Source organism: Kitasatospora xanthocidica (genome assembly GCF_014656195.1).
Taxonomy (GTDB): domain Bacteria; phylum Actinomycetota; class Actinomycetes; order Streptomycetales; family Streptomycetaceae; genus Kitasatospora; species Kitasatospora xanthocidica.
The window spans coordinates 112,238-169,252 of record NZ_BNBY01000010.1; the positions used below are offsets into that span (position 1 = coordinate 112,238).

The 57,015-nt window shown below is 72.7% G+C and carries 47 protein-coding genes and 1 tRNA gene (2 of these 48 only partly in view); 27 read left to right on the plus strand and 21 right to left on the minus strand.

Features of this window, described 5'->3' with window-relative positions:
• From IE332_RS19865 to IE332_RS19895, 7 genes are all read right to left on the minus strand, one after another.
• Positions 1–1,574, minus strand: partial view of a Dyp-type peroxidase gene (locus IE332_RS19865; protein WP_229928732.1) — the 5' portion only. The gene continues 802 nt to the left of window position 1, outside the view; the window shows 1,574 of its 2,376 coding nt (coding positions 1–1,574); it begins with the start codon at positions 1,572–1,574; the stop codon falls past the left edge of the window.
• Between the two features lie 28 nt (positions 1,575–1,602).
• Entirely contained in the window at positions 1,603–3,528 is a 1,926-nt protein-coding gene (locus IE332_RS19870) for a galactose oxidase early set domain-containing protein (protein ID WP_189918155.1), read from the minus strand.
• Between the two features lie 176 nt (positions 3,529–3,704).
• Positions 3,705–4,952 (minus strand): acyltransferase family protein, encoded by a 1,248-nt coding sequence (locus IE332_RS19875; RefSeq protein ID WP_189918157.1) that lies wholly within the window; start codon positions 4,950–4,952, stop codon positions 3,705–3,707.
• Between the two features lie 66 nt (positions 4,953–5,018).
• A complete protein-coding gene (locus IE332_RS19880; protein ID WP_189918159.1) occupies positions 5,019–6,143 on the minus strand; it encodes an alpha/beta hydrolase in 1,125 nt (374 codons plus the stop codon).
• 161 nt (positions 6,144–6,304) lie between these two features.
• Positions 6,305–6,979 (minus strand): response regulator, encoded by a 675-nt coding sequence (locus IE332_RS19885; protein WP_189918163.1) that lies wholly within the window; start codon positions 6,977–6,979, stop codon positions 6,305–6,307.
• Positions 6,976–8,322: a sensor histidine kinase gene (locus tag IE332_RS19890; protein WP_189918164.1), complete on the minus strand. Its 1,347-nt coding sequence runs from the start codon at positions 8,320–8,322 to the stop codon at positions 6,976–6,978. The genes IE332_RS19885 and IE332_RS19890 overlap by 4 nt, the downstream gene beginning before the upstream one ends.
• Before the next feature lie 88 nt (positions 8,323–8,410).
• Positions 8,411–9,091: a TetR/AcrR family transcriptional regulator gene (locus tag IE332_RS19895; protein ID WP_189918166.1), complete on the minus strand. Its 681-nt coding sequence runs from the start codon at positions 9,089–9,091 to the stop codon at positions 8,411–8,413.
• 335 nt (positions 9,092–9,426) lie between these two features.
• On the opposite strand from IE332_RS19895, the gene IE332_RS19900 reads away from it, so the two are divergent.
• Complete coding sequence (locus tag IE332_RS19900) at positions 9,427–10,911, plus strand: MFS transporter (protein ID WP_373313775.1); 1,485 nt, start codon at positions 9,427–9,429, stop codon at positions 10,909–10,911.
• Positions 10,912–10,998: 87 nt separating this feature from the next.
• On the opposite strand, the gene IE332_RS19905 is transcribed toward IE332_RS19900, so the two are convergent.
• Together IE332_RS19905 and aceE are read right to left on the minus strand one after the other, a co-directional pair.
• A complete protein-coding gene (locus IE332_RS19905) occupies positions 10,999–11,448 on the minus strand; it encodes a nitroreductase/quinone reductase family protein (RefSeq protein WP_189918175.1) in 450 nt (149 codons plus the stop codon).
• A 104-nt stretch (positions 11,449–11,552) separates the two neighbouring features.
• Positions 11,553–14,303 carry a pyruvate dehydrogenase (acetyl-transferring), homodimeric type gene (aceE, locus tag IE332_RS19910; RefSeq protein WP_189918177.1) on the minus strand — a complete coding sequence of 917 codons (2,751 nt, stop codon included), beginning with the start codon at positions 14,301–14,303 and terminating at the stop codon, positions 11,553–11,555.
• A gap of 518 nt (positions 14,304–14,821) precedes the next feature.
• On the opposite strand from aceE, the gene IE332_RS19915 reads away from it, so the two are divergent.
• The 5 genes from IE332_RS19915 (at position 14,822) to IE332_RS19935 (ending at position 19,070) form a co-directional block, all read left to right on the plus strand.
• Positions 14,822–15,262, plus strand: a complete 441-nt coding sequence (locus IE332_RS19915; protein WP_189918179.1) for a DUF3052 domain-containing protein — start codon at positions 14,822–14,824, stop codon at positions 15,260–15,262.
• A gap of 330 nt (positions 15,263–15,592) precedes the next feature.
• On the plus strand, positions 15,593–16,051 hold the full coding sequence (locus IE332_RS19920; RefSeq protein WP_189918181.1) for a peroxiredoxin: 459 nt from the start codon (positions 15,593–15,595) through the stop codon (positions 16,049–16,051).
• A 319-nt stretch (positions 16,052–16,370) separates the two neighbouring features.
• A complete protein-coding gene (locus tag IE332_RS19925; protein ID WP_189918183.1) occupies positions 16,371–16,946 on the plus strand; it encodes a TerD family protein in 576 nt (191 codons plus the stop codon).
• A 304-nt stretch (positions 16,947–17,250) separates the two neighbouring features.
• On the plus strand, positions 17,251–17,829 hold the full coding sequence (locus IE332_RS19930; protein WP_189918186.1) for a TerD family protein: 579 nt from the start codon (positions 17,251–17,253) through the stop codon (positions 17,827–17,829).
• A 146-nt stretch (positions 17,830–17,975) separates the two neighbouring features.
• The gene (locus tag IE332_RS19935; protein WP_189918188.1) at positions 17,976–19,070 is read left to right on the plus strand and encodes a DUF475 domain-containing protein; all 1,095 of its coding nucleotides are present in this window, start codon (positions 17,976–17,978) and stop codon (positions 19,068–19,070) included.
• A gap of 93 nt (positions 19,071–19,163) precedes the next feature.
• On the opposite strand, the gene IE332_RS19940 is transcribed toward IE332_RS19935, so the two are convergent.
• Positions 19,164–20,378, minus strand: coding sequence for a DUF2637 domain-containing protein (locus IE332_RS19940; protein ID WP_189918190.1), 1,215 nt, complete (start codon positions 20,376–20,378; stop codon positions 19,164–19,166).
• Positions 20,379–20,897: 519 nt separating this feature from the next.
• Between IE332_RS19940 and IE332_RS19945 the strand changes: the two genes are divergently transcribed.
• Entirely contained in the window at positions 20,898–21,644 is a 747-nt protein-coding gene (locus IE332_RS19945; protein ID WP_189918193.1) for a Tellurium resistance, read from the plus strand.
• Positions 21,645–21,760: 116 nt separating this feature from the next.
• Here IE332_RS19945 and IE332_RS19950 read toward each other — a convergent pair whose 3' ends face one another.
• Positions 21,761–22,951 carry a TerD family protein gene (locus IE332_RS19950; protein ID WP_189918194.1) on the minus strand — a complete coding sequence of 397 codons (1,191 nt, stop codon included), beginning with the start codon at positions 22,949–22,951 and terminating at the stop codon, positions 21,761–21,763.
• Between the two features lie 375 nt (positions 22,952–23,326).
• On the opposite strand from IE332_RS19950, the gene IE332_RS19955 reads away from it, so the two are divergent.
• The 3 genes from IE332_RS19955 to IE332_RS19965 all read left to right on the plus strand — a co-directional run bounded on the left by IE332_RS19955 (position 23,327) and on the right by IE332_RS19965 (position 28,153).
• The gene (locus IE332_RS19955; protein WP_189918196.1) at positions 23,327–24,535 is read left to right on the plus strand and encodes an HpcH/HpaI aldolase/citrate lyase family protein; all 1,209 of its coding nucleotides are present in this window, start codon (positions 23,327–23,329) and stop codon (positions 24,533–24,535) included.
• A gap of 130 nt (positions 24,536–24,665) precedes the next feature.
• Entirely contained in the window at positions 24,666–27,311 is a 2,646-nt protein-coding gene (locus tag IE332_RS19960; protein ID WP_189918198.1) for a phosphoribosyltransferase, read from the plus strand.
• Positions 27,311–28,153, plus strand: coding sequence for an HAD family hydrolase (locus IE332_RS19965; RefSeq protein ID WP_189918200.1), 843 nt, complete (start codon positions 27,311–27,313; stop codon positions 28,151–28,153). The genes IE332_RS19960 and IE332_RS19965 overlap by 1 nt, the downstream gene beginning before the upstream one ends.
• Here the strand turns inward: IE332_RS19965 and IE332_RS19970 are convergent.
• On the minus strand, positions 28,150–28,368 hold the full coding sequence (locus IE332_RS19970; protein WP_189918202.1) for an FmdB family zinc ribbon protein: 219 nt from the start codon (positions 28,366–28,368) through the stop codon (positions 28,150–28,152). The two genes, IE332_RS19965 and IE332_RS19970, sit on opposite strands and share 4 nt — an antisense overlap.
• A gap of 106 nt (positions 28,369–28,474) precedes the next feature.
• Positions 28,475–29,884 (minus strand): coiled-coil domain-containing protein, encoded by a 1,410-nt coding sequence (locus IE332_RS19975; RefSeq protein ID WP_373313769.1) that lies wholly within the window; start codon positions 29,882–29,884, stop codon positions 28,475–28,477.
• 154 nt (positions 29,885–30,038) lie between these two features.
• On the opposite strand from IE332_RS19975, the gene IE332_RS19980 reads away from it, so the two are divergent.
• From IE332_RS19980 to IE332_RS19990, 3 genes are all read left to right on the plus strand, one after another.
• Positions 30,039–30,113, plus strand: a tRNA-Val gene (locus tag IE332_RS19980).
• A 215-nt stretch (positions 30,114–30,328) separates the two neighbouring features.
• On the plus strand, positions 30,329–31,087 hold the full coding sequence (locus tag IE332_RS19985) for a serine/threonine-protein kinase (protein WP_189918206.1): 759 nt from the start codon (positions 30,329–30,331) through the stop codon (positions 31,085–31,087).
• A gap of 17 nt (positions 31,088–31,104) precedes the next feature.
• Positions 31,105–32,841, plus strand: coding sequence for a GmrSD restriction endonuclease domain-containing protein (locus tag IE332_RS19990; protein WP_189918208.1), 1,737 nt, complete (start codon positions 31,105–31,107; stop codon positions 32,839–32,841).
• A gap of 121 nt (positions 32,842–32,962) precedes the next feature.
• Here IE332_RS19990 and IE332_RS19995 read toward each other — a convergent pair whose 3' ends face one another.
• On the minus strand, positions 32,963–34,651 hold the full coding sequence (locus IE332_RS19995) for an HNH endonuclease signature motif containing protein (RefSeq protein ID WP_189918210.1): 1,689 nt from the start codon (positions 34,649–34,651) through the stop codon (positions 32,963–32,965).
• Between the two features lie 275 nt (positions 34,652–34,926).
• On the opposite strand from IE332_RS19995, the gene IE332_RS20000 reads away from it, so the two are divergent.
• The 6 genes from IE332_RS20000 (at position 34,927) to IE332_RS20025 (ending at position 43,450) form a co-directional block, all read left to right on the plus strand.
• On the plus strand, positions 34,927–37,458 hold the full coding sequence (locus tag IE332_RS20000) for an ATP-dependent Clp protease ATP-binding subunit (RefSeq protein ID WP_373313776.1): 2,532 nt from the start codon (positions 34,927–34,929) through the stop codon (positions 37,456–37,458).
• A gap of 149 nt (positions 37,459–37,607) precedes the next feature.
• The gene (locus IE332_RS20005; RefSeq protein ID WP_189918215.1) at positions 37,608–38,885 is read left to right on the plus strand and encodes a sensor histidine kinase; all 1,278 of its coding nucleotides are present in this window, start codon (positions 37,608–37,610) and stop codon (positions 38,883–38,885) included.
• Positions 38,882–39,559, plus strand: a complete 678-nt coding sequence (locus IE332_RS20010) for a response regulator (RefSeq protein WP_189918217.1) — start codon at positions 38,882–38,884, stop codon at positions 39,557–39,559. The genes IE332_RS20005 and IE332_RS20010 overlap by 4 nt, the downstream gene beginning before the upstream one ends.
• Before the next feature lie 263 nt (positions 39,560–39,822).
• Positions 39,823–40,128 (plus strand): SHOCT domain-containing protein, encoded by a 306-nt coding sequence (locus tag IE332_RS20015; protein ID WP_189918219.1) that lies wholly within the window; start codon positions 39,823–39,825, stop codon positions 40,126–40,128.
• A complete protein-coding gene (locus IE332_RS20020; protein WP_189918222.1) occupies positions 40,125–40,880 on the plus strand; it encodes an ABC transporter ATP-binding protein in 756 nt (251 codons plus the stop codon). Before IE332_RS20015 ends, IE332_RS20020 begins: the two co-directional genes overlap by 4 nt.
• The gene (locus IE332_RS20025; RefSeq protein ID WP_189918224.1) at positions 40,877–43,450 is read left to right on the plus strand and encodes an FtsX-like permease family protein; all 2,574 of its coding nucleotides are present in this window, start codon (positions 40,877–40,879) and stop codon (positions 43,448–43,450) included. Before IE332_RS20020 ends, IE332_RS20025 begins: the two co-directional genes overlap by 4 nt.
• Before the next feature lie 107 nt (positions 43,451–43,557).
• Here the strand turns inward: IE332_RS20025 and IE332_RS20030 are convergent, their stop codons facing one another.
• The 3 genes from IE332_RS20030 to IE332_RS20040 all read right to left on the minus strand — a co-directional run bounded on the left by IE332_RS20030 (position 43,558) and on the right by IE332_RS20040 (position 45,238).
• Positions 43,558–44,442, minus strand: a complete 885-nt coding sequence (locus tag IE332_RS20030; RefSeq protein ID WP_229928733.1) for a metallophosphoesterase family protein — start codon at positions 44,440–44,442, stop codon at positions 43,558–43,560.
• Between the two features lie 216 nt (positions 44,443–44,658).
• Entirely contained in the window at positions 44,659–45,012 is a 354-nt protein-coding gene (locus IE332_RS20035; protein WP_229928734.1) for a DUF4190 domain-containing protein, read from the minus strand.
• A gap of 70 nt (positions 45,013–45,082) precedes the next feature.
• A complete protein-coding gene (locus tag IE332_RS20040) occupies positions 45,083–45,238 on the minus strand; it encodes a hypothetical protein (protein ID WP_189918519.1) in 156 nt (51 codons plus the stop codon).
• A 122-nt stretch (positions 45,239–45,360) separates the two neighbouring features.
• Between IE332_RS20040 and IE332_RS20045 the strand changes: the two genes are divergently transcribed.
• The 6 genes from IE332_RS20045 (at position 45,361) to IE332_RS20070 (ending at position 52,187) form a co-directional block, all read left to right on the plus strand.
• Entirely contained in the window at positions 45,361–45,990 is a 630-nt protein-coding gene (locus tag IE332_RS20045) for a TetR family transcriptional regulator (protein WP_189918228.1), read from the plus strand.
• Positions 45,991–46,163: 173 nt separating this feature from the next.
• Positions 46,164–46,991 (plus strand): S1 family peptidase, encoded by an 828-nt coding sequence (locus tag IE332_RS20050; protein WP_189918230.1) that lies wholly within the window; start codon positions 46,164–46,166, stop codon positions 46,989–46,991.
• Positions 46,992–47,243: 252 nt separating this feature from the next.
• Positions 47,244–48,737, plus strand: a complete 1,494-nt coding sequence (locus tag IE332_RS20055; protein ID WP_189918232.1) for a S28 family serine protease — start codon at positions 47,244–47,246, stop codon at positions 48,735–48,737.
• A gap of 228 nt (positions 48,738–48,965) precedes the next feature.
• Positions 48,966–49,697: a TetR/AcrR family transcriptional regulator gene (locus IE332_RS20060; RefSeq protein ID WP_189918234.1), complete on the plus strand. Its 732-nt coding sequence runs from the start codon at positions 48,966–48,968 to the stop codon at positions 49,695–49,697.
• Positions 49,681–51,315: an acyl-CoA dehydrogenase family protein gene (locus IE332_RS20065; RefSeq protein ID WP_189918236.1), complete on the plus strand. Its 1,635-nt coding sequence runs from the start codon at positions 49,681–49,683 to the stop codon at positions 51,313–51,315. Before IE332_RS20060 ends, IE332_RS20065 begins: the two co-directional genes overlap by 17 nt.
• Positions 51,312–52,187, plus strand: a complete 876-nt coding sequence (locus IE332_RS20070; protein WP_189918238.1) for an amidohydrolase family protein — start codon at positions 51,312–51,314, stop codon at positions 52,185–52,187. The genes IE332_RS20065 and IE332_RS20070 overlap by 4 nt, the downstream gene beginning before the upstream one ends.
• Before the next feature lie 71 nt (positions 52,188–52,258).
• On the opposite strand, the gene IE332_RS20075 is transcribed toward IE332_RS20070, so the two are convergent.
• Positions 52,259–53,161, minus strand: a complete 903-nt coding sequence (locus tag IE332_RS20075) for an inositol monophosphatase family protein (protein ID WP_189918240.1) — start codon at positions 53,159–53,161, stop codon at positions 52,259–52,261.
• Between the two features lie 116 nt (positions 53,162–53,277).
• Here IE332_RS20075 and IE332_RS20080 point away from each other — a divergent pair, with 116 nt between their 5' ends.
• Together IE332_RS20080 and IE332_RS20085 are read left to right on the plus strand one after the other, a co-directional pair.
• Entirely contained in the window at positions 53,278–54,270 is a 993-nt protein-coding gene (locus IE332_RS20080) for an Lrp/AsnC family transcriptional regulator (RefSeq protein WP_189918242.1), read from the plus strand.
• A gap of 193 nt (positions 54,271–54,463) precedes the next feature.
• Positions 54,464–54,958 (plus strand): hypothetical protein, encoded by a 495-nt coding sequence (locus tag IE332_RS20085; protein WP_229928735.1) that lies wholly within the window; start codon positions 54,464–54,466, stop codon positions 54,956–54,958.
• On the opposite strand, the gene IE332_RS20090 is transcribed toward IE332_RS20085, so the two are convergent.
• From IE332_RS20090 to IE332_RS20100, 3 genes are all read right to left on the minus strand, one after another.
• Positions 54,949–55,779: a helix-turn-helix domain-containing protein gene (locus tag IE332_RS20090; RefSeq protein WP_189918244.1), complete on the minus strand. Its 831-nt coding sequence runs from the start codon at positions 55,777–55,779 to the stop codon at positions 54,949–54,951. The genes IE332_RS20085 and IE332_RS20090 overlap by 10 nt on opposite strands.
• A 127-nt stretch (positions 55,780–55,906) precedes the next feature.
• Positions 55,907–56,389, minus strand: a complete 483-nt coding sequence (locus IE332_RS20095) for a hypothetical protein (protein ID WP_189918246.1) — start codon at positions 56,387–56,389, stop codon at positions 55,907–55,909.
• Between the two features lie 187 nt (positions 56,390–56,576).
• Positions 56,577–57,015 carry the 3' portion of a 4'-phosphopantetheinyl transferase family protein gene (locus IE332_RS20100; protein ID WP_189918248.1) on the minus strand. The gene runs 269 nt beyond the window's last position, so the window shows 439 of its 708 coding nt (coding positions 270–708); the start codon falls outside the window, past its right edge — the gene reads right to left on this strand; it ends in the stop codon at positions 56,577–56,579.

Here is a 57,015-nt window from a genome sequence, read left to right on the forward strand (position 1 = left end):
CCGCCGCTCTGTCCGTTGGTGCCTTGCCCGCCGACCGGGGAGAGCCGCCCCTCGCAGAGCCCGCGCAGGATGCTCAGGGAGGGCATGAAGGCGTACACCGAGCCGGTGGTCTGGACGAACTGCTGGAAGCTCAGCGGGGTGTGGTTGATCAGCCCGTCCGGCCCCCGGTGCTCCCAGTCGACGTCCGGGGCCTCCTGGGTGACCGGGTCCTTTCCGGGCAGCGGCCTGGGGCCGGCGTGCCCGGGCGGGGTGGCCCCCTGCGAGTCGCGGTTGGGCGGGAAGTTCGGCTGGTCCATCCAGTCGGCCTGGATGAACTCGAACTGCCGCTGGATGTCGGCCTGGTAGCAGATGAACAGCAGACCGCGCGGGTCGTCGGGGCCGCCCGGGCCCTCGGAGGCGGGGTCGAAGGGGGCGCCGTACGGGGTGCCGCGGCGGATGATCCGCCGGCCGTCCAGGACGCCCGCGTCCAGCGCGGGCTTGTCCGGGGCCTCCTGCAGGCCGGCCCGCGGGCTGGTCTTGCGCAGGTGCGACCAGAGCGGGGTGACCAGGCCCTCCAGGTCGTCCCGGAAGTCGAAGTCGTTGTCCGAGGCGGCGCCCGGGGTGTTCGGGACGTCGTTGTTCTGGTGCTTGCAGACCGGGGCGCCGGAGCGCCAGCGGCCGACCATCCGGGCGGCCAGCCACTCGGTGGTGGCGGTGTCCGGGACGGCCTTGGCCTGCTTGAGCTCCTTCAGCTTGACCGCGACCTGCGACCACCAGCCGGGGACGTCCTGGGCGAGCCGGCGGATCACCTGGAAGGAGCCGTTGCGGGCCCACTCCGGGTACTGGCTCACCGGGCCGCTGAACGGGTCGTTCTCCAGGCCGCAGACGAACTCGCCGGCCGGGATGAGCCGGGTGCCCGGGTGGCCCTCCTCCTGGTCCGGCCTGGCCGGGTCGGCCCGGTCGAAGCCCTTGACGCCGGGCTCGCTGACGCCGTCCTTGAAGCCGAAGTGCTCCTTGCCGCGCCGACTGCCCAGCAGGGTCTGGGCGTTCTGCTGGTAGGCGATCAGGACCCGGCACTCGGCGGCGGCGATCCGCTGCGCCTCGACGGCCGCCTGGAGGTCCCGCTCGGTGTCCGCGGAGATCTTCAGCACGGCGTGGACCGGCTGGGTCCGGCCGTTGCCGAAGAGCCAGTTCTCCGGGGAGTTGTCGCCGGTGTCGCCGAGCGCCCCGGCCCGTCTGGCCGAACCCTCCTTGAAGGCCTCCAGGCCGCCGCCGACCGGCGGCGCGGTCGGGAACGGGTCGGTCGCGGAGAGCATCCGCAGGCCCTCGTAGGTGAAGCTGACGCCGAGCCAGGTGGCGTTGAGCGACCGCGGGTCGTCGCCGCCGGAGGCGCGCCTGGCCTCGCTGAACGCCTCGTTGAACGCGGCGACCTGCCGGGTGGTGGCGATCTGCGGGGTCAGTCTGCGCAGCCAGTCGCGGGCCCGGGCGGCGTCCTCGAACTTGAGGAACAGGATGCTGACGTTGTCCTTCTTGAAGCCGGCGAGGATGTCGCCCTGGATCTCCTCGCTCTCGCGCAGGCTCAGATCCGTCGTCATGGGTGGGGTGTCCTTTCGGGGGTGGGGATCAGGCCGAGGAGCCGAGTTGGACCCACTGCGCGACGCTGGGCACGCCCTGGTCGCTGAGCAGGAAGAGCATGTACCAGCCGGGCGGGGCGGCCTTGGCGTCCGGCGGGGCCTGGAGCTGCAGCCGGTTGCCGGCCCGGCTGGTGAGCCGCAGCTCGATGTGGCGCTGGCTGGTGTTGACCGAGTGGGTGGAGGTGGTCGGGGCCAGCAGGACGGCCTTGGCGGCCAGGCCCGGGGTGGTGCTGGTGACGGTGAAGGTCTTGTCGTAGCCGACCGGGGTGGTGGGCGCGTTGGCCAGCGCCGGCCGGTCGCCCTGGCTCAGGTACGGCGGCTCGTAGATCTCGATGGTGCCGTTCATGGTGGTCGGGCCGGTGGTGCCGGGGATGCCGCTCACCGTGCCGTTGACGTCCGTGTTGTTGGCCAGCTGCTGGAGCTCGTCGCCGGTCACCATGACGCGCCCGTCCGGCAGCACCACCGCGTTGGAGTGGTAGCCGCGCGGCAGCCGCTGGACCGGGCCGAGCTTCCAGTTGCCCTGGTCGTCGCGCAGCTCGATCTGGCGGTACTTGAGGTCCGCGTTGGGGTTGTACGGACCGTTGCCGTAGTCGCGGATGTCGTAGGCGCCGTTGACGGTCAGCAGCCTGCCGTTGGGCAGCAGGACGGTGTCGTCCTGGGTGCGGCCGAAGGCGCGGGACTTGTCGGCGGTCCAACTGCCGTTGGAGAAGCGCAGGGTGCTCGGGTTGTCCCGGTCGCCGCCGAGGATCAGCGCGGAGTCCGGGCCGTTGACGCCGCTCGGCAGCATCACGGCGGAGCCGTAGTTGCGCCTGCGGCCGTCGGGGCGGGCGGTGAGGTCGCCGCGGGACTCGGCGACCGGGTCGAACTTCCACTGCTCGTTGGGCGTGCGGCCGAAGCCGTAGACGTTGCCGTCGTTGAGCGAGAACAGGTGCGGGTAGTCGGTGCTGAACGGGGCGTCGGCCCTGAACCGCTCCACCGGGGTGTTGGCGGGGAGGTCGGTCTTCTTCACCGGCACCGCGAAGTTCTTGGCGGGGAACCGCTCGACCACCGGGGTCGGGGTGCCGTAACCGAGCTCGGACTGCCCGGACATGATCAGCTGCCGGCCGTCGGCGCCGGTCACCACCGAGGGGTACCAGCGGCCGACCGACATGTCGGGGTTGCGGGTCCAGGTCTCGGTCCAGGGGTCGAAGATCAGCGAGAGCTTGGCACCCGTACCGCCGTTGCCGCCCAGGTTGCCGCCGAAGACGCCGAGCATCCCGTTGGGCAGGAAGGAGTGGCCGGAGCAGAAGAACGGCACCGGGCGCTGCTCGCCCAGGCCGTCCGGCATGTCGGCGACCGGCGGGGTGACCTGCTTGAAGGCGTCCTTGCCGGTGCCCTTGGCCGGGTCCCAGAGGAAGGCCCGGCCCGCGTTCTCCTTGCCGATGGTCTGGGTCGGGGCGGGCTCCTTCTCCGGGTTGGTCTCGATCCGTTCGAAGGAGAACAGCAGCACCTTGCCGGTCGGCAGCAGCGCGACGTGGTCGCCGAAGTCGGGGGACGGGAAGTACTCCTTGAACGCGCCGAAGGTCGCCGGGTCGAAGGCCCTGTTGTGATCGGCCTGGGAGGCCGTCAGCGCGTTGTAGCGGTTGGTGCGGGTGGTCTGCGGGTAGTCGCCGACGCCCCGGACGGCGGCGCGCATCCGGGCGTGCTCCTCGGCGTGCTCCTGGCCGAGCGCCGCGACCTCGTCCTGCCGCAGCTCGGCCATCACCCGGGGGGAGTCGACGTGCGGGGTCAGGTCGTCCGAGCCGGGCCCGTGGGCGAGGGCCGGGGCGGCGGTGCCCAGCAGGCTGCCGGCGGTCACCGCGAGGACGACGGCGGTGCCCGACAGCCGTCGGCGGGCCCGGCGCCGTGGCTGGGGGCGTGGTGGGGACAGGGACATGGGTCTCCTAAGGAGGGGGTGCGCGGAGGGAGGGAGGCGGCGAATGCGGGCGGACGGGCCGTGGGCGGGCGCGGTCCTGCGATGGTCGCCAACGGTGACAGGAGATCACAGCGTGTGGTGGTTCGCATGCCGATGCATTCCCTCGACGGAACGGTCGCACCGAGCCCGGCGGAACGTCACACCACGCCCAGCGCGTACGCCGCGAACAGCGCTGCCCCGGCGCCGGCCGCCGCCTTCCCGGCCCGGGAGAAGGCCGTCCACGGCCCGTCGAACCGCCGGGTGAACCACCCGATCGCCACCAGCACCGCTCCGAACAGCGGCAGCAGGGCCAGCCGCGTGGCCACCCAGCCGAGCGAGTCCGGCGCGGTGGTCAGCCCCGGGACGGCGCCCAGGCCGGCCGCGCCGGGCACCGCCACCGCGAGCATCGCGCTCTGGTGCCAGCAGAAGATCGTCATCGCCGACAGGTTGACCACCACCACCGGCAGCCAGAGCAGCGGACGGCGGGTCAGCAGCCGGCCCAGCCGCTCCCGCAGCAGCACCGCGGCGCCGCACTGGAACGCCGCCAGCGCGAGCACCAGCAGGGACGGCGGGTGCGAGTTGGTGCGCTCCGCCCCCGGCACGCCGACCATGCTGGCCGGGTAGTGGAACACCAGCAGCAGCGCGGCGAACAGCGCGCCGCCGCCGAGCAGCAGCACCCGGGCGGCCGGCCGGCCGAGCCGGCCCTGCGCCCAGAGCACGCCGAGCTGGTAGCCGAACAGCCAGCCCGGCAGGATGTTCAGCAGCGCGACCCAGGACGGCACCGCCTGCGCCCACGGCCCGTACCGGAGCAGGTCGACGACGGCGACCGAGGCCGCCAGCAGGCCCGCCGACCAGCCGCCCAGCCGGCGCCCGGCGGCCATGCAGAGCGGGGTGAGCGCGGTCAGCCCCAGGTAGACCCCGATGTACCAGAGCGGCTGCACCACCAGCGTCGCGCCGGTGCGCAGGGTGTCGGCGGGCACGCCGAGCGCGGGCAGCAGCGGGATCAGCAGAGCCCAGACGGCCGTGACCCCGAGCACCGGACGCAGCAGCCGCACCGCCCGGGCGCGCAGCCACCCGCCGTAGGACACGCCGCGGGCGCGGGCCCGTTCCAGTGAGCGGACCGAGGAGTGGCCGCCGACCAGGAAGAACACCCCGAGCATCTGGAGCGCCCAGCTGATCGGGGCGAAGAAGCCGAGCGAGGAGAGCGGGCTGGCGTTGTGCAGCACGCCGTCGGGGGAGCGGGTGAAGCCGCCGAGCATCCAGTGCCCGACCGGGACGGCGAGCAGGGCGAGGGCGCGCAGCCCGTCCAGGGCGCGGTCGCGGGTGGCGGGGGTCTTGGCGTCGACCCGTCGGGCGGCGTGGCGCAGGGCGGTGAGCGGGTGGGCGGTGGTGGTGCTCCGTGCCATGGTGGTGCTCCTTCCGGTGCGGGGGGCTGGGTGCGGGGGGTGCTCGGGTGGCTCGGCGCTCGGCGCTCAGGCGCGGCCGAGGGCGACGGCGGCGTACGCGGCGAGCGAGTCGGTGCCGGGGGCGAAGTAGCCGTTGTGGCCGTGGGATCCGGTGGCGGGCAGCGGGCGGGCGCCGAAGCCGGGGGCGGTCGGGTCGGCGCCGTGGCCGAGGCCGAACAGCCGCACGTTGGGCACGTCGCCGATCCAGTCGGAGCCGTTGCGGGCGGTGGCCCAGAGCGGGACGCGCGGGTCGAGGTCGGCGGCGGAGCCGACGCCCATGCCGGGGGAGCCGAGCACCACCACGCCGGAGGCCCGGGCCGGGCTGGGGCGGGCCAGGCCGCAGACCACCGAGCCGTAGCTGTGGCAGTACACGGTGGCCGGGGCCTGCGGGCGGGTGGTGGCGGCGAGTCCGTCGAGCAGCCGGGTGAGGCGGTCGGCGCCGGCCCGGGCGAGGTCCTCGGTGGCGGCGTCCGGGCCGAGGCCGACCGGGGTGGTGTAGCCGGCCCAGGCGATCACGGCGACCTGCCGGCCGGTCGCCTCGTGGAGTGCGCGGGCCATCCCGGCGGGGGTGCCGTACGGGTTGCCCGCGCGGTCGAAACTGAGCAGGTCGATGTCCGAGCCGGGGACGATCACGGCGGTGCGGGCGGCGCCCGTCAGGTCGCCGTACACCTCGGCGACCTGGCCGCGGCCGCGCGGGTCGAAGGCGAGGACCTGCCGTCCGCCGTCCAGCAGGGTGCGGTAGCGCTCGGCGCGGGTACGGGCGGCCGCGTGGTCCTGCGGGGTGAGGGCGGGGTCGACGGCCCGGGCGAGTTCACGGGTGCGTTCGGCGGCGAGGGCCAGGGCGTTGGCGCGGTACCGGAGCGGGACCGGGGCGCCGTCCAGGTTGCCGACCACCAGCGGGTGCCGGACGGCCAGCGCGTCCTGCCGTGCCGGTGCCAACCCGGCGAAGAACGCTGCGACGCCGGCCGGGGTGGCGGTGGCCGGGTCGGGCAGCCGCAGGCCGAGCGAGGCGTCGGCGGTCCAGGCGGCGCTGCCGGGCGGTGGTCCGGTGAGCGGGGTCTGGGTGCCGGCGGCCCAGCCGCCCGCGCCGAGTACCGCCGCCAGCGCCACCGCGGCGGCGGCGAGCGCCCTCCTGACCCGAAATCCGCGCATGTCCCTGTTCCCCCTCGTCCGTCCGGCTCGCTACGGAGAGGAAGGTAGGAACAGCACGGCCCCGCGGACGTCACACCGCGGGGCCAACTGCCTTGTGGTACTGGGGTATCAGGAGGATTTCCCGCTCGCGGGAGGGGGTCAGCGGGGTGGGGACAGCCCCCCTACTGGCCGGGGGTCACCAGGCCCGACTCGTAGGCCAGCACCACGGCCTGGGCGCGGTCGCGCAGGTCGAGCTTGGCGAGGATGCGCCCGATGTGGGTCTTGACGGTCTGCTCGGCGAGCACCAGGTCGGCGGCTATCTCCTGGTTGGACAGGCCGCGGGCGATCAGCGCCAGCACCTCGGTCTCGCGCGGGGTGAGGCCGTTGAGCCGCACCTTGGGGTCGTGGCGCCGGGCCGGGCGGGTGCGGGCGAAGTCCTCGATCAGCCGCCGGGTCACGGAGGGGGCGAGCAGCGCCTCGCCGGCCGCGACCACCCGGACGGCCGCGATCAGGTCGGCGGGCGGGGCGTCCTTGAGCAGGAAGCCGCTGGCGCCGGCGCGCAGCGCCTCGTACACGTAGTCGTCCACGTCGAAGGTGGTCAGCATCAGCACCTTGGGCCGGTGGGCGCCCGGCGCCGCCGGGTCGAGCAGCCGCCGGGCCGCCTCCAGGCCGTCCATCACGGGCATCCGGACGTCCATCAGCACCACGTCGGGGTGGGTGCGCCCGGTGACCTCCAGGGCCTGGGCGCCGTCTGCCGCGTCCCCCACCACGTCGATGTCGGTCTGGGCGTTCAGCAGGGCGGCGAAGCCCGCGCGCACCATGGCCTGGTCGTCGACGATGATCACGCGGATGGTCATGCGGTGGTCTCCCGGGGGGTGTCTGGGCTGCCTGGGGCGTCTGGGCTGTCTGCGGTGTCTGAGGTGTCGAGGGGCAGGACGGCGGCCACCTTGAAGCCGCCGTCCGGCAGCGGGCCGGTGTCCAGCCTGCCATCGACCAGCCGGACGCGTTCGCGCATTCCGACCAGGCCCTGCCCGGTGCCCTCGGCCGAGGCCTCCAGCGACTCGGTGCGCTCGGCCGGCGGCGCGTTGACCACGGTCACCAGCAGCTCCGGCCCGTCCGAGGAGAGCGACACCCAGGTCCGCGCGCCGGGGGCGTGCCGCACCACGTTGGCGAGCGCCTCCTGGACGATCCGGTACGCGGAGAGGCCGACGGCCTGCGGCACCGTCTCCGCCAGCCCGGCGTCCACGGTCAGTTCGGCCGGCACTCCGGCCCGTCCCACCGTCTCGACCAGCTGGGCGAGTTGGCCCACCCCGGGCTGCGGGGCCCGCTCGCCGCCGGAGTCCTCGCTGCGCAGCACGCCCAGCAGCCGGCGCATCTCGGCGAGCGATTCGCGCGCGGTGCCGGCTATCGCGCCGAACTCCTCGGCGGCCTCGGCCGGCACGTCGCTGATCCGGTACGGCGCGCTGGCGGCCTGGACCGCGATCACCGACATGTGATGGGCCACCACGTCGTGCAACTCCCGCGCGATCCGGGCGCGTTCCTCCAGCAGGGTACGGCGCTCGCGTTCGGCCTCGCTGATGTGCTCCTGTTCGGTGAGCAGCCGGCGCGCCTCGGCGCGTTCCCGCAGGGCCCCACCGAGCAGCAGGACGGCACCGGTCAGGGCGATCGCGAGGAGGACGTTGTTCCCGGTGAAGCGGGAGCCCGCCCCGGCGATCGTCAGGGCGCCCCCGGCCGCCGCGGTGACCAGCCAGACCGCGACCAGGGTGCGTCGCGGCTCGCGGAGGGAGAGCGGGAGCATCAGGATCAGGTAGCCGATCAGGCTGGTGGGGATCCACGGCCAGAGGCTGCCGGTCCCGCTCCCGGTGGTCAGGACCAGCAGGGCGGCCAGCAGATCGGTGCCGCCGATCATCCACCAGGCGGCCAGCGGCCGGCTCACCGCGAGCAGCAGCGGCGCGGTCTGCGCGACGGCGAGCGCGCCGGCGAGCCCCCCGTTGAGCCCGTAGTCGTTGGCCAGCACGTTGATCCCGCTGGGCAGCAGCGAGGCGATCGCGGCCACCGCGAGGACGTACGGGAGGTGGCGGGCCCAGGGCCGGGAGGCCTGGGCCAGCAGCGGGGTGTGGTCGGCGGAGGGCCGGACGAGCGCGTTGAGCAGGGCCCGCGCCGTGCCGGTGGGGCGGGATCCGGCGGACGAGTCGATCATCAGGCCAGACTAGGGGCGCGGCGGCCGCGGCGAGTCCGACCGGGGGCCGGGATCCGGGGTAGTACCCCGGTATGACCCGGGCGGGCGTTCAGGCGCGCCAGTGGCCGGTCAGGGCCGGGCCGAGCTGGTCGAAGTGGCGCTCGATCAGGGCGATCATGCCCTCCGGGCCCTCGGGTTCGCGGTCGGCCGTCCAGGAGAGGTGGGCGGCGCGCAGGACGCTGCCGAAGACGGCGGCGAGCACGGTGGGGCGCAGGTCCTCCCGGGGGTCCAGCCCCTCCCGTTCGGCGAGCACCCGGACGACGATCCGCTCCTGCTCGGTGACCCGGCGCAGGTGGGCGGCGAGCAGGGTGGGGGCGTCCTCGATCATCCGCATGAGTTCGAGGGCGCTGCTGATCGAGCCTGGGCCGGAGGCCTTGGCGTTCCCGAGGTCGCGCCAGGCCTTGACGATCGAGGCGCGCAGGGCCTGCAGCGGGGTCTCCTCGGCGGGGCGGTGGCGCAGGCACTCGATGAAGTAGTCCTCGGCGTCGGCCATCACGGCGAGCGCGACCTCGTCCTTGTTGGCGAAGTACCGGAAGAAGGTGCGCTGGGAGACGTCGACGGCGGAGGCGATCTCGTCGACGGTCGTCCGGGCGAAGCCCTGGCTGAGGAAGAGCACGTGGGCGGCCTGGACCAGGGCGTACCTGGTCTGCTGCTTCTTGCGCTCGCGCAGCCCGGGTGTCCGCCCGAGGTCCTCCGGGGTGCCGGCGGGGCGGGGGGTGCGAGCGGCCATGGTGGGGCCTTCCGGGGCGCTGGTGCGGCGGGTGGGAGCACAACTTTAGCGTTCTGACAAATGTCAGTAATGGCCAGAAGTCACTGTTTGCCGAATGTCAGCGGCTGACATAATCTGCCGCGAGTGGCGCCCGTCGGGCCGGGGCACCTGTGGGGACGGGTGGGCCGGGGCGCCACGACCACGTTCCGAACGAGCCACGCCCCCGGAGGGCCCAGATGAGCCAGTCCGTCGTCAAGAACTCCGAGGCGGACGCCGCGCCGCCGCCGACGCCGCCGTCCGGGAGCGGACTCAAGGGGCACCCCTGGCTGACCCTGCTGACCGTCGCCGTCGGCGTGATGATGGTCGCGCTGGACGGCACGATCGTCGCCATCGCCAACCCGGTGATCCAGGAGAAGCTGCACGCCGCCCCCTCCGAGATCCAGTGGGTCACCAGCGGCTACCTGCTCGCCCTGGCGGTCTTCCTGATCACCGCCGGCAAGATCGGCGACCGGTTCGGCCACAAGAACACCTTCCTGGTCGGCGCGGTCGGCTTCGCCGCCACCTCGGCCGCGATCGGCTTCGCCGGCAACATCCAGACCGTGATCGCCTTCCGGGTGCTCCAGGGCCTGTTCGGCGCGCTGCTCCAGCCGGCCGCGCTCGGCCTGCTGCGCGGGGCCTTCCCGGCCGAGCGGCTCAACATGGCGATCGGCATCTGGGGCGGCGTGATCGGCGCCTCCACCGCGGCCGGCCCGATCGTCGGCGGCCTGCTGGTCGAGCACGTCAACTGGGAGTCGGTGTTCTTCATCAACATCCCGGTCGGCCTGATCGCGCTGGCGCTCGGCCTGTGGATCCTCCGGGACGTGCGGGCCGAGAACGCCGCCAAGTCCTTCGACCTGCCCGGCATCGCGCTGCTGTCGGTCGGGATGTTCGCGCTGGTCTTCGGCATCATCAAGGCCCCCGAGTGGGGCTGGGGCGACGCGCGGACGCTGCTCCTGCTGGGCGGCGCGGTGCTGCTGACGGTGCTCTTCGCGCTCTGGCAGGGCAAGGCGCGCGAGCCGCTGATCCCGCTCGGCCTGTTCCGCTCGGTGCCGCTGTCGGCGGGCGTCCTGCTGATGGTGCTGATGGCCTTCGCGTTCTTCGGCGCGATCTTCTTCGTGACCTTCTACCTGCAGAACGTGCACGGGATGAAGCCGGTCGAGGCCGGCGTCCACCTGCTGCCGATGACCGGGATGATGATCGTCGGCTCGCCGCTGGCCGGCATCGCGATCGGCAAGCTCGGTCCGCGGATCCCGATCGTGGCGGGCATGCTGATCACCACCACCGCGATGGTCGGCATGTCCACCCTGGACACCGGGTCCGGCAACGGCGTGATGTCGCTCTGGTTCGTCCTGATGGGCCTCGGCATCAGCCCGGTCATGGTCGGCGCCACCGAGGTGATCGTCGGCAACGCCCCGCTGGAGCTGTCCGGCGTGGCCGGCGGCCTGCAGCAGGCCGCGATGCAGGTCGGCGGCAGCCTCGGCACCGCGGTGCTGGGCGCGCTGATGGCCGCCAAGGTCGGCGACGTGCTGCCCGGCAACTGGGCCGGGGCCGGCCTGCCGCCGGTCCAGGGCCCCGAGGCCGACGGCCTCAAGCAGGCCGCCCAGCTCGGCATCGCCCCGCCGGCCCCGGCCGGCACCCCGCAGCAGGTGGTGGACGCGATGGCGGGTGCCGTCCACGAGTCCTTCGTCAGCGGCATGTCGCTCGCGTTCGCGGTCGCCGCCGTGGTGGCCTTCGCCGCCGCCCTGCTCGGGCTGCTCACCCGCCGCGGCACCACCGACGCGGGCCCCGCCGTGCACATCTGACGCGCGCCCGTACACCACGGCCCCGGACTCGGCGGAGTCCGGGGCCGTCGTGGTGTTCGCGGGCGGTCGTGGTGTCCGGAGGTGTGCTCAGACGCGGGTGAGGGCGACCAGCGGGACCGTCCGGGCCGCGGTGCGGTACCCGGCGAACTGCGGCTGGGCGGCGATCTGGCGGGCCCAGAGCGCGTCGTGCTCGGCCGGGTCGACCGGGGCCGCCAGGGCCGGGTACCGGTCGGTGCCGACCTCGACGGTGACCTCGGAGCGGGCGACCAGGTTGCGGTACCAGACCGGGTCCTTCTCGCTGCCGCCGTTGGAGGCGAAGACCACCAGCCGGTCGCCGTCCGGCAGGTAGACCAGCGGGGTGGTGCGCGGCTCGCCGCTGCGGGCGCCGGCCACGGTGAGCAGCAGCAGCGGCATGCCGGCGAGGTCACCGCCCACCGCGCCCTCCCGCGCGCGGAACTCGGCGATCACGTCGCGGTTGAACTCGCCCGCGCCGTCGGCGGGTTCGGGGTGGCGGGGGAGCGCGGTGGGGTTCGTCATGCCGGTCACCCTAGGAGCTCACACCGGTGTGAGGGTCAAGCGACAACCCCGAAGGGCCGGACCCCCGCCCACGGGAGTCCGGCCCTTCGTCGTCTAGCCGGTGATCAGGCCTCGCCGCCGGCGGAGCCCGGGTCGGCAGCCGTCACGTCGAGCAGCTGGTAGCGGTCGATCGCTTCCTTCAGCGCCGAGCGGTCGATCTTGCCCTGCTTGGCGAGCTCGGTGAGCACGCCCAGGACGACCGACTGCGCGTCGATGTGGAAGAAGCGACGGGCCGCGCCACGGGTGTCGGCGAAGCCGAAGCCGTCGGCGCCCAGCGACTGGTACTGGCCCGGCACCCAGCGGGAGATCTGGTCCGGCACGGCGCGCATCCAGTCGGACACCGCGACGACCGGGCCCTCGGAGCCCTGCAGCTTCTGGGTGACGTACGGCACCCGCTGCGGCTCCTCGGGGTGCAGCAGGTTGAACTCCTCGGCCTCCACCGCGTCGCGGCGCAGCTCGTTCCAGGAGGTCGCGGACCAGACGTCGGCCTTGACGTTCCACTCCTCGGCCAGGATGCGCTGGGCCTCCAGGGCCCACGGCACGGCCACGCCGGAGGCGAGGATCTGGGCCGGGATCTGGCCGGCGGTCGCCGGAGCGTACTTGTGCAGACCCTTGAGGATGCCCTCGACGTCCACGTTCTCGGGCTCGGCCGGCATCTTGATCGGCTCGTTGTAGACGGTCATGTAGTAGAACACGTCCTCGCCGTTCGGGTGTTCGGCGCTGGAGCCGTACATCCGGCGCAGACCGTCCTGGACGATGTGCGCGATCTCGAAGCCGTACGCCGGGTCGTACGCGACGACGCCGGGGTTGGTCGAGGCCAGCAGGTGCGAGTGACCGTCGGCGTGCTGCAGGCCCTCACCGGTCAGGGTGGTGCGGCCGGCGGTGGCGCCGATCACGAAGCCGCGGGCCAGCTGGTCGGCCATCTGCCAGAACTGGTCGCCGGTGCGCTGGAACCCGAACATCGAGTAGAAGACGTACACCGGGATCAGCGGCTCGCCGTGGGTGGCGTAGGCCGAGCCCGCGGCGATCAGCGAGGCGGTGCAGCCGGCCTCGGAGATGCCGTCGTGCAGCATCTGGCCGGTCGGCGACTCCTTGTAGGCGAGGAGCAGGTCCCGGTCGACCGACTCGTAGGTCTGGCCGAGCGGGTTGTAGATCTTCGCCGACGGGAAGAGCGAGTCCATGCCGAAGGTGCGGTACTCGTCGGGCGCGATCGGCACGAAGCGGTTGCCGATGCCCTTGTCCCGCATGAGGTCCTTGAGCACCCGGACGAACGCCATGGTGGTGGCGATGGTCTGGTTGCCGGAACCCTTCTTGACCGCCTTGTACGCGTCGTCGCCGGGCAGTTCCAGCTGCCGCGGGCGGACCTTGCGGGTCGGCACGAAGCCGCCCAGGCCCTGCCGGCGGTCGTGCATGTACTGGATCTCTTCCGAGTTGCGGCCCGGGTGGTAGTAGGGCGGGTAGCCCTCGTCGAGCTGCTTGTCGGTGATCGGCAGGTGCAGCCGGTCGCGGAAGCGCTTCAGGTCCTCGACCGTCAGCTTCTTCATCTGGTGGGTGGCGTTGCGGCCCTCGAAGTTGGGGCCCAGCGTCCAGCCCTTGACGGTCTGGGCGAGGATGACCGTCGGCTGGCCCTTGTGCTCGCGGGCCGCCTTGAACGCCGCGTAGATCTTCTTGTGGTCGTGGCCGCCGCGACCCAGGTGCTGGATCTGCTGGTCGGTCATGCTCTCGACCATCTTGCGCAGGCGCAGGTCGGAACCGAAGAAGTGCTCGCGGATGTACTCGCCGGACTCGGTGGCGTAGGTCTGGAACTGGCCGTCCACCGTGGTGTTCAGCTTGTTGACCAGGACGCCGTCGCGGTCCTGCGCGAGCAGCGGGTCCCAGCTGCGGTCCCAGATGAGCTTGATCACGTTCCAGCCGGCACCCCGGAACTGGGACTCCAGCTCCTGGATGATCTTGCCGTTGCCGCGGACCGGGCCGTCGAGGCGCTGCAGGTTGCAGTTGACCACGAAGGTCAGGTTGTCCAGGCCCTCGCGGGCGGCCAGGGACAGCTGGCCGAGCGACTCGGGCTCGTCCATCTCGCCGTCGCCCAGGAAGGCGTACACCTGGGAGTCGGAGGTGTCCTTGATGCCGCGGTGCTCCAGGTAGCGGTTCATCCGGGCCTGGTAGATCGCGCCGAGCGGGCCGAGGCCCATCGAGACGGTCGGGAACTCCCAGAAGTCCGGCATGAGCCGCGGGTGCGGGTAGCTGGAGAGGCCGTACGGGGCCTTCGACTTCTCCTGGCGGAACGCGTCGAGCTGCTGCTCGGTGAGTCGGTCCAGGAGGAAGGCGCGGGCGTAGATGCCGGGGGAGGCGTGACCCTGGAAGAAGATCTGGTCGCCGGACTCGCCCTCGGCGTCCTTGCCGCGGAAGAAGTAGTTGAAGCCGACGTCGTAGAGCGACGCGGAGGAGGCGAAGGTGGCGATGTGGCCACCCACGCCGATGCCCGGGCGCTGCGCCCGGGAGACCATGACGGCCGCGTTCCACCGGGTCGCGTTGAGGATCTTGCGCTCGATCTCCTCGTTGCCGGGGAAGAACGGCTCGTCCTTAGTGGCGATGGTGTTGACGTAGTCCGTGCTGCGCATCTCGGGCACGGCGACACGCTTCTCGCGGGCGCGCTCGATCAGCCGCAGCATCAGGTAACGGGCACGCTCACGCCCCCGCTCGTCGATGGCCGCATCGAGCGACTCCAGCCATTCCGCGGTCTCCTCGGGATCGAAGTCCGGGACCTGACTCGGAAGGCCGCCAATGATGATCGGGTTGCGATCGGATCCGGAAGCCACGCTGTTCCTTCACTGTCGGTCGAAACTAGAGGTGTGTCGCGCCGCCTCCATCGTGCTACCGCGCTCGGAGATCCGTCATCTCTACCGATCGGTAACCGTTCCGCCTGGTGGACGGTCCGGTCTGGTGGTGAGCGGCGCGGGCGTCTTCGTCCGCTCCGCACACCCCCGGGTGTTACGAAAAGAGGTGGTCCGACCTGGTGTCCCGTCCGCCCGATGGCGGGCGGCCGGGGTGAGGGCCAACAGGAGACTCTACGCCCGCGCACGCGCGGACCCCGAATGCCGTTCGCATCTCGGGCACGCGTACGGCCTGTGGGCCGGGACCACCCGAAGCATCGTTGTCCTACGCAGAGAAGGGCAAATCGGTGTGATTCCCGACACGTGGAACCGGCGTGTCCCGTGCGACACGTCAACCTTTGGAGGGGATCGGGGGTCGGGTACTTGCGCGAACCGCCGCGCCCGTGTGGACTACGGCCACAGCCTCGGCATGGACGCCGAGCCGAATACTGGAGGTTATTCCCGTGAGCGCGACCGCGGACCCCGCGGACAAGTCCAACCCGGCTACCCGTCTCGGCTTCGAAGAGGGCCAGATCATCCAGGAGCTGGGGTACGACGAAGACACTGACCAGGACCTCCGCGAGGGCATCGAGGAGATCACCGGCGCGGATCTCGTCGACGAGGACTACGACGACGTCGCGGACGCCGTCCTGCTGTGGCACCGCGACGACGACGGGGACCTCACCGACTCCCTCGTCGACTCGCTGGAGTACCTCGCCGAGGGCGGCGTCATCTGGCTGATGACGCCCAAGACCGGGCGGGACGGCCACATCGAGGCCTCCGACATCAGCGACGCGGCCAAGACCGCGGGCCTCTCGCAGACCAGCTCGATCAACATCGTCAAGGACTGGGCGGCCACGCGACTCGCGACCAAGTCCACGGCGAAGCCGGGCGGCAAGCGCTGAACGGGTTCTGAAGCCCCTCGCCGGGCCCCGTCGGAGTCTCACTCCGACGGGGCCCGGCGCTTTTGCGGGCGGGGGGCTCTCGGGGCGGCCGGGGATTGCCTGGGGCTGCCCGGGGGCTCTCGGGGCGGTCGGGGTCGCCCGGAGTCGCCGGGGGTTACTCGGGTCGCTCGGGGCCGATCAGGGTCGCTCGGCGCGTTCGCCCAGGGCGAAAGGGGGCGGGCGCCCGGCCGGCCCGCCTCATCCGTTCGGCCGAACGCCCGTGAACGAATGCGAGGATGTGGCCAGCCGCGCCCGCCGCGCGGCCCCGGTCGCGTCAGAAAGGTCCCCTCCATGGCCGTCGAGGTCGGCACCCAGGCTCCGGACTTCGAGCTCAACAACCAGCACGGGGAGCCGGTCCGGCTCACCGACTTCCGCGGCGAGAAGAACGTCGTCCTGGTCTTCTACCCGTTCGCCTTCACCGGGGTCTGCACCGGCGAGCTGGGTGCGATCCAGCGCGAGCTGGCCGGGCTGCAGAACGACGACGTCCAGGTGCTCGGCCTCTCCTGCGACTCGCAGTTCTCCCAGCGGACCCTCGCCGACCGGGAGGGCCTGGAGTTCCCGCTGCTGGCCGACTTCTGGCCGCACGGCGAGGTCGCCCGGGCGTACGGCGTCCTGGACGAGGAGCGCGGCTGCCCGCTGCGCGGCACCTTCGTGATCGACCGGGCGGGCGCGGTGCGCTGGAGCGTCGTCAACGGCCTCCCGGACGCCCGGGACGAACAGGAGTACCTGAAGGTGCTCGCCGGGCTCTGAGGCCCCGCCCCGGCCGTTCGAGCCCTGTCCGGGCCGGCTCGGGCCCTGTCCGGGCCGGCTCGGACCTGGTCCGGCGCCGGTTCGGCCCGGTTCGGATCCGGTTCGTACGGCCCGGTTCGGTCCGGTCCGCGGGTCGGGCCCCGTCCGGCCGGGTGTCGAACGGCCGTGTCCGGCTCGAACCGCGCTGCGGACGGGAACCGCGTACTACGCTCGGGCCGTTGGCGGGGTGGGGTGCGGGAGTCGATCGGTCTCCCCGTGCCCCGGACCGCACCACCGGGGGCACCACCACAGGGCGTGCCTCCCGATTCTTGGAGGACACGTGGGAGTCAGCCTCAGCAAGGGCGGCAACGTCTCGCTCACCAAGGAGGCCCCAGGGCTCACGGCCGTGGTCGTCGGGCTGGGCTGGGACGTCCGTACCACCACCGGCGCGGACTTCGACCTGGACGCCAGCGCACTGCTCTGCAACGCCCAGGGCAAGGTCGCCTCGGACGGCAACTTCGTCTTCTTCAACAACCTGAAGAGCCCGGACGGCTCGGTCGAGCACACCGGTGACAACCTGACCGGTGAGGGCGAGGGCGACGACGAGGCGATCAAGGTCAACCTGGCCGGCGTCCCGGCGGACGTGGAGAAGATCGTCTTCCCGGTGTCGATCTACGACGCCGAGACCCGCGGCCAGAACTTCGGCCAGGTGCGCAACGCCTTCATCCGCGTGGTGAACCAGGCGGACAACGTGGAGCTCGCCCGCTACGACCTCTCCGAGGACGCCTCCACCGAGACCGCGATGGTCTTCGGCGAGCTGTACCGCAACGGCGGCGAGTGGAAGTTCCGCGCCATCGGCCAGGGCTACGCCTCCGGCCTGCGCGGCATCGCGCAGGACTTCGGCGTCAACGTCTGAGTCCTCGCCGGCGCCCTGTGGCGCCGCTTCCCGGGGCGGCCCCGGACCTCCGAGGTCCGGGGCCGCCCCGGTTCCGTACGGGCGCGGGCGCGGCTGTCGGCGCCGTCGTCGGGCGGTCGTCGCTCGGGCGGTCGTACGGACGGGCGCGGGTCGGTCGGGGGTTCGTCGGACCCGGTGCCGCGGGGGCCCGTCACGCTGCGAGGATGTGAGTTCAGGAAGTTCAGCCGACCAAAGCCGGTCGGCCGGGGCCGTGGGGGACTACACCTTTAAGGCGCCCCGGGAGAAGCAAGGGAGGAAGAACGTCATGGTGGTCACGCTCGCGAAGGGCGGCAACGTCTCGCTCACCAAGGCCGCGCCGAACCTGACGCAGGTCCAGATCGGCCTCGGCTGGTCCGCCCGTTCGACCACGGGCGCCCCGTTCGACCTCGACGCGAGCGCCCTGCTCTGCGGTGGGGGGCGGGTGCTCGGTGACGAGTACTTCGTCTTCTACAACAACCTCAAGAGCCCCGAGGGCTCGGTGGAGCACCAGGGCGACAACCTCACCGGGGGCGACGACACGGGTGACGACGAGGTGGTCCTGGTCAACCTGGACCTCGTCCCGGCCCAGGCCGACAAGGTGATCTTCGCGGTGTCGATCTACGACGCCGAGGCGCGGCTGCAGAACTTCGGTCAGGTCCGCAACGCCTACATCCGGGTCGTCAACTCGGTCGACGGCCAGGAGATCGCCCGCTACGACCTGTCCGAGGACGCGTCCAGCGAGACGGCGATGATTTTCGGCGAGCTGTACCGCTACGCGGGCGAGTGGAAGTTCCGCGCGGTGGGCCAGGGGTACGCCTCCGGCCTGCGCGGTATCGCGCTCGACTTCGGTGTGAACGTACAGTAAGGGCGGAAATCGGACCATCGCACCCGACCCGATCATGAGAACTGAGGGCAGTGCGGGGGAGACCTGACCGGGCCCGGCCCGGTCAGGGCGTCTCGGGGACGAGGCCGCCCCCGGCACGGCCAGAACCCGAAAGGTAGCCAACTCCCGTGTTCCTCCGCACATTCGGCTGGTCGTTCGCGATCACCGCCATCGGCCTGGTCGCGGCCGGACTGCTCTGGGGAGCCCAAGGCTTCGGCATCGTGCTGATCCTCTCCATCCTGGAGATCTCCCTGTCGTTCGACAACGCGGTGGTCAACGCCACGGTGTTGAAGCGGATGAACCCGTACTGGCAGAAGATCTTCCTGACCGTCGGCGTGCTCATCGCCGTCTTCGGCATGCGCCTGGTCTTCCCGCTGCTGGTCGTCGGCCTCACCGCGAAGCTCAACCCCGCGACGGTCATCGACCTCGCGCTCCACTCCGACAAGACCCACGACGGCCTGACCTACGGCCAGTACCTGGAGGCGGCCAACCCGGCCATCGCGGCCTTCGGTGGCGTCTTCCTGCTGATGATCTTCCTGGACTTCGTGTTCGAGGAGAAGGACTACAACTGGCTGGCCTGGATCGAGCGCCCGCTGGAGAAGGTCGGCAAGCTGGAGGCCTTCTCCTCCGTCGTCGCCCTGGTCGCGCTGCTGCTGGCCTCCAACTTCTTCGCCGGCGAGCACGCCGAGACCGTCCTGCTCGCGGGCGTCCTCGGCCTGGTCACCTACCTCATCGTCGGCGGCCTCTCCTCGATCTTCGAGTCGGGCCTGGAGGCCGAGGAGGAGCGCGAGGAGGAGGCCGAGAAGTCCGGCAAGTCGATCCTCCAGGTCGGCGGCAAGGCGGCGTTCTTCCTGTTCCTCTACCTGGAGGTCCTGGACGCGTCGTTCTCCTTCGACGGCGTGGTCGGCGCGTTCGCCATCTCCAGCGACATCTTCCAGATCACCCTGGGCCTCGGCATCGGCGCGATGTACATCCGCTCGCTGACCGTCTTCCTGGTCCGCAAGGGCACCCTGGACGACTACGTCTACCTGGAGCACGGCGCGCACTACGCGATCGGCGCGCTGTCGGTCATCCTGCTGGTCGGGATCAAGTACCACATCCCGGAGATCGTCACCGGCCTGATCGGCGTCGCCTTCATCGGGCTCGCGCTCGGCTCGTCGATCATCCGCAACCGGCGCGAGGGCGCGGACGAGGAACCGGAGCTGGTCGGCAGCGGCAAGTAGTCCGCCCGGCACACGAAACGGCCGCCTCCGGGGTTTCCCGGGGGCGGCCGTTTCGTGTGTCCTGCGGGCGGCGCGGGGGCGCCGACGGCGTGGTCAGCCGAGCTGCTGCTCGATCGCGCGCAGCTTGCGCTCCAGCGAGTCCAGCTTCGGCATCGACAGGGTGTCGTCGTCGGCCGTCAGGTCGATCGCCGAGCCGCGCCGGGACGAACCGGTGGAGTCGGACGACGAGGACGAGGAGGACGAGTAGGACGACGAGGAGTACGTGGACGAGTACGAGGAGGAGGAAGCGGAGGAGGCCGACGGCGAGGAGTACGTCGAGGGCGAGGAGTAGGACGAGGAGTACGAGGAGCCGACGGCGGCGCGGGGGCGGCGGCCGGGGTCCAGCGCGGCGGGCTCGTAGGAGGAGCCGGAGGCCGTCGAGGTGGCGTCGGTCTCCGCGGCTGGGGCAGGCTCCGTAGCGCTCGGGCCGTCTCCGGCAGCCGTCAGCGCGGGCACCTGGCGGCCGCCCCGGGCCCGGGCGAGCATGCCGCCGCCCTGGCGGGAGATGGCCTTCAGCTCGGCGCGCTCGCGCCGGTCGGCGGTGCGGGCGCGGACCTTGGCGTCCAGCTTCGCCTGGCGCTCCTCGCGCACCTCCTCGACCGCCTCGTCCAGGCTGCGGACGTTCTCCAGCAGCATCAGCGACCAGGCCGCGTAGGTCTCGCGCGGGGCGCGCAGCCAGCGGACGATGCGGATCTGCGGCAGCGGGCGGGGCACCAGGCCCTGCTCGCGCAGCGCGGCCTTGCGGGTCTGCTTCAGCGCCCGGTCGAACAGGATCGCCGCCGAGATCGACATGCCGGAGAAGAACTGCGGGGCGCCGGCGTGGCCGAAGCCGCGCGGGGCGTGCACCCAGTTGAACCAGGCCGAGGCGATCGCGAACACCCAGACCAGCAGGCGGGAACCGAGCGCGGCGTCACCGTGGCTGGCCTCGCGGACGGCGAGCACCGAGCAGAACATCGCGGCGCCGTCCAGGCCGAACGGGACGAGGTACTCCCAGCCGTCGGACAGGCCCAGGTTCTCCTTGCCGAAGCCGACCAGGCCGTGGAAGGAGAGCGCGGCGGCGACACCGGCGCAGCAGAACAGCAGCGTGTACGAGGAGATGCCGTAGATCATCTCCTTGCGGCGGCGGCGCTCCTCGCTGCGCTCCCAGGAGTCGGTGGCCTCGTCCGTCTTCGAGCTCTTGAAACGCAGCGTCGCCATCAGGACGGCGACGAACAGCAGGGCTGCGCCGCCGACGACGGTCCAGACCAGCTGTATGGAGGTCAGGTTCATTGCGGGTCGGGCCTCGGGTTTCCGAAGGGGACAGGTACACAGGGCGACACGGGCGGTCAGGTCCCGCCGTGCGGGCACTGCCTGACGGATCGTTCGTCGCCGCACGGCGTGCCCCACCGTGTCCGCGCGAGGGCGGACGGGACACCTGTGCGGCTAGACGATATCGCGTCCGAAGGGGCGGCATGTTACGGGAGGGCGGCTTGCTCCGGCCAATCGACCCGCCCGTTCGCCCCCGGTTCGTCCGTGGTTCCTTCTCCGTCCCACCCTTTGTTCGCTTGGGTGTTCGGGGGTACGCGTGCTGCTCGGTTCGTCGCGGGGCCGGCGGCGGTGGCCGGTCGGTGGCCGGTCGGGAGGTTGTCGGAGGCCGGTCGGAGGTCGTTCGGTGGTCGTTCGCTGGCCGTTCGGCGGCCGGACTGGGTAGGGGACCAGGCGGACGGGGTATCCGTCGGCCGGGCCGATGCCCGATCATTGGTCGGCGGACCGTCAGAACGCCTGGCGGAAGGCAGGGGAGAGGGCGGGATGGTCTCGATCTGGGAGTACCTGCGCGGGGACAAGAGCTACACCTTCGACAACCCGGGTGGTCAGCACAAGGTCATACTCACCAAGTCGTCCCCGCAGCACGCGATCACCGGGTCGGCTGCCACCACCGGCTACCTCTACGTCAACCTGCACTGGTCGATGCGCGCGGGCGCCGGCCGGCCGAGCGCCGGGGACTCGATCAAGCGGTTCTTCAGCCCGAGGATCTTCAGCCCGCAGGAGCCGGACTCGCCGCAGAACGAGCCGATGAACGTCGACCTCGACCTGGCCTGCATGTACGAACTGTCCGACGGCTCGACGGGTGTGGTGCAGCCGCTCGGCGGGCTCTTCGGCGACCTCCAGAGCGCGCCGTTCATCAAGCTCAGCGGCGACGACCAGTACGGGGCGCCGTCGGGCGAGACGATGTACGTCAACCTGGAGAAGAAGGACAAGTTCAAGCGGCTGCTGATCTTCGTCTACATCTACGACGGCACACCGGCCTTCGAGCAGTCCCAGGCGGTGGTGACGATCGTGCCGCAGACCGGCCCGCGGATCGAGATCAAGCTGGAGGAACGGGCCAGGGCGGCGCGCTCCTGCGCCGTGGTGCTGATCGAGAACGCGGGCGACAACCAGCTGACGGTCCGCCGCGAGGTGCGGTACGTCAACGGGTTCCAGGCGGACATCGACCGGCTGTACGGCTTCGGGATGCAGTGGCAGCGCGGCTACAAGAACCAGTCGGGCGGCGAGTGAGGCGGGGCGCGCGGCTGGGGCTGGGCGTGTGCCTGCTCGGGCCGTGACCCCGGGGCGGGGCCGCCGTCGTGGGGCGGCCGCCGTCCCGGGCGGGCGTCGTCAGCGGGCCGGTGTCGTCAGCGGGGCTGGAACTGCGGGCCCTGCGGGGGCAGGGCGAACTCCTCGCCGGTGGGTGCCGGCGGCTGGGCCGCCGGAGGCTGCGGCGGGACGGGCGGCTGCTGGCCGGTGCCGGGCTGCTGCGGGTAGCCGTAGCCGCTCTGGTGCGGCTGCGGCTGCGGCGGGACGGGCTGGTTCGGCTGGGGGTAGCCGTAACCGGTGCCCGGCTGCTGCGCCGGGTACGGCTGGTTCGGCTGCGGGTAGCCGTAGCCGGTCGCGGGCTGCTGCTGCGGGTAGCCGTACCCCGTGCCGGGCTGCTGCTGGGGGTAGCCGTAGCCGGTGCCGGGCCGGTGGCCCGGCGGCGGGGTGGGCGGGGCAGGCGGGACGGTCGGGGGCATGGTCGGCGGGGCCGTGGGCGGCGGCGGGGTGGCCGGGGCGTTAGCCGGCGCGCCGGTGGCGGCGCCGACCGGGACCGGAGCGGCCGGCGGCCCCGCCGGGGTCTGCGGTTGCGGGACGGCCGGGGCCAGGGTGAAGGTGCCCGGCTCGGCGGTGTTCGAGCGCGGGTCCGGCAGCGGGGTGCTGCGCGGGTCCACCGCGCCGGTGGGCGAGGCGGTGGAGGCGGGTGCCGGGGTCGGTGCCAGGCCGGGCGCGTCGCCCGCGGCCTCGTCCTCGACGGTGATGCCGAAATCGGTGGCCAGGCCGATCAGCCCGGAGGTGTAGCCCTGGCCGATCGCCCGGAACTTCCAGGACCCGGCCCGGCGGTACAGCTCGCCCGCGACCAGGGCGGTGACGCTCTCCGCGTCGGTGATCGCGAACTCGGCGAGCGCGGGCGCGCCGTCACCGGCCGCGGCGTCGAACAGCAGCAGCCGCAGGCCCGGCACCGCGCGGAACGACCCGCCCTCGGAGGAGCCGGCCAGCACCACGCGGTCCACGTCGGCGGGCAGCTTGCCGAGCTCGACCTCGATCGTGTCGGCGATCTCGGTGCCGCCGGAGGTCTGCTGTTTGGGCAGGTGGCGGACCAGGCCGGAGGGGTGGCGCGGCTGGTTGTAGAAGACGAAGTCGGCGTCCGAACGGACCCTGCCGGTGGCGCCGAGCAGCAGCGCGGACGCGTCCACGTCCGGCGCACCGGGCGTGGCGCTCCAGCGCAGCACGGCGCGGACCGCCGCCGCCGGCAGTGCGATGTTGGCGCCCTTGGCCATCACGTGCGTCATAGCGGACCATCCTGCCTGTTCGCCACCCCTTCGGACAACGTGACCGGAGCGGTTCGCGCCGCGGCGGACTTTGCCAAGACTTGCGCTTCCCGGGGTTTGCCGCCGCCACGCCCATGATCGTCCAAGTGGACCGGGATGTTCCGGGAGTTCAGTGCAGGGGAACCGGGAGCGGCCGGATCCCGTCCGTACGATGGGCGGTCGTAGGGCCCCCGGGGGATTCGCCGGAGGGGCGCCGGCCGGCGGCGCGTCCGGGGAACCACGGGCCCGGTCAGCCGGTTGACCAGGGTGTCGGCCGGTGGCGGGGGCGTCGCCAAGCGTCGCCAGGCGTCGTCGGCAAGGGGCCGCAGGCCCGTCCACTTCCCGGAGGAGAGCACCTTGCGCCATTTCGGCCACCTCGCCGAGGACGTACGCGGTCGGCTCTTCCTGGAGCAGCCGCGCGCGTTCACCGCGCAGAGCGAGCCCGAGGTGCTCGCCACCGCCCTCGGCGGCACCCTCTACAGCCCGGCCACCAGGCCCGCGCTGGCCGCGGACATCCGCAAACAGGCTGCTCGGGGCGTCGTCTCCATGGTGCTCTGCCTGGAGGACGCCATCGCCGACCACGAGGTGGGCGCCGGCGAGCGGAACCTGGTCGAGCAGTTGAATGACCTGGTCAAGGATTTCACCGACTGCGCACAGGATCACCCACTGCTCTTCATCAGAGTCCGGGCCGCCTCCCAGATTCCCGACCTGGCCGTGCGCCTGGGTCCGGCCGTCGAGCTGCTCAGCGGCTTCGTCCTGCCCAAGTTCACCCCGGAGAACGGCGGCGACTACCTGGTCGCGCTCGCCGCCGCCGAGGCCGCGACCGGACGGCGGCTGTTCGCCATGCCCGTCCTCGAATCACCCGGACTCGCCCACCTGGAGACCCGGCGCGAGCAGCTCTTCGGCATCGCCGCGCTGCTCGCCGCGCACCGGGACCGGGTGCTCGCCGTCCGGCTCGGGGTCACCGACCTCTGCTCCGCGTACGGCCTGCGGCGCTCGCCCGACCTCACCGCGTACGACGTCGCGCTGGTCGCGGCGGTGATCGGGGACGTCGTCAACGTGCTCGGCCGGGCGGACGGCACGGGGCACACCGTCACCGGGCCGGTCTGGGAGTACTTCCCGGTGCAGGAGCGGATGTTCAAGCCCCAACTGCGCCGCACCCCGTTCGCGGAGGCCTCGTTCGCCGCGCCCGCCGGGACGGCCGGGGCCTCCGGCGAGGAGGTCCGCCGGCGGATCATCGAGCACGACCTGGACGGGCTGATCCGGGAGGTCGAACTCGACCGGGCCAACGGCCTGCTCGGCAAGACCTGCATCCACCCCAGCCACGTGCCCGCCGTGCACGCCCTCTCCGTCGTCACGCACGAGGAGTACTGCGACGCCCGGGACATCCTCCGGCAGGAGCAGGACGGCGGCGGGGTACTGCGCTCGGCGTACACCAACAAGATGAACGAGGCACGGCCGCACCGGGCCTGGGCGGAGCGGATACTGCTGCGGGCGGAGGTGTTCGGGGTGGCCAGGGAGGACGTCAGCTTCGCCGAACTGCTCTCGGCCTGTTTGTGCGGCTGAGGCCGGGCCGTTTCCTCCCGTTCCGGTACGGCGGATAGGACGAACGCAGCACTGCAGCACTGCACGATTTGTACGTGCCACCGCACGCACGACCGCACGCACCACCGCACCACCGAAGGCAGGACCAGCAGTGACAGCAACACCGCAGACGTGGACCGGCCGTTGGGTCTCCGACCGGGCCGGGATCGTGCTCACCGGCTCCGAGCGCCTCCCCGAACTCGTCGGCCTGGCCCTCCGGGAGAACCGCAAGCGCGCCCACCTGCTGGTCTCCAACGTGCTCGGCAAGCACGTGCCGCAGCGGCCCGCCGTGGTCCACGGCGCCGGGCTCGAACTCGGCGGCAGGGTCCGCGAGCTGCTCGGCGAGGAGGCGTCCGCCCGGGCCGTCGTCCTCGGCTACGCGGAGACCGCCACCGGCCTCGGCCACAGCGTCGCGGACGGCCTCGACGCCCCCTACCTGCACTCCACCCGCCGGCCGGTGCCCGGGATGACCCCCCTCGGCGGCTTCGAGGAGGAGCACTCGCACGCCACCTCGCACCTGCTGCTCCCGGCCGACCCCGCACTCCTCGCCGGGGACGGTCCGCTGGTGCTGGTGGACGACGAGTTCTCCACCGGCCGGACGGTGCTCAACACCATCCGGGAACTGCACGCCCGGCACCCGCGCGACCACTACGTCGTGGTCGCCCTGGTCGACCTGCGCTCCGCCGAGGACCGCACCCGGCTCGCCGACGCCGCCGCCGACCTCGGCGTCCGGCTGGACCTGGTCGCCACCGCGAGCGGCGGCGTCGAGCTGCCCGAGGACCTGCTGGACCGGGCCGAGCGGCTGATCGCCGAGGCGACGGGCGGCACGTCGGCGGTGGGTGCGGTGGCCCCGGTGGGTGCGGCTGGTGCTGCGGGTGGTTCCGTCGCTGCGGCCGGCCTCGCGCCGCTGGCCCGGGTCGCGCTGGACTGGCCCGCCGGGCTCCCCGACGGCGGGCGGCACGGCTTCACCCCCCGCGACCGCGCCCGGCTGGACGCCGCCCTGCCCCGGCTCGCCGGGCAGCTGGCCGAGGCCCTGCCCGCCGAGGCGCACCGGGTGCTCGTCCTCGGCTTCGAGGAGCTGATGTACGCGCCGCTGCGCCTGGCCGACGCCCTGGCCGGGCACCTCGGCGAGGACCGCGTCCGCTACTCCACCACCACCCGCTCGCCCGTCCTCGCGGTGGACGACCCCGGCTACGCCATCCGCACCCGGCTGGCCTTCCCCGCCCACGACGACCCGCGGGACGATGCCTCGCGCGAGCGCTACGCGTACAACGTCGCCCCCGGCAGCGACCCGGCGCGGCGCTTCGACGCCGTCGTGCTGGTGGTGGACGACGTCGCCGACACCCCGGCGCTGCACCGGGGCGAGCGGGCGCTGCTCGGGCAGCTGCGGGAGGTCACCGACCGGGTGGTGCTCGCGGTGCTGCCGTCGTACCGGCCGGAGGCCGGCGGCCCGTCGGCGGTGCCCGTTCCGTCGTTGCCCGCACCCCTGTACGGGCCGGCGTTCTCCTCGTACCGGGCCGAGGAGGTGGCCTGGCTGCTCAAGGACCTCTCCGGGGTCGCGCTGGAGGCGCCCACCGAGGAGCGCGAGGAGGCCGTCCAGAACGGCGGCGCGCACTACGCCGAGTCGCTGCCGGTCGAGTACCAGCCCAGCCCCGAGTACCAGGAGCTGTTCCACCAGGCGCTGCACGGTTCCGCCCGCCGGATCGCGCTCGCCGTCGGCACCGTCGCCGAGACGCTGCTGCGCGAGCGCGGCCCCGGGCTGGTGCTCGCCTCACTGGCCCGGGCCGGCACGCCCGTCGGCGTCCTGATCCGCCGCTGGCTGGCCTTCGCCCACGGCCTGACCGTGCCGCACTACGCCGTCTCCATCGTGCGGGGCCGCGGCATCGACCCCGTCGCCCTGCGGTACCTGGCCGCCCACCACCGGGCCCGGGACGTCGTGTTCGTCGACGGCTGGACGGGCAAGGGCGCGATCACCCGCGAACTCGCCGACGCGCTCGCCGGCACCGGCTTCGACCCGGACCTCGCGGTGCTCGCCGACCCGGGCCGCTGCGTGCGCACCCACGGCACCCGGGACGACTTCCTGATCCCGTCCGCCTGCCTCAACTCCACGGTGTCCGGGCTGGTTTCGCGCACCGTACTGCGGCCCGGGCTGATCGGCCCGGACGACTTCCACGGCGCCAAGCACTACGCCGAGCTGGCCGGGAGCGACGTCTCCGCGGTCTTCCTGGACGCCGTGGCCGCCTGCTTCGAGGAGGTCCGCGCGGCGGCGTCCGAGGGCGCCGACCGGCTCTCCGTCGACCCGGACCGGGCACCCGACTGGGCCGGCTGGGCCGCCGTCGAGCGGATCAGCGCCGAGTACGGCATCGACAACGTCAACCTGGTCAAGCCCGGCGTGGGCGAGACCACCCGGGTGCTGCTGCGCCGCGTCCCCTGGCGGATCCTCGCCCGTCGCGGCGCCGGCGCCGACCTGGACCACGTCCGGCTGCTCGCCGCCCAGCGCGGCGTCGAGGTCGAGGAGGTGGACGGCCTGCCGTACACCTGCGTCGGCCTGATCCACCCGCGCTACAGCCGCGGGGCGACCGGGGCCGACGGGCGGGCGGCGGTGTCCGCTGAGGCTGCCGGGGCCGCCGGGGTTGTGGGGTCTGCCGGGGCCGTGGAGCCTGCCGCAGCCGCGGGGCCTGCCGGGGCCGTGGGGTTCGCCGCGTCCGCGGAGCCTGCCGCGGCCGCGGAATCCATGATCATCGAGGGGGAGTCCTGATGGGTGTTCTGGTGGCCAGCGATCTCGACCGGACGCTGATCTACTCCGACCGGGCCCTCGCCCTCGGCGTCCCCGACCGGCTCGCGCCGCCGCTGCTCTGCGTCGAGGTGTACCAGGGGCGGCCGCTGTCCTTCATGACCGAACGGGCCGCCGGCCTGCTGGCCGACCTCGCCCGGCAGACCCGCTTCGTCCCCACCACCACCCGGACGCCGGAGCAGTACGAGCGGGTCAGCCTGCCCGGCCCGACGCCCGGCCGCGTCCCCGAGTACGCGATCTGCGCCAACGGCGGGCAACTGCTGGTGGACGGCGAACCGGACCGGGACTGGCGGGCCGAGATCACCGCGCGGATCGCCGCCGGCTCGGTCCCGCTGGAGGAGGTCGTCCGACGGCTCGCCCTCTGCGCCGACCCGGAGTGGACGCACAAGCGCCGCGTCGCCGACGAGCTGTTCGCCTACCTGGTCGTCGAGCGCGCCGCCCTGCCGGAAGGCTGGCTGGCGGAGCTGACCGGCTGGTGCGCCGAGCGCGGCTGGGCGGTCTCGCTGCAGGGCCGCAAGGTGTACGCCGTCCCGGCACCGCTCACCAAGAGCGCCGCCCTGGAGGAGGTCGTCCGGCGCAGCGGCGCGACCACGGTGCTCGCGGCCGGGGACTCGCTGCTCGACGCCGACCTGCTGCTCGCGGCGGACGCCGGGTGGCGGCCCGGGCACGGCGAACTCGCGGACAGCGGCTGGACGGCCCCCGGCGTCACCGCCCTGGACGAGGTGGGGGTGACGGCGGGGGAGGAGATCGTCCGGCGCTTCCTGGCCGGGGCTACGGCGGGTCAGGCCGTAACGGTAGGGCGCTAACCGCAGCAGCCGCCGCCGCAGCAGCCGCCCCCTCCGCCGGCGGAGGGGGCCTGCGGGCCGGCGGCGGCCGCGCCGGTGACGGCGACGGTGGACAGCAGCTTCACGGTGTCCTCGTGGCCCTGCGGGCAGACGGCGGGGTCGTTGGCCTGCGCCATCGGGCGGCGGAGCTCGAAGGTGGCGCCGCAGGAGCGGCAGCGGAAGTCGTAGCGTGGCATACCGGCAGGGTACCGAGGGGGCCGGCCCGGCGGTGCCCGTCCGGTACTCCGGCAGCTCCCTGGGCGGTGGTCCCGGAGGGTGTCCCGGCGGTGTCCTGGCGCTGTCCTAGCGGTGCCCGCCCAGGTCGCCGCGGATCAGCTCGATCACCCGCGCGGCCGTGTCCCGGACCGCCGCCAGCTCGGTGAGGAAGGCCCAGTAGTCGGGGTGCCGGCCGGCCGCCTCCAGGGTGGCCACCGCGCGGTCCAGCCGGGCCACCGCCTCGTCCAGCGGGGCGGCGTGCCGCGGGTCCGGCGCGCTGCGCCCGGCCATCGCCAGCCGCTGCGCGTCCCGGATGGCGAAGCGGGCGCGCTCGATCTCCCGGTTGGGGTCGTGCTGCACCTCGTTCAGCTGCCGCAGCCGGTCGTTCACGGCGGCCACCGAGCCGTCCGCGGTCTCCAGCAGCGCGCGGACCGTGCCGATCGCGGCGGTGGCGTCCGCCCAGCGCTGCTCGTCCCGCGCGCGGGACGCCTCGGCGAGCTTGCGCTCGGCGGCGCGCCCGGTCTCCGCGACCTGGTCCGGCACCCGCTGCAGGTCCTGCCAGCAGGCGGTGCTGAACCGGCGGCGCAGCTCGCTCAGCGCCGGATCGACCGTCGCGGCCTTGGTCTCCAGCGCCTGGATCCGGGTGCGCAGGCTCGCCACCCGCCGGTCGATCTCCCGCGCTCGCTCCGGCAGCTGGGCGGCGTCCGCGGCGATCGTCTCGGCGCGCTGCTTCACGTCGTCCGCGCGCTGCAGGGTGCCGGCCACCCCGTGCCGGGCCGGGCCCTCGTTCAGCCGTCCGAGTTCCGGTGCCAGTTCGGCGAGCCGGGCCGCCAGGTCGTCCGCCCGCAGGCCGGCGCCGCGCGCCTGGTCCAGCGCGTTGGAGGCGGTGAGCAGTGCCCGCTTGGCCTGCTCGACCGCCGGGGTGACCCGCATCAGCTGCTGCTCGGCGTGCTCGACGGCCGGCTGCAGGCGGCGCAGGAAGTCGTTCAGTTCGGCGCGCGCGGAGCCCAACTGGCCCTTCACGTCCTCCAGTTGGCGCTTGGCCTGCGCGGCCGCCCCGGCGTCCAGGGACTCGCTGTCCAGGTTGTGGGCGTCCAGCGCGCCCAGGTAGTTCACGGTGACCTGGTCGATCCGGCCGGAGATCGCCGCGAGGTCGGCCAGCGCGCGCTGCGTCGTCGGCCCGTCCTCGGCCGCGCGGACGGTCTCCACCGCGAGCTGCACCTCGCGCTGGGTCTCCTCCAGCTCGTAGAACGCCTCCTGCGCCGCGGCCCGGGCCTCCCTCGCCCCCGCCCGTACGCCCTCGCCGCCACCGCGCCGGCCCCACCAGCCGCCCGTCCCGGCCGAGGCCAGGCCGACCGCCCCCAGTGCGCCCGCCAGCACCACGGGCAACACCAGCGCGTCCGCCAGCGCGCTCCCCGCCCGACGCCGCCCCCGCCCGCTCCCGCCGGCCACCGTCACTGCGCGCTCCCTGCTCCGACCCGCTGATCCGGCCCCCATTCTCCCCGATCACCCCACCGGCCCGTCACCCCCTCCCACCCCTCCCGTCCCCGCCGCCGCCCCGCCACGCGCCCCACCCGGCCACCCGGACCCACACCACCCCCGGGACCAGGTACCCTAGGCACTCGTCGTGCGCCCACCGGGCCACGACCGGGGGCGCGTAGCTCAGTGGTAGAGCGCTGCTCTTACAAAGCAGATGTCGGCGGTTCGAAACCGTCCGCGCCCACCACCCCGAGGGCCCCCAGTCGATCTCGACTGGGGGCCCTCTGCATGCCCGGCTACCAACAGCGCGGGCGTGCGCCGTCCCCACACTCGGCTGGGTAGTGCGCCGAATGCCCTATCCAATGATGCTCCGCGTGGTCCAAGGTGGGTGGACGATCTTCGGGTGAGCCATTCCGATCGTCGTTGAGGCCAAGGCTGATCATGGGGGGCTTTCAAACGAACATGGCACGGTTCAAGAAGGTGGCCGCACTAGACAAGGGTGGTCAGGGTGTTGTCTGGAAGGCGGAGGCCGTCGGCCGCAGCGAGGGCCTCGTCGCCCTGAAGTACTTGGCCTACGAGCCCGGTTCGTCCCGTGAGGAGCGTGCGAACCAGAAGAAACGTTTCCTGCGTGAAGTAGACAGCCAGAGCGGACTGAGTCACCCGGGAATCATGCCCGTGCTGGCCTTCGCGACCAATGCGGCTCCGCCCTGGTATGCCATGCCGTTGGCCGGCGGGACCCTGCAGAAGTGCCTGGAGGGCCCGCAGCGGCCCGTGTCCTGGGTCGTTTCGGTGATGGACGAGGTGTTGGCCGCGGTCGAGTACGCGCACGAGAACGGCGTGATTCACCGGGACCTGAAGCCCAACAACATCCTGTCGCTCGACGGAAAGTGGATGGTGTCCGATTTCGGCCTTTGCCGCCGACTCGATTCGGAGAGCGCGGTCATCACCGAGAAGAACAAACTCGTCGGGTCCTTCGCCTATGCGGCGCCGGAACAGTACGACGACGCACATGGGGCAACGTTCGCCGCCGACATATTCTCCCTGACAAAGATCCTCATCCACCTCCTCACCTGGCAGCTCCCCTACCCGTACGCGCGGATCGAGGAGGCCCCGGAGATGCTGCACGGATTTCTGAATCGGGGAATTGCGGAGCGTCCGGAGTGCCGCCCGCAGACCGTGGCGGAGTTTCGAACGGGCCTGGCCGAATTGCTCACCCACTGACGAGGCAAGGAGAAGGAATGACCTCAATGTTCAAGGAAGACCCGGTCTTCAAGACTAATCCCGAGACCGTCGGTTCGCTGATCCGCTCGATCCACGACGGATCGCTCGCCCTTCCCAATTTTCAGCGCAGCTTCGTCTGGGAACCGAAGCGGACCGTCGAGCTCATCAAGTCCATCATCCTGCGCTACCCGGCCGGAACGTTGCTCACCTGGGAGCAGAGTTCCTCCCACAGGTTCGACTCGCGGCCCTTCGAGGAAGCTCCGGAGGGCATCGGGGTCGAGCCGCGCCGGCTCGTACTCGACGGGCAGCAGCGATTGACCTCGCTCTACCACGTCCTCTCCGGGAAGGGTGAGTACCAGTTCTTCATCAAGGTGTGGCCGTTCATCGATGAGAGCGACTACACCTTGCGGCCGCTCGAGGAAGTGGAACTCGAAACCGCCATCGTGGCGTACGACACCCGCGGCAGGTTGAGGTTCGACCCGCTGGACGAGGAATGGCAGCTGGCGAACGGGACCTTTCCCCTCTCGAGTTTCCACGAGCTCAGGAAGTCCTTCCGGGCTCTATCCCGGGCCGTGGTCGAGGACAGGGAGCGGCAAGACCTCCTGGAAGAGACCCTGCACCAGCTGCGAGAGGGATACCTACAGCCCCTCGAATCCTATCCGTTCCCCGTCGTCGACCTCCCGGAGAGCACGTCCCTGCTCGCGGTCTGCAACATCTTCGAGACTCTCAACAAGACGGCGAAACCGCTCGGAGCGTTCGAACTCCTCACCGCCAAGTTCTATCCGTCCGGCGCCCGCTTGCGCGAGTGGTGGGAGCGCGGGCAGGAGGAGTACCCGATCCTGGTCGAATTCGATGTCGATCCCTATAATCTCCTCCAATCGATCTCGCTCCGGGCCCGTGGGTCGGCCCAGCGTACGGACATCCTCGGCAAGTTGACGTCCGATGAGCTGAAGCAGTTCTGGGACGATTCCGTCGCCGCCGCCGCTGATGTGCTGGACATGCTCAAGCGTGAGTGCGGCGTGATATCGCCCCAGTGGCTGCCGTACGGGATGCTGCTCGTGCCGATGGCGGCCATCTGGTCGGAGCTTCGCACCCTGCGTCCTCAGCAACAGGCTGAGGCGCGCGAGAGGCTGCTCCAGTACTACTGGTGTTCCATCTTCACGGAGAACTTCGACCAGGGCGCCAATAGCCAGGTCGGTGCGGACTACAAGCTGCTCAAGGCTTGGGTGGTCGACCCGGATGCCCAGGAGCCGGAGGCCGTGAAGGACTTCGACCTCACCGACGCTGATCTGCTGAGTGCCCGGGCGAATCGGAAGGCGCTCTACCGCGGCGTGATGTCCCTCCTCATTCAGGGCGGGGCCAAGGACTTCCGGTCAGCCCAGGCGGTCTCCAACAGCCGGCCGTCCGAGGCGAAGCTGGAAGCCGTCCAGGTGTTCCCGAAGGCGTGGCTACAGCGCAACTCCAGCGAGTCCGGCGCGGACCTCATCCTCAACAGGATCATGGTCGACGGTGAGACGCGCAGGTCCATCAAGAGCCGTCCGATCCATGAATTCGTGGAGGCCCAGGATGCCACGGCACAGAAGAGGCTCCTGGAGACACTGGAATCGCATCTGGTGAACGTCGAGGAGGGGTACGGGTTCCGTAGCGCCGACTACGCGGACTTCCTACAGGAGCGACTCTCTCTCGTGCTCGAGGCGATCGAAGGTGTGACTGGCCAGTCGGTTGTGATGGATTCGGAGGTCGGTGAACCCTGAGGCCGAGACTTGGCCGTACCAGCTGCGGTTGAGGCTGCAGTGTCCAGCCGGGCGGAGCCGGTTCGCGCAGTGATCCTCGCGAACCGGCCCCTCGTACCCGGCGGTGGATGCTCGTCTGCCCTCAGGAGGCCGGATCGTCGAGCGCCATGCTGTGGAGCAGCCGGGCCGTCTTCTCGAGCTCCCGGCGCAGCTTGCCCTGATGCTGCCCGTAGGTCTTGAGCGCGTGGCAGTTGGGGCACAGCGCGATCATGTTCGACGGTACGTCCGGGCCGCCCTTGCTCAGGTCAAGGACGTGGTCGACCTGAAGGATCGGCTCGCCGGCCGTGGTGAGTTCCGTCGGGTGGCCGGCGCAGCGCGGGTTCTCGCAGCGGCCGCCGCTCCGGCGTATTACTGCTGCTCGGGCACTCGTGCTGCGCACGTGCCGATCGACCTTGGACGGGCGCTTGGCCTCCTTCCGCTGGGCGCTATGTGACTCCGCAGCATTGGTCAGGCGGCGGTACGCGTCCGCGTCGCTCTCCGTGGTGCGCCGAGCAGTTGAGTCGACGTCTCCTGGCTGGTACTCCGTCGTCTCGTCGTAGAGCTCGCCGGTGTCGTTGGCCAGTGCTTCCTCGACCTCGTGCGGCCACGTTGCGCGCAGAGGGGAGGGCACGGGCGCGAGGATCCAGACGAACTCGCGGCGCCATTCCTTGTCCGTTCCCTGTCCCCAGCGGAGTCGACGCTGGACGACCACGACCCATGTCTCGAAGCTGAAGTCGCCTTCGAGGGGCTTGTGCCAGTAACGGAGAGGTCGCTGAGCGGTCTGGTGCTCAGCCAGGGCCTTGTTCCCGTCAACGAGCCGCTGATCACCCTTCAGGCCGTCGCCGACGTAGGCGATCCAGTCGGAGTCGACGAGGCGGCCGTCCGCGTAGGGGCCCTTGTCCTTGGAGAAGGTGCTGAGGATCCCGTCGCCGAGGCTGCCGATGCCGGCCATCCGCTGGCCGCCGTAGGAGTGCCAGATGGCTTCGCGCTTCTCGAACTTCTCCCCGATGAGTGGCCGGAGAGAATCCGCCCACCGGATGGTGAGGAGACCGTGCAGGCCGAGGTCTTCCAGAAACTCCTTCGGCAACGGGTAGAAGTACCGCAGGATGAGCCCTGCTGCGGCTTCTGCAGCGACCTCGGGCTGGGCCAGGATCAGCTGGTGGTCCGCCTCCGGGAGGCCCGCCCTGGGGTTGAGCCGGTCGAGCACGTCGAGGGTCGGGCGACGGGGCTTGGACCGGCCGGCTTCCTCGTGACGTTCGGTCGGTTCGATCTCCCACAGGTCGTCGCCGACGAGTGCGGTGAACGGGACGTGGGCGGCCTGTGCGCCCTTCTGAACCTCGCCGTACTTTTCCAGGAGCGGGGTGAACGCGGCGCGTGTCTCTGTCCACGACCGCTCACGCGGGGCGCCGGCCAGTGCTTGACCGATGGCCCACAGGACCAGGAGCGGGCGGTGCGAAGCTGGTTCGTTCTTGCGCGTGGTCGGCCGGAGGCTCCCGACGCGCCGGAGGAACGTCTTGGGCGGCTCGGACAGGACGAAGCCTTCGCGCTCCAGCCAGTTCAGTGCCTGCGTCGGGCCGCCGCTGAACTGGCCCTGCTTGAGTGCTTCACCGCAGTCGAAGAGGTGAGCTACTCCGGCGATGGCCTTGGAGTCGTAGTGGCGGCCCTCGTGAACCAGTAGATGAGGGGAAACGGCGCGGTATCCGTAGGTGGTGCGGAAGAGTTCTTCCCCGAGCCGGTCGTGTTCTGCGATCGCCTGCAGGATGCCTGAGCGCGTGATGCCACCGATCTCCATGAGGGAACGGTAGAGCACTCCAGTGACACCACCCCGTACAGATCGGGTACCTCGCCGCTCGCTGGCTCCGGTGCTGGACCGGCGGGTGGCGGGGGTGGGCGGGCTGCTGACGATGGCGGTGGCGTATCCGGGGGCGTGCTGCTGGACCGCTTCACGGGGTGAGGGTGGGGCGGCGGGCGGGACGGGTGGTGGCGGGGTTCGGCTCGGGAGGCGAGGGCGTGCGGGCTGTGTTTGTGTGGCTGCAAACCGCTTGGGAGAGGTGAGTGGCCGTGACCATGCCCCCGTTCGGATCGAACGATCCGTTCTCCGATCTGCTCAGCCGGTTCTTCGGGATGAGCCCGCTGGCTTCCCCGCCCGCCGTGCAGCGGGTGCCGATCGGGCGGCTGCTCAGTGAGTCCTCCCAGGAGCTGCTGGCGCTGGCCGCGCGGCGTGCGGCGGAGGACGGGTCCAGTGACCTCGACACCGCCCACCTGGCCTGGGCGGCCACCCGGGTGGAGCCGTCGCGGCGGATGCTGGAGCGGGCGGGCATCGATCCGGACCGGCTGTCCGGCGACCTGGAGCACGCCCTGCCGGCGGGCGGTGGCGAGGCGGTGGACGGGCAGCCGTCGCTCACCCCTTCGGCCAAGCGCGCCCTGCTCGCCGCGCACGCCCGGTCGCAGGAGGCCGGTGCCTCGTACATCGGCCCGGAGCACATCCTCGGCGCGCTGCTGGACCAGGAGCGGTCGGGGGCGGGCGTGGCGCTGCGCAACGCGGCGCCCTCGCAGGAGGCGTTGAAGACGGTGCTGGACGGACGCGGCACCGGCGGCGAGCGCAGCAGTACGGGCGCGCACCCGAGTGAGACGCCGACGCTGGACGAGTACGGGCGCGACCTCACCGAGGACGCGCGCTCGGGCCGGCTTGACCCGGTGGTCGGGCGGGCCGAGGAGATCGAGCAGACCGTGGAGATCCTCTCCCGGCGGACCAAGAACAACCCGGTGCTGATCGGCGAGCCGGGCGTCGGCAAGACCGCGATCGTCGAGGGCCTGGCCCAGCGGATCGTCTCCGGGGACGTGCCGCAGAGCCTCAAGGACAAGCGGGTGGTGACCCTCGACCTGACCGCGCTGGTGGCCGGCTCCAAGTACCGGGGCGAGTTCGAGGAGCGGCTGAAGAGCGTGATCGACGAGGTCACGGCGGCCGAGAAGAGCGTGATCCTGTTCCTGGACGAGTTGCACACCGTGGTCGGGGCGGGCGGCGGTGGCGAGGGTTCGATGGACGCCGGCAACATCCTCAAGCCGGCGCTCGCCCGCGGTGAGTTGAGCGTGGTCGGCGCGACCACGCTGGACGAGTACCGCAAGCACGTGGAGAAGGACGCCGCGCTGGAGCGCCGCTTCCAGCCGGTGCTGGTGCCCGAGCCGAGCGTCGAGGAGACCGTCGAGATCCTGCACGGGCTGCGCGACGCCTACGAGGCGCACCACCAGGTGCGGTTCACCGACGAGGCGCTGGACGCGGCGGCGACGCTCTCCGACCGGTACGTCAGCGACCGCTTCCTGCCCGACAAGGCGATAGACCTGCTGGACCAGGCCGGCGCGCGGGTGCGGCTGCGCAGCCTGAGCGGGTCCACCGCGGCGACCGGGGTGCAGGACCGGATCACCAAGCTGAAGCGGGAGTTGGAGGAGGCCGTCGCGGACGAGGAGTTCGTCCGGGCCGCCAACCTGAAGAGCGAGCTGCGGCAGACCGAGGACGAGCTGGCGGCGATCGCCGAGTCCCGCGAGGAGGTCGTCGACGTCACGGCCGACGACATCGCCCAGGTGCTGTCCTCGCGGACCGGCATCCCGGTCGCGGAGCTGAACGCGACCGAGAAGGAGCGGCTGCTCAAGCTGGAGGACCACCTGCACGAGCGGGTGATCGGCCAGGACGAGGCGGTCACCGCGGTGGCCCAGGCGGTGCGCCGCGGCCGGGCCGGGATGGGCGATCCGGACCGGCCGACCGGCTCCTTCCTCTTCCTCGGGCCGACCGGCGTCGGCAAGACCGAGCTGGCGAAGGCGCTGGCGGCGCTGCTGTTCGGCGACCCGGACCGGATGATCCGCTTCGACATGAGCGAGTTCCAGGAGAAGCACACCGTCTCCCGGCTGGTCGGCTCCCCGCCCGGGTACGTCGGCTACGACGAGGCCGGGCAGCTGACCGAGGCGGTGCGCCGCAAGCCGTACAGCGTGCTGCTCTTCGACGAGGTGGAGAAGGCGCACCCGGACGTCTTCAACCTGCTGCTCCAGGTGCTGGACGACGGACGGCTGACCGACTCCCAGGGGCGTACGGTCGACTTCCGCAACACCGTGGTGATCATGACCAGCAACATCGGGTCGCAGCGGATCCTGGACCACTCGGGGGACGTGGACGGGATCCGGGACGACCTGATGCGGGACCTGCGGCAGCAGTTCCGGCCGGAGTTCCTCAACCGGATCGACGAGGTGATCGTCTTCCACGCGCTCACCCGGAAGGACCTGGTGTCGGTGGTGGACCTGCTGCTGGAGCGCAGCCGGCGCCGGCTGCGGGCCCAGGACGTCCGGCTGGAAGTCACCGAGGCGGCCAAGGAGTTCCTGGTCAACCGCGGGTACCAGCCGGAGTTCGGGGCCCGGCCGCTGCGCCGGACGATCCAGTCCGAGCTGGACAACCGGATCTCCAACCTGCTGCTGGACGGTTCCGTGCGGGAGGGGGACACGTTGATCGCGGACGTGAGCGAGGGCGAGCTGGTGGTGACGCTGGCCCGGCCGGAGGCGTCGGCGACCTTCGAGGAGGCGGGGGAGAAGGCTGCGGCGGGCGCGGATCGCTGAGGCGGCGGATCGCTGAGGTCGTGGCGTGGACCGCTGAGGGAAGAGGGCTCGGGTTCGGGCGTACTCCAGCGGGAGTACGCCCGAACGCCACTGGTGGAGGACGCGGTGGAGCGGAACGCGGGTCTAGCGTTCTGGGCATGATGCCGCCCATGTCCCCGCCACCGGAGCCGTCGGCCGGACCGCGCGAGCCGTCTGTCGGGCGGTCCGGACCGTCCAAGTCGTCCGGGCCGCCCGGGTCGTCCGGACCGTCCGGGCCGCCCGAGCCGTGGCGGCCGCCGTGGGTGCGGGCGGGCCTGCCGGTGGGGCTGGCGGCCGGTGCAGCGGTGGTGCAGGTGGTCGGCTCGCACTTCGCCGCGCACAACCAGCCGGGGCGGGCCCCGCTGGACGCGTTCGGCTACGTACTGCTGCTGCTCGGGCCGGCACTGCTGGTGCTGCGCAGGCGCCACCCGGTCGTGGTGGTGGCCGGTACCTCGGTGGCCACCGCGGCCTACCTGGCCGCCGGGTACCCGTACGGGCCGGTCTTCCTGAGCTGGCTGGTCGCGTGCAGCGTGGCGATCGGCGCCGGGCACCGCCGGGCCGCCTGGGCCGGGATGGCCGGGGTGTACCTGGTGCACGTGCTGGTGGCCTTCGTGCTGCCGGAGGACTGGCAGCGCGCTCCCTCGCACGGCGTCGCCTGGCAGGAGGAGCTGGGCCTGCTCGCCTGGCTGCTGCTGGTGATGGCGATCGCCGAGATCGTCCGGTTCCGGCGGGAGCGGATGGCCGCCCACCGGGCCTACCGGGAGCAGCTGGAGGAGCGCCGGGCCAACGAGGAACGGCTCAGGATGGCCCGGGAGTTGCACGACATCCTGGCGCACAGCCTGTCGCTGATCAACATCCAGGCCGGGGTCGCGCTGGCACTGCTCGACCGGCGGCCGGAGGAGGCCCGCACCGCGCTGGTCACCATCAAGTCGACCAGCAAGGAGGCGCTCGGCGAGGTCCGCCAGGTGCTCGCGACGCTGCGCGGGCCCGGGGCGGCGCCGCGCGGACCGGCCCCGGGGCTGGACCGGCTGGACGAACTCACCGAGCAGGCCGACCGGGTGGGCCTGGAGGCGGAGGTGCAGGAGCGCGGCGAGCGGCGCGCGCTGTCCGCCACCGTCGACCTCACCGCCTTCCGGATCGTCCAGGAGGCGCTCACCAATGTGATCCGGCACTCGGCGGCCCGGCAGGCCGTCGTGGTGCTGGACTGGAGGGACCCCGCGCTGTTCGTGGTCCGGGTCGAGGACCCGGGGCCGGCCGTGGTCGCCGACGCCGGCGGGTCGGGCAGCGGGCTGGTCGGGATGCGGGAGCGTGCGGGGGCGTTCGGTGGCACCATCACGGCGGGGCCGGTGCCCGGCGGCGGTTTCCGGGTCCGGGCGGAGCTGCCGACACCGAAGACGGAGAGCGAGTGATTCGGGTACTGCTGGCGGATGACCAGCTGCTGGTCAGGGCGGGCTTCCGGGCCCTGCTGGACCTGGAGGACGACCTCACGGTGGTCGGCGAGGCGGACGACGGCGAGGCGGCGCTGCAACTCGCCCGCGAACTGGTGCCGGACGTCGTGCTGATGGACATCCGGATGCCGCGGATGGACGGCCTGGAGGCGACCAGGAGGATCGCCGAGGACCCGGCGCTGTCCTCCGTACGAGTGGTCGTGCTGACCACCTTCGAGCTGGACGAGTACGTCTTCGAGGCGCTGCGCTCGGGGGCGGCGGGCTTCCTGGTCAAGGACACCGAACCGGCCGACCTGCTGCGGGCGGTCCGGGTCGCGGTCGCGGGGGACGCGCTGCTCTCGCCGGGGGTGACCAGACGGCTGATCGGCGAGTTCGCCGCCCGGTCCAAGGCGCCCGAGGCGGCGCCGGCGGGGCTCTCCGACGTCTCGATGCTGACCGAGCGGGAGCGCGAGGTGCTGGCGCTGGTCGGGATGGGGCTGTCCAACGAGGAGATCGCCCGGCGGCTGGTGGTCAGCCCGCTGACGGCGAAGACGCACGTCAGCCGGGCGATGGTGAAGCTCGGCGCGCGGGACCGGGCGCAGCTGGTCGTGCTGGCCTACGAGTCGGGGCTGGTGCGGCCGGGCTGGCTGGGCTGAGCGGCCTGCGCGGAGATCTGGTGCGGCCGGGCTGGATGGGCTGAGCGGCCTGCGCGGAGACCCGGTGCGGCCGGGCGGGCCGGGCGGGCGCCCTGCACCGGGACCTACTCCCGGCCCGGCGTGTCACGAGCCGTCCGTACTCTCCCGGGAGTACCCCAACTGCCGCTGCCGGTAGGACGCGTGATGAGACCCCTCGGCGGGACGCTCAAGGCACCTCGGAACCCCGAGGTCCTGGAGGCCCACCGTCGAGGAGATGAACCACCATGTACACGCAGCTGGCCGACTGGCACGGCCCCGGGCCGTGGATCCTGCTGATCCCCCTGGTCTGGATCGCCGTGGTGTTCCTGGTCGTCGTGGTGCTGCGCCGCGCGGTCTGGCGCCGGCGCGGCTACGGCTACGGCTGCGCCTTCGGGTACGGCCACGGGGCCGGACCGGCCGCCGAGCACCCGCTGGCCGTCCTGGGCCGCCGCTACGCGGAGGGCGACATCGACGCCGAGGAGTACCGCGCCAAGCGGGCCGTGCTCAGCGAGCCGCACCGGGACGACGCCCCGGGAGGTGGCGCCAAGTGACCACCCTCGACGTCGTACGCGGCACCGCCGCACGGGTCGCCGACGCCGTGAAGGTCCACGGCGTCGGCGGCACCGAGGTCCGGGCTCTGGACCACGTCACGGTGGACTTCCCGGCCGGGCGGTTCACCGCGATCATGGGGCCCTCCGGCTCCGGCAAGTCCACCCTGATGCACTGCGCGGCCGGGCTGGACACGCTCACCGCGGGCAGCGCCTGGATCGGTGACACCGAGCTCGGCCCGCTCAGCGACCGCAAGCTCACCCTGCTGCGCCGGGAGCGGATCGGCTTCGTGTTCCAGGCCTTCAACCTGGTGCCCACGCTCACCGTCCGGGAGAACATCACCCTCCCGCTCGACCTCGCCGGGGCAGCCCCGGACCGGGCCTGGCTGGAGGCGCTGATCGACGTCGTCGGCCTCGGCGACCGGCTGGGGCACCGCCCGAGCGAGCTCTCCGGCGGCCAGCAGCAGCGGGTCGCGGTGGCCCGGGCGCTGGCCGGGCGGCCGCAGGTGGTCTTCGCCGACGAGCCCACCGGCAACCTCGACTCCCAGAGCGGCGGCGAGGTGCTCGGCCTGCTGCGCCGCTCGGTGGACGAGATGGGGCAGGCCGTCGTCATGGTCACCCACGACCCGACGGCCGCCGGCTGGGCCGACGAGGCGCTGTTCCTCGCCGACGGCCGGCTGGTCGACCGGATGGAGCGGCCCAGCGCCGGGCTGGTGCTGGACCGGATGAAGGCCTTCGAACGGGGGCGGTCGTGAACACCGCCACGCTCCGGCTCAGCCTGCGCTCACTGCGCGCCCACAAGCGGCGGCTGGCCGGCACCCTGCTGTCCATCCTGCTCGGGGTGAGCTTCCTGACCGGCACGATGGTGCTGGGCGACACCCTGCGGGCCAACTTCGACACCCTCTTCGCCGACGCCAACGCGGGCACCGACGTCGTGGTCCGCAGCGCCGACGTCCTGGACTCCCAGGGCACGGCCGGCGGGGTGCGGGCGCCGGTGGAGACGGCACTCGCCGACCGGCTGCGCACGATCCCGGGCGTGGCGGCCGCCGAGCCGTCCGTGCAGGGTGCGGGCCAACTCCTCGGGAGCGACGGCAAACCGATCGGCGGCCAGGGCCCGCCGACCCTGGCGGGCAACTGGCTCACCGACGGCCGGCTCAACCCGTACCGGCTGGCCGAGGGCCGGGCGCCGGCCGCCCCGGGCGAGGTCGTGGTGAACCGGGGCGCGGCCAGGACGGGCGGGCTGCACGTCGGCTCGACCACGGTGCTGCGCACGCCCGATCCGGTGCCGGTCACCGTCGTCGGCATCGCCACCTTCGGGGCGAGCGCGGACGGTATGGGGCCGAGCACCTTCACCGCGATGACCTTCGCGGACGCCGAGCGCTACCTCACGCCCAAGGGCGCGGGGCAGGCCGGTTCGATCCAGGTCCGCGCGGTGGGCGGGGTCTCCCAGCGGGAGCTGGCCGACCGGATCGCCCCGCGACTGCCCGGCGGCGTGCAGGCGATCACCGGCGCGGCGGCCACCCAGGAGTCCACCCAGCTGCTGTCCGGGCGGTTCCTGACCATGTTCACCACGCTGCTGCTGGTCTTCGCCGGGATCGCGCTGCTGGTGGCGACGTTCACCATCCACAACACCTTCGCGATCGTGGTCGCCCAGCGGAGCCGGGAGAACGCGCTGCTGCGCGCGCTCGGCGCGGTGCGCGGCCAGGTGCTCGGGGCGACGCTGGCGGAGGCGCTGGCGGTGGGTCTGCTCGCCTCGCTCGGCGGGCTGCTCGGCGGGATCGGGGTGGCGACCGGCCTCAAGGCGCTGTTCTCGGCGCTCGGCTTCGCCCTGCCGACCGGCGGCACGGTGATCAGCGCGGCCGCCGTGCTGCTGCCGCTGCTGGTCGGGACGCTGGTCGCGGTGGGCTCGGCGCTGCAGCCGGCCGTCCGGGCCGGGCGGACGGCTCCGCTGGCGGCCCTGCGGGAGACCGGCGTCGACCGCGCCGGGCAGGGCCGCTCGGGCACCGTCCGGGTGGCGCTCGGCGCTCTGCTGCTCGCCGGCGGTGCGCCGGTGGCCGTGCTCGGCGCGACCGACGGTCCCTCCGTCGTGCTGACGGCGACCGGGGCGCTGGCGGTGCTGGCGGGCACGGTGGTGCTCGGTCCGGTCGCCGCCGCCCTCGCGGTCCGGACGCTGGGCGCGCCGCTGCCCAGGCTGCGCGGGGTCTCCGGGGTGCTGGCCCGGCGCAACGCGGCCCGCAACCCCCGCCGGACGGCGGCCACGGCGAGCGCGCTGATGATCGGGGTCGCGGTGGTCACGCTGTTCACGGTCTTCGGCGCGTCGATCAGGGCCACCCTGGACGACACGGTGAGCAAGTCCTTCGCGGGCGACCTCGCCGTCACCACCGCCTCGTTCGGGGCCGGCGGCAGCGGGATCAGCCCCAAGGTGGCGGACGCCCTGGCCGGGCTGCCCGAGGTGCGGCAGACCGTCGGGCTCGGCCGGGGCGTGGCCCGGATCGACGGGCACGGGCGGACGCTGGACGTCACCGACCCGGCCCGGCTGCCCGGGATCGTCGACCTCGGCCGGGTCGACGGCTCGCTGGACGCGCTCGGCACGGACGGGCTGGCGGTCTCCCGCAGCGAGGCGCAGCAGCACGGCTGGCGGCTCGGACAGACCGTCACCGTGGGCTTCACCGACGGCGCGAGCGGACCGTTCACCATCCGGGCGCTCTACGAGGGCGGCGGGCTGGCCGGGGACTACGTGGTGACCAGGCAGGCCTGGGCTCCGCACCGGGGGCAGGACGCCGACACCATGGTCGCGGTCGGGCTGCGCGACGGCGTCTCCGCGGCTGCCGGAAAGGCGGCGGTGGAGAAGGCACTGGTCCCGTTCGGCAGCCCGCAGGTGCAGGACCGGGCCCAGTACGCGAAGAGCGCGGCCTCCGGCGTCGACATGATGCTCTCGGTGGTCTACGCGCTGCTGGCCCTGGCGGTGCTGATCGCGCTGCTGGGCATCGCCAACACGCTGACACTGGCCGTGCACGAGCGGACCAGGGAGCTGGGGCTGCTGCGGGCGGTCGGTCAGACCAGGGCTCAGCTGCGCGCCATGGTGCGCTGGGAGTCGGTGCTGGTGGCGGCCTTCGGCACGGTCGGCGGGCTGGGGCTCGGGGCCTTCCTCGGCTGGGCCCTGGTGCGGGCCTCGGACAGTGCCGGGACGGGATCGTTCGCGATACCGCCCGGGCAGCTGGCCGTGGTCCTGGCGGCCGGACTGCTGGCGGGTGCGGTGGCGGGCCTGCGCCCGGCGGGCCGGGCGGCACGGCTGGACGTCCTACGGGCGATCGCGACGGACTAGGAGGTGAGCGGGAGAGGAGCGGCGCGATGGCCGGCCGGTGGCCAGTCGGCCGGTCAGTCGGACGGCCAGCCGGGCTGCCAGTCGGCGGCCGGCCGGGGGCCCGGAGGTCAGTCCGTGGTCCGCAGGAGCACCTCGCGCAGCAGCGGGTCCGGCAGGCCGCGCTTGTGCCACTCGCGCGGGTAGCCGAGCGAGACCTCCTCGAAGGGCACACCGTCGTAGCTGGTCCGGCGGGGGATGTGCAGGTGGCCGTAGATCATCGCCGCGGTGTTGTAGCGGCGGTGCCAGTCGGCGGTCAGCTCGGTGCCGCACCACTGGGCGAACTCGGGGTACCAGAGGATCTCGGTGGGGTGGCGGACCAGGGGGTAGTGGTTGACGAAGACCAGCGGGACGTCCGGGTCGCAGGCCGCCAGCCGCTCCTCGGTCAGCCGGACGCGCTCGCGGCACCAGGAGTCGCGGTCCGGGAACGGGTCGGGGTGGAGCATCCGCTCGTCCGCGCAGACGATGCCGCTCTCGTAGGCGGCCGCCAGGGACTCCTCCTTGGTGGTCGTGCCCGGCGCACGGAAGGAGTAGTCGTACAGGAGGAAGAGTGGAACGATGCGGACCGGTCCGTCCGGGCCCTCCCAGACCGGGTAGGGGTCCTCGGGGGTCACCACGCCGAGGCGGCGGCAGAGCTCCACCAGGTGCTCGTAGCGGGCCACGCCGCGCAGCTGGACCGGGTCCTCGGGGTGGGTCCACAGCTCGTGGTTGCCGGGCACCCACACCACCCGGGCGAAGCGCTCGGCGAGCAGGCCGAGGGCCCATTCGATGCTGGTGGTGAGCTCGGCGACATCGCCGGCGACGAGCAGCCAGTCGTCGGGGTGGGTGGGCTGGAGCTTCTCCACCAGGTCGCGGTTCTCCTGGTAGGAGATGTGCAGGTCGCTCACCGCGAGCAGCCGTCCGCCCGTCGGGGCGGGCCGCGCCGGTCGTGCGTCGCTGCGGTTCTCCGTAGTCACACCTGCCCCCTGAGGTCGCCTGGCCGATGTGGCCACCCTACGTGGCGTGCCGGGGGAGCGGGGCGGGTTGAGGGGATCAGTTGTTCGACCGCCCCGCCGGGGAACTGAGGCCGGTTCAGGAGCTCCGGCCCGGGTTCGTCGGCCCGGGTTCGCCTGCCTGGGTTCTTCGGCCCAGGGAGCCTCTGCACCCATCACCTTCCGCTCAGGGGCTTCGGCTCACGAGCTGAAGTCCATGAGCACACCGTGGGAGGTGGCGGTGGTGAACGCGAGGATCGCCAGCGAGGCGATGCCGAGCACCAGGCCGAGGACGGCGCGGCCGCGGCGGCTGGTGCCGCGGGTCAGGGCCAGGGTGGCGAGGGTGATGGCGATCGGGCCCAGGACGATGTTGAACAGCAGTAGGCCCGGGAGACCGAGCAGGAAGGAGGCGACGGCCAGGTTGTCGGCCTCGGCGGTCTCCTGCCGGTCGGTCCCCTGGCGGGCGGCGGACCCGTGGGCGGCGTCCTGGCGGGTGATGGCCTGGCGCGCGCCGGCCTGACGGGTGATGGCGCGGCGGCTGGTGGCGATGCTCATGGCTGTGCGGGTCCTCTCTGGGGAGTGGCCGCGGGTGCGGTCCGGGGTGCGGTCCGAGGGGTGTGTCCGGTCAGCGGTGGCGCAGGCGGGCGATGCCCTCGCGGGCGCCGAAGGCGAGCAGCCAGGCGGTGATGGCGGCGGAGGCGGCGAGGAAGACCGGGAGCGATGTGTGGGCGGCGGTACCGATCAGGACGGCCATGGCGACCAGGGCGGAGAACAGGATCACGGCTGACTCCTTCGGCTACGGCTGTGGTGCGTGCGCCGGTTTCGGTTGACAAGTGTTCGCTGACTTCGGCATCACTGTACTCCGGCTGGCCAAGTTCGGCAAACGACTGTTTACTGAATGGCGTGAGTCACACCGTAGGGGCCAGACAGGCCCAGAAGCAGCAGAGTCGGCGGGCGTTGCTGGATGCCGGGCTGCACCTGCTGGCCGATCAGAACCTGGCGAGCCTGGGTGTCCGCGAGGTCACCCGGGAGGCCGGGCTCTCGCCCGCGGCCTTCTACCGGCACTTCCCGGACCTCGCCGCCCTCGGGGTCGCGCTGGTCGAGGAGTCGCTGGCCAGCCTGCACGTCATGATCCGTTCGGTGCTCGCCGAGGCGGGCGGTGCCGAGGAGCTGATCGACCGTGCGGTGGACGTGATCGAGCAGCACGTCCGCGAGCACCGGCCGCACGTCCGCTTCCTGTCACGTGAGCGGCACGGCGGGGTCCGGCAGGTGCGCGAGGCGATCGACGCCGAACTCGGCCGCTTCGCCGCCGAGGTGGGAGCCGCGCTGGCGCTGCAGCCGGTGTCGCGGGGGTGGAGCGAGCAGGACCTGCGGATGCTGGCCGAGCTGTACGTGGACCACATGGTGTCCACGGCCTCCGCCTTCCTGGAGGCGCAGGAGGCCGAGCCGGACCGGGAGGAGCGGATCGCCGCAACCGCGCGGCTGCAGCTGCGCCTGATCAGCCTGGGGCGGCGGCACTGGCAGGGGAGCTGACCCCGTGTCGTAGGGGGTGCGCGCGGACGCCCGGGCCCTGATGGGGGCGGTGGTAACCGGCCATTGCGTTCGGGGTGGTTTCTTGGTCTCGCCTTGACCCTTGACAGTGGGTCATGTCCGCGACAGCTTTGGTGCACCCCCACACGTGGACCCCCCACATCGAGAGGTCTCTCATGAAGAAGCCGCTCATAGGCACGCTCGCCACGCTCCTGGCCGCCGGTGCCACCACCCTTGCCGTGGCCTCCCCGGCTCAGGCGGCCCCCAGGGCCACCGTCAACTTCGCCGGAACGGTGGCCCTCAGCAACTGCTCCGGCTCGCTGGTGCGGATGCCCGGCTCGGCCGCGAGCGACCCGGCGCTCATACTCTCCAACGGCCACTGCCTGGAGTCCGGCATGCCGGGCCCCGGGCAGGTGGTCCTCAATCAGGCCTCCAGCCGGACCTTCACCCTGCTCAACGCCTCCGGCAGCGGCGTCGCCACCCTGCGCGCGACCAAGGTGGTCTACGGCGCGATGACCGACACCGACGTGTCGATCTACCAGCTGAACACCAGCTACTCCTCGATCCAGTCCCGGTACGGGATCGCGCCGCTGACCGTCGCCGCGACCCACCCCGTCCAGGGCACCTCGATCAAGGTCGTCTCCGGGTACTGGAAGAAGATCTACTCCTGCTCGGTCGACGGCTTCGCCTACCGGCTGAAGGAAGCCGACTGGACCTTCAAGGACTCGGTCCGCTACACCTCGGCCTGCAACGTGATCGGCGGCACCTCCGGCTCCCCGGTGGTCGACGCCTCGTCCGGCCAGGTGGTCGCCGTCAACAACACGACCAACGAGAACGGCGAGCGCTGCACCCTGGACAACCCCTGCGAGGTCGACCAGAACGGCACCGTGACGGTGCGCCGGGGCATCGGCTACGCCCAGGAGACGTACGGGATCCCGGCCTGCTTCGCCGCCGGCAACAAGTTCGACCTGACCCTCCCGGGCTGCACCCTGCCCCGCCCTTAGCGCGAACCCCAGTTCCTTGGCGTGAACCCCCGTCCGCAACCAGCACCCCACCGGGTAGCGGGCGCCCCGTCGGTGACCGGCACCCCGCCGACAGGGCCGCGCAACCCCAGTGACCAGCACCTTTGCCCTGATGGGTCATCCGCCGACGGCGGGTGGCCCATTCGGCCGTCCACCGGGCGGCCACCGCACCACCCGCACCGCAGAGTCGTACCACGAGGCCGCACCCATGTCCGTTGACCAGATGGAGAGTTGATGACCACCGCGTTGAGAAGGCTGCTGGTTTCCACCCTGCTGATACCGCTGCTCGCGTTCAGCGGCCTGGCGTCCCCGGCGTTCGCCGCCGACGACCAGGGCGCATCGGCGTCCGGGGCGGCCCACGGCCGCGGCCCCGCCGACGACCCGAACGCCGACATCAAGGACCGCCTGGCGGCGATCCCCGGGGTGACCATCACCGAGGAGAAGCCGACCACCACCGGCCACCGCTACTTCATCGCCACCTACACCCAGCCGATCGACCACGCCCGCCCCTGGCTGGGCACCTTCCAGCAGCGCTTCAGCCTGCTGCACCGCGGCTACGACCGCCCGACCGTCTTCTACACCAACGGCTACACCCTGGGCACCAACCCGTCCCGCACCGAGCCCACCCGGCTGGTGGACGGCAACCAGGTCTCCATCGAGTACCGGTTCTTCACCCCCTCCCGCCCCGAGCCGGCGGACTGGTCCAAGGCCGGCATCCGTCAGGGAGCCGCCGACTCGCACCGGCTGGTGACCGCGCTCAAGCGGATCTACCAGCAGGAGTGGCTGTCCACCGGCGCCAGCAAGGGCGGCATGTCCTCCACCTTCTACCGCCGCTTCTACCCGGACGACGTGGCCGGCACGATCGCCTACGTGGCGCCGAACAACACCGACGTCAGCGACTACGCGGCCTACACCGAGTTCTTCCGCACCGTCGGCACCCCCGAGTGCCGGGCCCGGCTGCAGGCCGCCCAGCGCGAGCTGCTGGTGCGCCGGGACCGCCTGGAGGCCCGCTACGTCGCCGACAACAAGGCGGCCGGCTCCACGTTCAACACCCTCGGCACTCCGGACCGCGCGTACGAGGCGGGCACGCTGGACGTGGTCTGGGCGTTCTGGCAGTACAGCCTGGAGGCGGACTGCGCCAAGGTGCCGGTGGCCGCCACCGCGACCGACGACGAGCTGTACGCCTGGTTCGACGCGCAGTCGGGCATCACCGGCAACAGCGACCAGTCGCTGGCGAAGTACACCGCCTACTACTACCAGGCGGCCACCGAGCTGGGCGCGCCGTTCTTCGACGTCTCGTACCTGAAGGACCTGCTGCACTACGACTACAAGGACCTCTACTCGGCCCGCGCCTACGTGCCGAAGGAGATCCCGGTCAGCTTCAACCGGTACGCGATGCCCGACATCGACCGCTGGGTGAAGCGCGAGGGCGAGCGGATCATGTACGTCTACGGCGGCAACGACCCGTGGGGCGCCAAGCCGTTCCACCTCGGCCGCGGCAGTGAGGACAGCTACGTCTACACCGTGCCCGGCGGCAACCACGGCTCCAACATCTCCAAGCTGCCCGCCGAGCAGTCGGCGGAGGCCACCGCCAAGGTCCTGGAGTGGGCCGGCCTGGGCGACCAGGACGCCGCCCGCTCGCTGGCCAAGTCGCCGCAGCTGATCCCTGCCTTCGGCCCGCTGGACGTCGAGGGCCAGCGGCTGGAGCAGGAGCGCCGCCCGCTGTGACGCCCGAACCGCTGGGATGCCCGAGCCGCCGGGATGCCCGAACCGCTGTGACGGCTGAACCGCGGTAGCACCCTGACCCGCCAGGGTCACCATGGACAGGAGGCCGCCCCGCTGCCCGGGGCGGCCTCCTTTCGTCGTCCACGCCCTCCTCCCGTCGTCCACGGGCACCTTCTTCCGCCCCCCGCCGGGCCCCTCCCCGAAGCACTGAATCAGTGCTTCAATGCTTCCATGGCCTACCGACGCACGCCCGCCGTACAAGCCCGCCTGGACGCCCAGCGCGAGGCCGTACTGCAGTCGGCGGTCCTGCTGCTCGCCGAACGCGGGTACGCCGGCTGCACGATGGCGGCCGTGGCGGACCGCGCCGGGATCGCCACCGGCAGCCTCTACCAGCACTTCGCCAACAAGGCCGAGCTGTCGGTGCAGTTGTTCCGCCGGGTGGTCACCCGCGAGATCGACGCGGTCAACGCGGCCGTCGCGCTGCGGGACACCCCGCAGGAGCGGATCGCCGCCGTGGTCGAGACCTTCGCCGCCCGTGCCCTGCGGGCGCCGCGGCTGGCGTACGCGCTGCTGGTCGAGCCGGCCGACGCGGTGGTGGACGGCGAGCGGCTGGTGTTCCGGCGGGCGTTCCGGGACGTGATCGCCACCGAGATCACCGCCGCGGTCGCGAGCGGCGAACTGCCCGAGCAGGATGCCGTGCTGACCGCCGCGGCCGTGGTCGGCGCGGTCGGCGAGGCGCTGGCCGGCCCGCTCGCGGCCATGCCCGAAAGAACGGCCGCACCCGGGAGAACGGCCGTGCCCGAAAGAACGGCCGCACCCGGGAGAACGGCCATGCCCGGAAGCAAGGCCGTGCCCGGGGGCAAGGCCGCGCCCGAAAGCAACGGGGCCGCCGCCGAGGTGGTCCCCGCCCTGGTCTCCTTCACCCTGCGTGCCCTGGGAGGACGCGATGACAGCGACGCATGAGGTCACCAACCAGGTGCCCCTGCCGTACGGACACGACACCGCCGCCGATCCCGCCCTGCTCGCCGCCCTGGAGCGGGCCGGCGCCGGCTGGGCCGAGCCCGAGCTGCGCGAGCTGGGCCGGCTGGCCGGCTCCGAGCAGGCCGCCGAGTGGGGCCGGCTGGCCAACGAGCACCCGCCGGTGCTGCGCACCCACGACCGCTTCGGCCACCGGATCGACGAGGTCGAGTTCCACCCGTCCTGGCACGAGCTGATGCGCACCGCCGTCTCGTACGGCCTGCACGCCGCGCCCTGGCGGGACGGGCGTCCGGGGGCCCACACCGCCCGCGCCGCCAAGTTCTTCGTCTGGAGCCAGGTCGAGGCCGGGCACACCTGCCCGATCTCGATGACCTACGCCGCCGTACCGGCGCTGCGCGCGAACCCCTCCCTGGCCGGGGAGTTGGAGCCGCTGCTGGCGGCGAGGGAGTACGACTTCGGGCTGCGCGAGCCGCGCACCAAGCGCGGGCTGATCGCCGGCATGTCGATGACCGAGAAGCAGGGCGGCTCGGACGTCCGCACCAACACCACGGTCGCCGCCCCGCAGCCGGACGGCACCTACCGGATCACCGGCCACAAGTGGTTCACCTCGGCGCCGATGTCCGACCTGTTCCTGACGCTCGCCCAGGCGCCGGGCGGGCTGAGCTGCTTCGCGCTGCCGCGCGTCCTGCCGGACGGCAGCCGCAACCGGCTGCACCTGATGCGGCTCAAGGACAAGCTCGGCAACAAGTCCAACGCCTCCGCCGAGCTGGAGTACGACGGCGCGGTCGGCTGGCTGGTGGGCGAGGAGGGCCGCGGGGTGCCGACCATCATCGAGATGGTCAACATGACCCGGCTGGACTGCACCACCGGCGGCGCCGCCGGCATGCGCTACGGCGCCACCCGGGCCGTCCAGCACGCCCTGCACCGGCGGGCGTTCGGCAAGGCGCTGGTCGACCAGCCGCTGATGCGCAACGTGCTCGCCGACCTGGTGGTGGAGTCCGAGGCGGCCACGACCGTCGCGATGCGGCTCGCGCAGTCCACCGACCTCGCCCTGGCGGGGGACGAAACCGAGGCGCTGGTACGGCGGTTGGGCCTGGCGGTGGCCAAGTACTGGGTGTGCAAGCGCGGTCCGGCGCACGCCGCCGAGGCGCTGGAGTGCCTCGGCGGCAACGGCTACGTGGAGGAGTCGGGGATGCCCCGGCTCTACCGGGAGGCGCCGCTGGTCTCGATCTGGGAGGGCTCCGGCAACGTCGCCGCCCTGGACGCGCTGCGTGCCATGGCCAAGCGGCCGGAGACCGTGGAGGCGTTCCTCGGCGAACTCGACGCCGCCGTCGGCGCGGACCGCCGACTGGACGCGGCCGTGGCCGCGCTGCGCAAGGAACTCACCGACCTGACCGACCTGGAGTTCCGCACCCGCCGGCTGGTCGAGTCGATGGCGCTGGCCTTCCAGGGCTCGCTGCTGGTCCGGTACGGCGACCCGGCGGTGGCCGACGCGTTCTGCGCGAGCCGGCTGGGCGGCGACCACGGCGCGGCCTTCGGCACCCTGCCGGCCGGGGTCGACGCCGGGGCGATCATCGACCGGGCCCGTCCGGTGCCGGCGTGAGCGAATCCCAGGAGGTCCGCGCGTTCTGGCAGGCCCTGGGCCTGCCCGGCCTGGTCGACGTGCACACCCACTTCATGCCGAAGAACGTCCTCGACAAGGTGTGGGCGTACTTCGACGCGGCCGGTCCGCTCATCGACCGGCCCTGGCCGATCACCTATCGCGAGGCCGAGGCCGAACGCGTCGCGCGGCTGCGGGAGTTCGGCGTCCGGGCGTTCACGTCGATGCTCTACCCGCACAAGCCGGGCATGGCCGCCTGGCTGAACGCCTGGGCCGTCGACTTCGCCGCCCGCACCCCGGACTGCCTGCACACCGCGACCTTCTTCCCCGAACCCGAGGCGGCCGGCTACGTCGCCCGGGCGATCGAGGACGGCGCCCGGGTGTTCAAGGCGCACCTGCAGGTCGGCGGCTACGACCCGACGGACCCGCTGCTGGACGAGGTCTGGGGGCTGCTCGCCGAGACCGGCACCCCGGTGGTCAGTCACTGCGGATCCGGGCCGGTGGCGGGCAAGTTCACCGGCCCCGGCCCGATCGGCGAGGTGCTGGACCGGCACCCGGGGCTGGTCCTGGTGGTCGCCCACCTCGGGATGTCCGAGTACCGCGACTTCCTCGACCTCGCCGAGCGCCACCCGTCCGTCCGGCTGGACACCACCATGGCGTTCACCGACTTCGTCGAGGCCGACGACCCGTTCCCGCGCGAGGAACTGCCGCGGCTGCGCGGCCTGCGGGACCGGATCCTGCTCGGCAGCGACTTCCCCAACATCCCGTACCGGTACGTCCACCAGCTGGAGGCGCTGGCCGGGCTGGGGCTGGGGGAGGAGTGGCTGCGGGCGGTCTGCCACGACAACGGCGCCGCCCTGTTCGAGCTCAGCTGACCGCGCCGCGCGCTCAGTTGACCGCGCCGCGTGCTCAGTTGACCGCGCCGCACGCCCAGCTGACCGCGCGCTCAACCGACCGTCCCCAGGACCTCCAGGGCCCGTGCATGCAGCCCGGGTGCGGCGGTGAGGAAGCTGTCGGAGCCGGCCGTCCAGGCCGCCCCGGCGGCGTCCGTCACCGCCGCGCCCGCCTCGCTCGCGATCAGCGCTCCGGGCAGCAGGTTGCCCGCGTCCCGGCCGTACTCCCAGAACAGCGCCAGATGCCCGGAGCCGACCTGGGCCACCTGCAGCGCGGTCGGGCCGAGGTTGCGCACCGCCAGCACCGCGCCCGCCATCGCGGACAGCGACTCGCCCGCCCGGCGCAGCGCCACCGGGTCCTCGGCCACCCGCGGCGGCTGGCTGGTGGCGGCGACGGTGATCGCCGGCTCGCGCTCCAGCGGGGCGATCGGCCGCCCGTCCAGTTCGGCCCCGCCGCCCAGCACCGCCCGGTAGGTCCGCCCGCCGTCCAGCTCGGGGGCGTGCACCACGGCCAGCACCGCGACGCCGTCCCGGACCAGTGCGGCGGTGACCGCCCAGTGCGGCTGGCCGAGCAGGTACTGCACCGCGCCGTCGGTGGCGTCGCAGAGCCACCACTCGCCCTCGGCGGGCAGCGAGCCGTCCAGCTCCTCCTCCGCCCAGCCGGCCCACGGGCGCAGCGCGGTCAGCCGCTCCCGCAGCTCGGCGGCGGCCGGCCCGTCCAGCGCGGCGAAGGCGGCCCCGGCCTCCTCGACCGTCCGCGCCGTGACGGGCTCGGTGGACCGGCGGGCCGCCAGCTTGGCGCCGACCTCGCGCACCACGGCCTCCACCTCCCGCGCCAGCGCCCACAGCCCGGCCGGCTCGTTCAGGCTTGCCAGCTCGTGCAGGCCCGCCAGTTCGTCCAGCCCGGCCAGCTTGTCCAGCTCGTTCAGCTCGTTCAGCTCGTTCAGCTTGTTCATCACGGTGACCCCTCCCGGTTCCCGGGCCGGCCGCTCCGGCCGCCCAGGACAAGGAGTACCCTCGGAGCGACCGAACAGGACGCTGGATCCCCCGTAGACGACGGAGATCGGACACCATGGACCTCTCCACTGCTGATCCGGACAGCGTGCTGGACGCCCTCGACCGCCGTCTGGTCTGCGCCCTCCAGGTGGACGGCCGGGCCGAGCCCGGCCGGATCGCCGAGGTGCTGGGCGTCTCCACCCGTACGGTGACCCGCCGGCTGGCCCGGATGCGGATGGCCGGCGTGCTGCGGGTGGTCCGGATGCCCGACGTCGAGGACGCGGCGGTGGGCGCCCTGCTGCTGCGGGTCCGGGTGCTGAGCGGACGGGTGGACGCCGTCGCGCAGGCGCTGGCCGACCGCTCGGACGTTCCCTTCGTCGACGTGATGCTCGGCGGCCACGAGGTCGGCGCGGTCATGCTGACCGACGCCGGGGCCCGCGACCGGCTGCTGTACGGGCAGCTGCCCGCGACCGGCGCCGTCACCGAGACCACCACCCACGCCGTGCTGCACGCCTTCGCCGACGCCGGGCAGTGGCGGGGCGGCCACCTGACCGAGGAGGAGGCCGCCGCGCTCGCCCGGCCCGCCGTCCCGCGCCCGGCGTCACCCCCGCCGCTGGACGCCCTCGACCGCGCTCTGCTGGACCGGCTGGGCGAGGACGCCCGGCAGTCCCACGCCGCCCTGGCGGCGGTCGTCGGGGCACCTGAGTCGACCGTGCGCCGCCGGCTGCACCGGCTGGACGAGCTGGGGCTGCTGCGCACCCACGCCACCGTGGACCCGCGGCTGCTCGGCATGGCGGTGGACGCCAACCTCTGGCTGGACGTGCCGCCCGGCCGGCTCGCCGAGGTCGGCACCGCGCTGGCCCGCCACCCGCAGGTGCACGGCGTGTTCGCCACCAGCGGCCCGACCGGTCTGCTGGCCACGCTGTTCTGCGCGGACCACGGCGAGCTGTACCGCTTCCTCACCGACACGCTCGGCCCGCTCGGCGCCGCCCGGGTCGAGACCACGATCACCGCCCGCGCGGTGAAGCGAGCGGGGGTCCTGCTCAGGCAACCGCCCCGGCGGCCGTAGCGACCGTACCGGCCCCGGCGACCGTGCTGCCCCGGCAACCGCCCCGGCCTCGGCAACCATCGAGGCCCCGGCGGCCGGAGCGGCCGTTACCTGCGGGGTAATCGACGTCCGCCGCCGGGCCGGGCAGGCTGGGGGCAACCCGGTGAGGCCGACACGGCCCCGGGATCCCACCCGCGACAGGAGGCGATCCGCCATGTCCGCCCACGCGAACACCCTCACCCCCGCCAGGCCGGCCTCCGCCTTCTCGCCGTGGACGGTGCGCGGCATCCTCACCCTGGACGCCCTGGTCACCGGCGGAAACGGGCTGGCCTACCTGGCCTTCTCCGGACCGCTCGGCGAGTTGCTCGGCCTCGGCCGCGCCACCCTGCTCGACCTCGGGGCCTTCCTCACCGTCTACGCGGTCGCCGTCGGCGTGCTGGCGGCCCGTCGGCAGCCGCCGGTGCTCGGCGTACGGGCGGTGATCGACCTCAACCTGGTCTGGGTGGTGCTCAGCCTGGTGGCGATGGAGGTCTGGCTGGAGCCGACCACCGCCGGCTTCGTCTGGATCCCGCTGCAGGCCGCGACGGTCGCCCTGTTCGCCGTCCTGCAGTTCACCGCCCTGCGCCGGAGCAGCCGGAGCAGCCGGAACGGCGGGAACGGCGGGAACGACGGGAACAGCCGGACCAGCCGTTCCGCCCGCTACAGCTGACGCTCCGGCCCCACCGCGGACTGCAGGAACCGCACCGTCTCCGCGTCGGCCGGGAGGAAGGTCTCCATGGCCAGCTCGGAGACGGTCACGTCCAGCGGGGTGTTGAAGGTCGCGATGGTGGAGAGGAACGAGAGCACCCGCCCGTCGTGGCGGATCCGCATCGGCAGCGCGAACGGGAAGCCGTCCCCGGCCACGTCCTGCGCCGGGTCGTCGGCCGGCTCGGGGTAGCCGCGGACCTCCTCGTACAGCCGCCGCAGCGGTTCGGCGCGGACCAGCTCCAGTTGGCGCTCCATCCGCTCCAGCAGGTGGTGGCGCCACTGCCGCAGGTTGACGATGCGCGGCGCCAGCCCGTCCGGGTGCAGGGTGATCCGGATCGCGTTGAGCGGCGGCTCCAGCAGGTGCGGGGCGACCCCGTCCAGGAGCAGCCCGAGCGAGCGGTTGGCCGCCAGCACCCGGAAGCTCCCGTCGACGACGACCGCCGGGTACGGGTCGTGGGCGGCCAGCAGCCGCTCCACGCCGCCGCGCACCGCGTCCATCGAGGGGTCGTCCAGCGGTGTCTCGGGGTAGTGCGGGGCGTAGCCGGCCGCGAGCAGCAGGGTGTTGCGCTCGCGCACCGGGACGTCCAACTGCTCGGCCAGCCGCAGCAGCAGCTCCCGGCTCGGACGGGAGCGGCCGTTCTCCACGAAGCTGAGGTGCCGGGCCGAGGAGTCCGCCCGCAGCGCCAGTCGCAGCTGGCTGAGCTGTCGTCGTTCGCGCCAGCCGCGCAGCAGCGGGCCGACGCCGGTTCCCGTCGGGCTGCCCATGCCCGCCATGATCGTCATGGCCCAGGACGGTACTCGAACGAGCCCGGTCGGCGGGAGGGGGCGAGGGGGACCGGACGGACCTGATCAGAGCCCGGGTGGGTCAGGGTGGTTCAGGGGGCCGCGGGGATCTGCGGGGATCCGGGGATCAGACGCCGGTGCTGGAACCCGGCCGGATGACCATGAGCACCACGACCACGGCCCACAGCAGGTTGAACACCCCGGCCGTCATCGGCAGCAGGCGCAGACCGCCGACCGCCTTGGCGTGCTGCTCGTCCGCCGGGTCGAGGTCGAGCGCGTCCACGGCGGCCTGCTGGCCGGGGAGGACGAAGAGCAGCAGGGAGAGCGCGGCGACCGCGGTCAGCACCATCGAGACGATCACCCAGGACTGGCTCATCACGTCCATCACCTGGGCCAGGCCGATGCCCAGCACCGGCACCGCGACCCCCAGCAGCGCGTAGACCTGGGTGATCCGGTGCAGCACGCGCAGCACGCCCGCGTCGGAGGCCCGGTCCGGCCCGTCGGCCAGCGCGGCCTTCGCCCGGCGCGGGAACGTGCTGACGGCCACCGCGACCGGGCCTATGAACAGGACCGAGACGAGGACGTGCAGGCTCAGCAGGAACTTGGCCATGGCGGGGCACCCTTTGGATCCGGTGGGCAGCTGGGGTTTCGCGGGAGCGCACGGTCGGCGCGCCCACGACCAGGCACGCTAACACCGCTTATTCACGGGCCCACCGCTCGGGTGCGCGGTGCGGGGCCCACCGGCGGCCCGTCCGCCGGCGGTCCAGCCCGCCGCCCGCCACGGCCCACCCGTCGGTTCAGCCGGCCGCCGTCAGCTCCACGATCCGCGGCGGGGCGGTGCTGACCGCCGCGACGGCGGCGCCGTGCTCCGGGTCGGTCCAGTCGATCAGGTGCAGGTCCTGGTACCGGCTGCGCAGCGGGGCACCGGGCGGGACGGTCGCGGGCAGGGCGGAGAGGTCGATCCCGCCGAGGGTGTCCAGGGTGGCCCGCCCGATCTTGATCAGCGACTCCTTGCGCACCCACTGCCGCAGGAACGCCCGGTCCGGCTCCGGGTCCGCCTCGACCAGGGCGAGTTCGGCCGGGGCCAGCACCCGGCGGGCGACCGCGCGCAGCGAGCCGCCCCGGCCGGACAGCTCGACGTCCACGCCGATCGGCTGGTGGCCGGCGCCCGCGGCGACCACGCCCCTGGTGTGCGACAGGCTCACGTGCACCCCGGGGTGGTCCGGCAGGTAGGGC

Excerpts from the sequence above, each read along its gene's own strand:
- IE332_RS19870 (WP_189918155.1), bottom strand. The coding sequence starts at position 3,528 with ATGTCCCTGTCCCCACCACGCCCCCAGCCACGGCGCCGGGCCCGCCGA.
- IE332_RS19875 (WP_189918157.1), bottom strand. The coding sequence starts at position 4,952 with ATGGCACGGAGCACCACCACCGCCCACCCGCTCACCGCCCTGCGCCAC.
- IE332_RS19880 (WP_189918159.1), bottom strand. The coding sequence starts at position 6,143 with ATGCGCGGATTTCGGGTCAGGAGGGCGCTCGCCGCCGCCGCGGTGGCG.
- IE332_RS19885 (WP_189918163.1), bottom strand. The coding sequence starts at position 6,979 with ATGACCATCCGCGTGATCATCGTCGACGACCAGGCCATGGTGCGCGCG.
- IE332_RS19890 (WP_189918164.1), bottom strand. The coding sequence starts at position 8,322 with ATGATCGACTCGTCCGCCGGATCCCGCCCCACCGGCACGGCGCGGGCC.
- IE332_RS19895 (WP_189918166.1), bottom strand. The coding sequence starts at position 9,091 with ATGGCCGCTCGCACCCCCCGCCCCGCCGGCACCCCGGAGGACCTCGGG.
- IE332_RS19900 (WP_373313775.1), top strand. The coding sequence starts at position 9,427 with ATGATGGTCGCGCTGGACGGCACGATCGTCGCCATCGCCAACCCGGTG.
- IE332_RS19905 (WP_189918175.1), bottom strand. The coding sequence starts at position 11,448 with ATGACGAACCCCACCGCGCTCCCCCGCCACCCCGAACCCGCCGACGGC.
- IE332_RS19920 (WP_189918181.1), top strand. The coding sequence starts at position 15,593 with ATGGCCGTCGAGGTCGGCACCCAGGCTCCGGACTTCGAGCTCAACAAC.
- IE332_RS19930 (WP_189918186.1), top strand. The coding sequence starts at position 17,251 with ATGGTGGTCACGCTCGCGAAGGGCGGCAACGTCTCGCTCACCAAGGCC.
- IE332_RS19940 (WP_189918190.1), bottom strand. The coding sequence starts at position 20,378 with ATGAACCTGACCTCCATACAGCTGGTCTGGACCGTCGTCGGCGGCGCA.
- IE332_RS19945 (WP_189918193.1), top strand. The coding sequence starts at position 20,898 with ATGGTCTCGATCTGGGAGTACCTGCGCGGGGACAAGAGCTACACCTTC.
- IE332_RS19950 (WP_189918194.1), bottom strand. The coding sequence starts at position 22,951 with ATGACGCACGTGATGGCCAAGGGCGCCAACATCGCACTGCCGGCGGCG.
- IE332_RS19965 (WP_189918200.1), top strand. The coding sequence starts at position 27,311 with ATGGGTGTTCTGGTGGCCAGCGATCTCGACCGGACGCTGATCTACTCC.
- IE332_RS19970 (WP_189918202.1), bottom strand. The coding sequence starts at position 28,368 with ATGCCACGCTACGACTTCCGCTGCCGCTCCTGCGGCGCCACCTTCGAG.
- IE332_RS19975 (WP_373313769.1), bottom strand. The coding sequence starts at position 29,884 with ATGGGGGCCGGATCAGCGGGTCGGAGCAGGGAGCGCGCAGTGACGGTG.
- IE332_RS19985 (WP_189918206.1), top strand. The coding sequence starts at position 30,329 with ATGGCACGGTTCAAGAAGGTGGCCGCACTAGACAAGGGTGGTCAGGGT.
- IE332_RS19990 (WP_189918208.1), top strand. The coding sequence starts at position 31,105 with ATGACCTCAATGTTCAAGGAAGACCCGGTCTTCAAGACTAATCCCGAG.
- IE332_RS19995 (WP_189918210.1), bottom strand. The coding sequence starts at position 34,651 with ATGGAGATCGGTGGCATCACGCGCTCAGGCATCCTGCAGGCGATCGCA.
- IE332_RS20000 (WP_373313776.1), top strand. The coding sequence starts at position 34,927 with ATGCCCCCGTTCGGATCGAACGATCCGTTCTCCGATCTGCTCAGCCGG.
- IE332_RS20005 (WP_189918215.1), top strand. The coding sequence starts at position 37,608 with ATGTCCCCGCCACCGGAGCCGTCGGCCGGACCGCGCGAGCCGTCTGTC.
- IE332_RS20015 (WP_189918219.1), top strand. The coding sequence starts at position 39,823 with ATGTACACGCAGCTGGCCGACTGGCACGGCCCCGGGCCGTGGATCCTG.
- IE332_RS20035 (WP_229928734.1), bottom strand. The coding sequence starts at position 45,012 with ATGAGCATCGCCACCAGCCGCCGCGCCATCACCCGTCAGGCCGGCGCG.
- IE332_RS20050 (WP_189918230.1), top strand. The coding sequence starts at position 46,164 with ATGAAGAAGCCGCTCATAGGCACGCTCGCCACGCTCCTGGCCGCCGGT.
- IE332_RS20055 (WP_189918232.1), top strand. The coding sequence starts at position 47,244 with ATGACCACCGCGTTGAGAAGGCTGCTGGTTTCCACCCTGCTGATACCG.
- IE332_RS20060 (WP_189918234.1), top strand. The coding sequence starts at position 48,966 with ATGGCCTACCGACGCACGCCCGCCGTACAAGCCCGCCTGGACGCCCAG.
- IE332_RS20065 (WP_189918236.1), top strand. The coding sequence starts at position 49,681 with ATGACAGCGACGCATGAGGTCACCAACCAGGTGCCCCTGCCGTACGGA.
- IE332_RS20075 (WP_189918240.1), bottom strand. The coding sequence starts at position 53,161 with ATGAACAAGCTGAACGAGCTGAACGAGCTGAACGAGCTGGACAAGCTG.
- IE332_RS20080 (WP_189918242.1), top strand. The coding sequence starts at position 53,278 with ATGGACCTCTCCACTGCTGATCCGGACAGCGTGCTGGACGCCCTCGAC.
- IE332_RS20085 (WP_229928735.1), top strand. The coding sequence starts at position 54,464 with ATGTCCGCCCACGCGAACACCCTCACCCCCGCCAGGCCGGCCTCCGCC.
- IE332_RS20090 (WP_189918244.1), bottom strand. The coding sequence starts at position 55,779 with ATGACGATCATGGCGGGCATGGGCAGCCCGACGGGAACCGGCGTCGGC.
- IE332_RS20095 (WP_189918246.1), bottom strand. The coding sequence starts at position 56,389 with ATGGCCAAGTTCCTGCTGAGCCTGCACGTCCTCGTCTCGGTCCTGTTC.